The 57,671-nt window shown below is 62.1% G+C and carries 42 protein-coding genes, 3 pseudogenes and 2 riboswitches (2 of these 47 cut by a window edge); of the genes and pseudogenes, 17 read left to right on the forward strand and 28 right to left on the reverse strand.

Translation table 11 applies throughout. From position 1 onward, the window contains the following. On the reverse strand, positions 1–984 hold the 5' portion of the coding sequence (locus tag BQ4888_RS13930; protein WP_092057879.1) for a two-component system sensor histidine kinase NtrB. The gene continues 114 nt to the left of window position 1, outside the view; the window shows 984 of its 1,098 coding nt (coding positions 1–984); the start codon lies at positions 982–984; its stop codon lies off the left edge, out of view. A 262-nt stretch (positions 985–1,246) separates the two neighbouring features. Here BQ4888_RS13930 and BQ4888_RS13935 point away from each other — a divergent pair, with 262 nt between their 5' ends. Both BQ4888_RS13935 and BQ4888_RS13940 read left to right on the forward strand, forming a co-directional pair. Beyond that, positions 1,247–2,188: an AEC family transporter gene (locus tag BQ4888_RS13935; protein WP_092057880.1), complete on the forward strand. Its 942-nt coding sequence runs from the start codon at positions 1,247–1,249 to the stop codon at positions 2,186–2,188. 300 nt (positions 2,189–2,488) lie between these two features. Beyond that, positions 2,489–4,747 (forward strand): GspE/PulE family protein, encoded by a 2,259-nt coding sequence (locus tag BQ4888_RS13940; protein ID WP_170232883.1) that lies wholly within the window; start codon positions 2,489–2,491, stop codon positions 4,745–4,747. 101 nt (positions 4,748–4,848) lie between these two features. Here the strand turns inward: BQ4888_RS13940 and BQ4888_RS13945 are convergent. The 6 genes and pseudogenes from BQ4888_RS13945 to BQ4888_RS13975 all read right to left on the reverse strand — a co-directional run. Next, a pseudogene (locus tag BQ4888_RS13945) lies at positions 4,849–5,052 on the reverse strand (biotin/lipoyl-containing protein); the annotation flags it as partial. A 394-nt stretch (positions 5,053–5,446) separates the two neighbouring features. After that, the gene (locus BQ4888_RS13950; protein WP_092057883.1) at positions 5,447–6,253 is read right to left on the reverse strand and encodes a hypothetical protein; all 807 of its coding nucleotides are present in this window, start codon (positions 6,251–6,253) and stop codon (positions 5,447–5,449) included. Positions 6,254–6,404: 151 nt separating this feature from the next. After that, positions 6,405–7,536 (reverse strand): annotated as a pseudogene (locus BQ4888_RS13955) (IS4 family transposase). Between the two features lie 374 nt (positions 7,537–7,910). After that, positions 7,911–8,114 (reverse strand): annotated as a pseudogene (locus BQ4888_RS13960) (biotin/lipoyl-containing protein); the annotation flags it as partial. 393 nt (positions 8,115–8,507) lie between these two features. Continuing rightward, positions 8,508–9,314, reverse strand: coding sequence for a hypothetical protein (locus tag BQ4888_RS13970; protein ID WP_092057886.1), 807 nt, complete (start codon positions 9,312–9,314; stop codon positions 8,508–8,510). Between the two features lie 396 nt (positions 9,315–9,710). Then, on the reverse strand, positions 9,711–13,157 hold the full coding sequence (locus tag BQ4888_RS13975; RefSeq protein ID WP_092057887.1) for a pyruvate carboxylase: 3,447 nt from the start codon (positions 13,155–13,157) through the stop codon (positions 9,711–9,713). A gap of 327 nt (positions 13,158–13,484) precedes the next feature. Here BQ4888_RS13975 and BQ4888_RS13980 point away from each other — a divergent pair, with 327 nt between their 5' ends. Continuing rightward, positions 13,485–14,876 carry a sigma-54-dependent transcriptional regulator gene (locus BQ4888_RS13980; RefSeq protein ID WP_092057888.1) on the forward strand — a complete coding sequence of 464 codons (1,392 nt, stop codon included), beginning with the start codon at positions 13,485–13,487 and terminating at the stop codon, positions 14,874–14,876. Between the two features lie 361 nt (positions 14,877–15,237). Here BQ4888_RS13980 and BQ4888_RS13985 read toward each other — a convergent pair whose 3' ends face one another. Genes BQ4888_RS13985 through BQ4888_RS13995 form a run of 3 tightly spaced genes read right to left on the reverse strand, consistent with a single transcriptional unit; the run spans position 15,238 to position 17,517 of the window. After that, on the reverse strand, positions 15,238–16,032 hold the full coding sequence (locus tag BQ4888_RS13985; protein WP_092057889.1) for an ABC transporter permease: 795 nt from the start codon (positions 16,030–16,032) through the stop codon (positions 15,238–15,240). After that, positions 16,025–16,789, reverse strand: a complete 765-nt coding sequence (locus tag BQ4888_RS13990) for an ABC transporter ATP-binding protein (protein WP_092057890.1) — start codon at positions 16,787–16,789, stop codon at positions 16,025–16,027. Before BQ4888_RS13990 ends, BQ4888_RS13985 begins: the two co-directional genes overlap by 8 nt. After that, entirely contained in the window at positions 16,786–17,517 is a 732-nt protein-coding gene (locus BQ4888_RS13995) for a uracil-DNA glycosylase (RefSeq protein WP_092057891.1), read from the reverse strand. Before BQ4888_RS13995 ends, BQ4888_RS13990 begins: the two co-directional genes overlap by 4 nt. A 94-nt stretch (positions 17,518–17,611) precedes the next feature. Between BQ4888_RS13995 and BQ4888_RS14000 the strand changes: the two genes are divergently transcribed. Further along, positions 17,612–18,523, forward strand: a complete 912-nt coding sequence (locus BQ4888_RS14000) for a zinc dependent phospholipase C family protein (protein ID WP_240746353.1) — start codon at positions 17,612–17,614, stop codon at positions 18,521–18,523. 22 nt (positions 18,524–18,545) lie between these two features. Here the strand turns inward: BQ4888_RS14000 and coaBC are convergent, their stop codons facing one another. From coaBC to BQ4888_RS14025, 5 genes are read right to left on the reverse strand one after another with little or no spacing between them, the layout of a single operon-like run. Next, on the reverse strand, positions 18,546–19,748 hold the full coding sequence (gene coaBC, locus BQ4888_RS14005) for a bifunctional phosphopantothenoylcysteine decarboxylase/phosphopantothenate--cysteine ligase CoaBC (RefSeq protein ID WP_092057893.1): 1,203 nt from the start codon (positions 19,746–19,748) through the stop codon (positions 18,546–18,548). 14 nt (positions 19,749–19,762) lie between these two features. Further along, positions 19,763–20,392, reverse strand: a complete 630-nt coding sequence (locus BQ4888_RS14010) for an MBL fold metallo-hydrolase (RefSeq protein WP_092057894.1) — start codon at positions 20,390–20,392, stop codon at positions 19,763–19,765. A 1-nt stretch (position 20,393) separates the two neighbouring features. After that, complete coding sequence (locus BQ4888_RS14015) at positions 20,394–21,557, reverse strand: 3'-5' exoribonuclease YhaM family protein (RefSeq protein ID WP_092057895.1); 1,164 nt, start codon at positions 21,555–21,557, stop codon at positions 20,394–20,396. Continuing rightward, complete coding sequence (locus tag BQ4888_RS14020) at positions 21,554–23,143, reverse strand: NAD(P)/FAD-dependent oxidoreductase (RefSeq protein WP_092057896.1); 1,590 nt, start codon at positions 23,141–23,143, stop codon at positions 21,554–21,556. Before BQ4888_RS14020 ends, BQ4888_RS14015 begins: the two co-directional genes overlap by 4 nt. 7 nt (positions 23,144–23,150) lie before the next feature. Next, positions 23,151–24,314 (reverse strand): response regulator, encoded by a 1,164-nt coding sequence (locus tag BQ4888_RS14025; protein ID WP_092057897.1) that lies wholly within the window; start codon positions 24,312–24,314, stop codon positions 23,151–23,153. Between the two features lie 287 nt (positions 24,315–24,601). Here BQ4888_RS14025 and pgaA point away from each other — a divergent pair, with 287 nt between their 5' ends. From pgaA to BQ4888_RS14065, 8 genes are all read left to right on the forward strand, one after another. Beyond that, a complete protein-coding gene (gene pgaA, locus BQ4888_RS14030; protein ID WP_170232885.1) occupies positions 24,602–27,328 on the forward strand; it encodes a poly-beta-1,6 N-acetyl-D-glucosamine export porin PgaA in 2,727 nt (908 codons plus the stop codon). A 2-nt stretch (positions 27,329–27,330) separates the two neighbouring features. Then, positions 27,331–29,259 (forward strand): poly-beta-1,6-N-acetyl-D-glucosamine N-deacetylase PgaB, encoded by a 1,929-nt coding sequence (gene pgaB, locus BQ4888_RS14035; RefSeq protein WP_170232886.1) that lies wholly within the window; start codon positions 27,331–27,333, stop codon positions 29,257–29,259. Next, positions 29,256–30,548, forward strand: a complete 1,293-nt coding sequence (gene pgaC, locus BQ4888_RS14040) for a poly-beta-1,6-N-acetyl-D-glucosamine synthase (protein ID WP_092057900.1) — start codon at positions 29,256–29,258, stop codon at positions 30,546–30,548. Before pgaB ends, pgaC begins: the two co-directional genes overlap by 4 nt. Further along, the gene (gene pgaD / locus BQ4888_RS14045; RefSeq protein WP_092057901.1) at positions 30,545–30,988 is read left to right on the forward strand and encodes a poly-beta-1,6-N-acetyl-D-glucosamine biosynthesis protein PgaD; all 444 of its coding nucleotides are present in this window, start codon (positions 30,545–30,547) and stop codon (positions 30,986–30,988) included. Before pgaC ends, pgaD begins: the two co-directional genes overlap by 4 nt. Before the next feature lie 160 nt (positions 30,989–31,148). Continuing rightward, positions 31,149–31,283, forward strand: a riboswitch (cobalamin riboswitch). A 252-nt stretch (positions 31,284–31,535) separates the two neighbouring features. Continuing rightward, positions 31,536–31,712, forward strand: a riboswitch (cobalamin riboswitch). Positions 31,713–31,726: 14 nt separating this feature from the next. After that, positions 31,727–33,553 (forward strand): TonB-dependent receptor plug domain-containing protein, encoded by a 1,827-nt coding sequence (locus BQ4888_RS14050; protein WP_092057902.1) that lies wholly within the window; start codon positions 31,727–31,729, stop codon positions 33,551–33,553. 2 nt (positions 33,554–33,555) lie between these two features. Beyond that, positions 33,556–34,404, forward strand: coding sequence for a helical backbone metal receptor (locus BQ4888_RS14055; protein WP_092057903.1), 849 nt, complete (start codon positions 33,556–33,558; stop codon positions 34,402–34,404). Continuing rightward, entirely contained in the window at positions 34,401–35,357 is a 957-nt protein-coding gene (locus tag BQ4888_RS14060) for a FecCD family ABC transporter permease (RefSeq protein WP_092057904.1), read from the forward strand. The genes BQ4888_RS14055 and BQ4888_RS14060 overlap by 4 nt, the downstream gene beginning before the upstream one ends. Before the next feature lies 1 nt (position 35,358). Next, complete coding sequence (locus BQ4888_RS14065; RefSeq protein ID WP_092057905.1) at positions 35,359–36,114, forward strand: ABC transporter ATP-binding protein; 756 nt, start codon at positions 35,359–35,361, stop codon at positions 36,112–36,114. Positions 36,115–36,120: 6 nt separating this feature from the next. On the opposite strand, the gene BQ4888_RS14070 is transcribed toward BQ4888_RS14065, so the two are convergent. From BQ4888_RS14070 to BQ4888_RS14090, 5 genes are all read right to left on the reverse strand, one after another. Beyond that, the gene (locus BQ4888_RS14070) at positions 36,121–36,987 is read right to left on the reverse strand and encodes a toll/interleukin-1 receptor domain-containing protein (protein ID WP_092057906.1); all 867 of its coding nucleotides are present in this window, start codon (positions 36,985–36,987) and stop codon (positions 36,121–36,123) included. Positions 36,988–37,126: 139 nt separating this feature from the next. Next, positions 37,127–37,426 (reverse strand): outer membrane protein assembly factor BamE domain-containing protein, encoded by a 300-nt coding sequence (gene bamE, locus BQ4888_RS14075; protein ID WP_205748018.1) that lies wholly within the window; start codon positions 37,424–37,426, stop codon positions 37,127–37,129. Between the two features lie 88 nt (positions 37,427–37,514). After that, entirely contained in the window at positions 37,515–38,078 is a 564-nt protein-coding gene (locus BQ4888_RS14080) for an acyloxyacyl hydrolase (RefSeq protein WP_092057908.1), read from the reverse strand. A gap of 27 nt (positions 38,079–38,105) precedes the next feature. Then, entirely contained in the window at positions 38,106–40,595 is a 2,490-nt protein-coding gene (hrpB, locus tag BQ4888_RS14085) for an ATP-dependent helicase HrpB (protein ID WP_092057909.1), read from the reverse strand. Further along, on the reverse strand, positions 40,595–41,764 hold the full coding sequence (locus BQ4888_RS14090; protein ID WP_092057910.1) for an aminotransferase: 1,170 nt from the start codon (positions 41,762–41,764) through the stop codon (positions 40,595–40,597). The genes hrpB and BQ4888_RS14090 overlap by 1 nt, the downstream gene beginning before the upstream one ends. A gap of 393 nt (positions 41,765–42,157) precedes the next feature. Between BQ4888_RS14090 and BQ4888_RS14095 the strand changes: the two genes are divergently transcribed. Further along, complete coding sequence (locus BQ4888_RS14095; RefSeq protein ID WP_092057911.1) at positions 42,158–44,317, forward strand: methyl-accepting chemotaxis protein; 2,160 nt, start codon at positions 42,158–42,160, stop codon at positions 44,315–44,317. Positions 44,318–44,510: 193 nt separating this feature from the next. Here BQ4888_RS14095 and BQ4888_RS14100 read toward each other — a convergent pair whose 3' ends face one another. Further along, positions 44,511–45,647 (reverse strand): M20/M25/M40 family metallo-hydrolase, encoded by a 1,137-nt coding sequence (locus BQ4888_RS14100; RefSeq protein WP_092057912.1) that lies wholly within the window; start codon positions 45,645–45,647, stop codon positions 44,511–44,513. A gap of 254 nt (positions 45,648–45,901) precedes the next feature. Between BQ4888_RS14100 and BQ4888_RS14105 the strand changes: the two genes are divergently transcribed. The 3 genes from BQ4888_RS14105 to BQ4888_RS14115 all read left to right on the forward strand — a co-directional run bounded on the left by BQ4888_RS14105 (position 45,902) and on the right by BQ4888_RS14115 (position 48,829). Further along, positions 45,902–46,993 carry a GspE/PulE/PilB domain-containing protein gene (locus BQ4888_RS14105; RefSeq protein ID WP_170232888.1) on the forward strand — a complete coding sequence of 364 codons (1,092 nt, stop codon included), beginning with the start codon at positions 45,902–45,904 and terminating at the stop codon, positions 46,991–46,993. 83 nt (positions 46,994–47,076) lie between these two features. Then, the gene (locus tag BQ4888_RS14110) at positions 47,077–48,198 is read left to right on the forward strand and encodes a tetratricopeptide repeat protein (RefSeq protein ID WP_092057914.1); all 1,122 of its coding nucleotides are present in this window, start codon (positions 47,077–47,079) and stop codon (positions 48,196–48,198) included. A gap of 52 nt (positions 48,199–48,250) precedes the next feature. Beyond that, positions 48,251–48,829, forward strand: coding sequence for an acyl carrier protein phosphodiesterase (locus BQ4888_RS14115; RefSeq protein WP_170232890.1), 579 nt, complete (start codon positions 48,251–48,253; stop codon positions 48,827–48,829). A gap of 37 nt (positions 48,830–48,866) precedes the next feature. Here the strand turns inward: BQ4888_RS14115 and BQ4888_RS14120 are convergent, their stop codons facing one another. From BQ4888_RS14120 to BQ4888_RS14145, 6 genes are all read right to left on the reverse strand, one after another. Further along, positions 48,867–49,967 carry an NAD(P)/FAD-dependent oxidoreductase gene (locus tag BQ4888_RS14120; protein WP_092057916.1) on the reverse strand — a complete coding sequence of 367 codons (1,101 nt, stop codon included), beginning with the start codon at positions 49,965–49,967 and terminating at the stop codon, positions 48,867–48,869. A 134-nt stretch (positions 49,968–50,101) separates the two neighbouring features. After that, complete coding sequence (locus BQ4888_RS14125) at positions 50,102–50,566, reverse strand: hypothetical protein (protein ID WP_092057917.1); 465 nt, start codon at positions 50,564–50,566, stop codon at positions 50,102–50,104. A 272-nt stretch (positions 50,567–50,838) separates the two neighbouring features. Beyond that, positions 50,839–52,197, reverse strand: coding sequence for a sigma 54-interacting transcriptional regulator (locus BQ4888_RS14130; RefSeq protein WP_092057918.1), 1,359 nt, complete (start codon positions 52,195–52,197; stop codon positions 50,839–50,841). Positions 52,198–52,203: 6 nt separating this feature from the next. Continuing rightward, positions 52,204–52,773 carry a hypothetical protein gene (locus tag BQ4888_RS14135; protein WP_140396668.1) on the reverse strand — a complete coding sequence of 190 codons (570 nt, stop codon included), beginning with the start codon at positions 52,771–52,773 and terminating at the stop codon, positions 52,204–52,206. After that, complete coding sequence (locus tag BQ4888_RS14140; RefSeq protein ID WP_092057920.1) at positions 52,770–54,212, reverse strand: sensor histidine kinase; 1,443 nt, start codon at positions 54,210–54,212, stop codon at positions 52,770–52,772. The genes BQ4888_RS14135 and BQ4888_RS14140 overlap by 4 nt, the downstream gene beginning before the upstream one ends. A gap of 11 nt (positions 54,213–54,223) precedes the next feature. Continuing rightward, complete coding sequence (locus BQ4888_RS14145) at positions 54,224–55,555, reverse strand: radical SAM family protein (RefSeq protein WP_092057921.1); 1,332 nt, start codon at positions 55,553–55,555, stop codon at positions 54,224–54,226. 131 nt (positions 55,556–55,686) lie between these two features. Here BQ4888_RS14145 and BQ4888_RS14150 point away from each other — a divergent pair, with 131 nt between their 5' ends. Continuing rightward, on the forward strand, positions 55,687–57,387 hold the full coding sequence (locus BQ4888_RS14150) for a B12-binding domain-containing radical SAM protein (protein WP_092057922.1): 1,701 nt from the start codon (positions 55,687–55,689) through the stop codon (positions 57,385–57,387). Positions 57,388–57,464: 77 nt separating this feature from the next. On the opposite strand, the gene BQ4888_RS14155 is transcribed toward BQ4888_RS14150, so the two are convergent. After that, on the reverse strand, positions 57,465–57,671 hold the 3' portion of the coding sequence (locus BQ4888_RS14155; protein ID WP_092057923.1) for a C-GCAxxG-C-C family (seleno)protein. Its footprint extends 603 nt past the window's final position; only the last 207 of its 810 coding nucleotides appear in the window; its start codon lies beyond the right edge, outside the window — the gene reads right to left on this strand; its stop codon occupies positions 57,465–57,467.

Below are 57,671 nucleotides of genomic sequence, written 5' to 3' on the forward strand. Positions count from 1 at the left end.
GCCGAGGCCGGTCCCTTCGGAACGGGTGGTGAAAAAGGGATTAAAGACCTTATCCAGACTCTCGGGGGGAATCCCCTGACCGGTATCGGCAAAACGCAGGCGGATTTCCTCCGGCGCGGACTCCAGCGAAATCGTCAACGTCCCGCCTCCGGGCATCGATTGCAGGGCGTTGAGAATCAGATTGAGAAAGGCCTGCTTGAACTGTTCGCGGTCGCCGGCCAGTTCGACCCGACCTTCCCCGACGAGCTCGATCCGCACCCGGTTTTTATCCGTCTGTCGCCGGGTTAAAAGGAGCACCTCGCGCAGCGCCGCGAGCAGATCGAAGGGCTCGCGCCGGGGCGCGGCGGGGCGAGCGAAATCGAGAAAATCCCGGACCACCCGGTTGAGCCGGTCGACTTCCTTGATGAGGATGCCGGCGAATTCGTGACGGCGGTCCGCCGGGTCGATGGCGTCCTGGAGGATCTCCGCCGTGCCGCGAATGGAGGCCAGGGGGTTGCGGATCTCGTGGGCCATCCCCGCCGAAAGTTCGCCGAGGGCGGAAAGGCGGTCGGCGCGACGGAGTTGATCCTCGATTTCCAGAATCATGTCCGCCTGACGGCGCAGCTTGTCATAACTTTCTTCCAGGCGATGCAGGGCCTTTTCCGCCCGTACCCGCTCCCGGTTCCCCCGCTGGCTGAGAAAGCCGGTGAGAAAACCGATGAGATTATAAAGCAAAATTTCCAGATACTGGCCGAAGGGCACCTGCGGGTGGTGTCCCCATTGAAAGACCACATGGGGCGCGTAGAGAATGGAAATGGCGATGGCCGTGATCACCCCACCGCGCAACGAGTACCAGAGCCCGCCGAGGATGATCGGCACATAATAGGCGCGGCGGTAGATGTCGTGATATTCCGGCAGGTCGATAGGGGTCAGATAGTGGAAGGCGGTAGTGCCCCCCGCCAGCAGAACCAGAATGCCCAGGCGTAGAAAATGAATACGGTCCATGGTCGTTTTTACCCCAGGCCCCAAGGGAGTTCAAGCCCTTTCGCCGGATTAAAAAAGGCCCTCCCGTCAAAAACGGGAGGGCATATCGCAGGAGGCAAAAGCGAGGCAGCTCACTTTCGCTGCCCCTGATTTTAACAGAGTTCCGACGAATTGACACCCCAGGCTGACACTTCGACGCAAATCAGGTAAAAAATATCCGTGGACAGGTCAAAAGGGGGCGGGTTATGCTCTGGTCTTCGAATTTTACGGATAATGGTCGGCCATGCCTCTTTTTATCGACATCCTGAATATCGTTCTGCCGGTCTTTCTGGTCATCGCCCTCGGCTACGGCCTCAAGCGGTTGAACCTGATCGATCAGGCCTTTTTGCTGCAGACCAACCGTCTCGTTTACTACGTCTGTCTGCCTCTTTTACTTTTTTACAAGATCGGCGCCGCCGATTTTCTTGCCAACTTCAACGGTGCCCTGGTGCTCGGTTCGGCCGCCGCCATCGCCATCGGCTTTTTCGTTTCCTATGCCTACGCCGCCCTCCGGCGCTATCCCCCGGAAGCGCGCGGGGCCTTCAGTCAGGGCGCCTTTCGCGGCAATCTCGCCTACATGGGGCTGGCCATTGTCTTCAACGCCTACGGCGAAACCGGACTCACCCGCGCCGGTATTCTCATGGGCTTTCTCGTCCCGGTCCTCAACTTCTTCGCTATCCTCGCCCTGCTCTGGCCGCACCGGCACGAGGAGAAACGGGGCAGCGTTTTCTGGATCCGCCAGATCCTCTTCAACCCCCTCATTCTCGCCTCCTTCGCCGGTATTCTCTGGAGCTTTCTCGCCCTGCCCATGCCGGTCGTTTTCGAGCGTGCCCTGGATATCAGCACCCGCATGACCCTGCCCTTGGCGCTCATTGCTATCGGCGGCGGCTTCAGCCTGGAACGGCTCAAAGGGGATCTGGTGCGGGCCGCTTTCGCCACCGGCATCAAGCTCGTCTGGCTTCCCCTGCTCGCCACCCTCATCCTCATCGCTCTCGGCGTCGGCGGCCAGGATCTGGCCATCGGCATCCTCATGGCCGGCACCCCCGCCGCCACCGCCACTTACATCATGGCCCATCAACTCAAAGGAGACGCCGAACTCGCCGGCTCCATCGTCATGATGTCGACCCTCCTCTCCGCCCTCACCTACACCCTCGCCCTCTTTATCCTCCGCACCCAGGGGCTCTGATCCTTCAAAAGCGGCCGGATCGACGTCTATGGCGTCAAAAGGGACCTCCCTTTCGGCAAGTTCAACAGCCATTTCATCTTCGACCTCTCGCCCCTGGGGTGGAGAAAGCTAACGACATCGGCCTCTACCTTCATGAAAGGCGAGAGATTTTGTGCTCGGAATCAGGTGCTTACGAAAAATCGCTTGTACCACGCCGGGGCGGACTTTTGGCTTCCTTTTTGCTCTCCCGCCTTATCGGGTATACTTAATTCAGGCTTGAGCCGGATTTTTGTCATCAACCCCGACATGGACGGAGAAACGGTGTCAAAAAAACTGATCATCAAATTCCTCAACGGCAGCGAATGCCAGGGACATCTCTTTCAGCCCTTCGACCCGGAAGGGGCCGGCGTGGAAATTTTTCGCCCTGGTGAAGACCGCCCGATCTCTTATCCCTTTGAAGCGATCTGCTTCGTCAAACTCTTTGACGACCCCGACCAAGATGTGCGCGTCAACAGCGTGATCGAGGATCTGCGTACCGCCACCGGCGAAGCCTTCCGCCTGCTGGTCAACCGGGAAGAGCGTTTCAGCAAGGGGGTCTTCGCCTACCCGGAAGCGCCCGGGGCGGACTTCAGCCGCATCTTCTTCACCCGGCGGGGTCTCAATATCAAACGCCTGGATCGCCCCCTCGGCGAGGTGCTGCTCCAGCAGGGAGCGGTGGATGAAAACACCCTGCACTCCGCCCTTGAATTTCAGGAACAGTTGCGTAGACGTCGCCTCGGAGAATTGCTCCGCGAGCAGAACAATCTCACCCAGGAGACGGTCGAAACCGCCCTGACCAACGCCGAAAAGGCCGGACGCTGCCCCCCTCGCTATCGCGTTGGCGACATTCTCATCGACGCTGGCCTGGTGACGCGCAAGCAGGTGGAGGAAGTTCGTGCCCGTCAAGACTCGGAAAAACACAAGCGTCTTGGCACGATCATGGTCGAACGGGGCTGGATCAGTGAGGATCAACTCCTGAACGCCCTGGCGCGGAAGTTCGGGCTGCGAGTCATCGATCTCGACGACATCCAGATTGCCCCCGAGGTGATGCGCCTCATTTCACGCGAACTCGTCGAACGCATGCAAGTGCTCCCGATCGAAGCGACGGAGCATCGCCTGGTGGTGGCGACCTCCACCCCGACCGATCCCACTATCGGCGAGAACCTCCATTTCGCCACCAACCGGCGCATCGAGCTGGTGGTTGCCAGTCCGCGCAAGATCGAGGAGCGCATCAACCAGCTCTTCTACGAATCGGATGAAAAGATCGAGGAGCTGATTCAGGATCTGGACGGGCTGGATGTGGAGGTGGTGGAGGAAAAGGAGCAGGACCGCATCACCGAAACGGACTCCAAGGTCATCAACCTGGTCAATAAGATTCTCCTCGACGGTTTTCGCAAAGGGGTTTCCGATATCCATTTCGAACCGGAGATGGGTCAGCTCCCCCTGATCGTTCGTTACCGCAAGGACGGCGAGTGCTTCACCGCGCACAAGATCGCCGCCCTGTACAAGGCAGCGATCATCAGCCGTATCAAGATTATCGCCCGGCTCGATATCGCCGAACGGCGACGGCCGCAATCGGGGAAAATCCTGCTCAAGCAAGGGAAGGAACGGATCGAATACCGGGTCGAGATCACCCCGACCATCGGTGGCCAGGAAGACGCGGTGCTGCGGATTCTCAACGCCTCGCGCATTCTCTCCCTGGAACAGCTCGGGGTTTCGCAACGCAACCATGACCGCTTTCGCGCCCTGATCAAGAAACCCTACGGCATCATCCTCTGCGTCGGCCCGACCGGCTCGGGGAAAACGACCACGTTGCACTCGGCCATCGCCGAGATCAACACCGGCAACCGCAAGATCTGGACGGCCGAGGATCCGGTGGAAATTACCCAGCGCGGCCTGCGCCAGGTGCAGGTCAACACCAAGATCGGCTTCACCTTCGAGGAGGCGCTGCGCTCCTTCCTGCGCGCCGATCCCGACGTCATCATGATCGGCGAGATGCGCGACGTGATCACCGCCAAGGCCGCCATCGCCGCCTCGCTGACCGGGCATCTGGTCTTTTCCACCCTGCACACCAACAACGCCCCGGAAACGATCGTCCGGCTCATCGAAATGGGAGAAGATCCCATCAACTTTGCCGACGCCATGCTCGGCATCATCGCCCAGCGCCTGGTGCGCCGCCTGTGCACTCAGTGTAAGGTGCCCTATCACCCCAACCCTGAGGAATACGAGCAGCTGGTGGAATCCTACGGGCGGGAATATTTCGAACGCCACGGCATGCCCGCCTACGACGACAAGTTGCTGCTGCAGCGGGCCAAGGGCTGCCCGGCCTGCGACGGTTTCGGCTACAGCGGACGTATCGCCATCCAGGAGCTGCTGGTCAACTCCCCCGCCGTCCGCCTCGCCATCCGTCAGCGCTCGGGGGCGGACATCATCGAGCAGGTGGCCCGTGACGAAGGGATGGTGACCCTGCGCCAGGACGGCATCGAAAAGGTCTTCCACGGCATCACCGACTTCAACCAGGTCAATATGGTCTGCCTCTGACCCTGATCATCGGCATCCGCCCAGATGAAGAACGGGCCGGCTCCCTTTTGGGAACCGGCCCGTTGACGTTTGCATTTCACGCCCCGAAAGAGGCTTTTTTATCAGCCGAGGAGCACGAGCAGATCGCCCTGCTGCACCTGATCCCCCTCCTTGAAGAGGACTTCCTTGACCACACCGTCTTCCTTGGCCTTGACGTTGGTCTCCATCTTCATCGCCTCGGTGGAGAGGAGGGTCTCGCCGGCCTTGACCTCGTCGCCGACATTCACCAGCAGCTTGAAGATCTTGCCCGGCATCGGTGCTCCGACCTGCCTGAATAAGGTGGCCCCGGTCATTAGGACAGGTCGGCGGCGGGAATAAGGTGAGAATCCTTCATGATTATCCCGCCAGTTGGAGAACCGGTCCAGCGTAGCCGGGCCGGGTTTTTTGCCAGAACTCGGTCAGAAACTCGGTCGGCCGGTCCCTGCTGTCAGCATTTATGGTATCGAGATAGGAGAGGATATTCCGCTTGAGGAGGGACTGACTGACGTAATAGAGGAACTACCTGAAGAGAATTTGCAAAGGCTTGAGTTGGAGAGCAGAAAACGGAAGCGATTTTCCGAGGGAATCCTGGCGACAGCACCACGCCCCCCCCCCTTTACATGCGCCTCTCCAAGGCAAGATGGTTCGAGGCCCCCGGGTTTTCCGGGGGCCTCGATAATCTCAAGGTGCGGTAATAAACACCAGGCGATCGGAATCATTGGCCGTTTTTCCATCGCTGCGCACCCCCTCGACGCTCAACTCCAGAACATTGCGACCCGACTCCAGGGGGAGAGTAACAAACTGTCTCGACCCGGGGGAGGGCTCGAACAACGGACGAATATCCTTCTTATTGAGCGTTGCCGTAAATGTGGCCGGATCGATGGTCCCCCCATAATAGATCTGCAAATCAAAGGAAGTAATCCCTTTTTCCATGGTCGTTGTAGCATCTTGCGGCTGATGATACCCAAGGAAGGCATTGACGTCGGCTGGTCGTTGGCCATGCCCGAAATATAATTTTGGTATGAAGTCAACGTACGGTTCCAGCGCTTCGGAAGCGGAGTATTTGTTGGTAACCTTCCATTCCCCCTCTTCCATGACCAGGGTGTAGGGGAGAAGAAACTGATCACCGATATCGTCGATGATCCGTACCACCAGCACCCTGGCATCGAGATAATCCAGGCTCTCGGCAATAACCCCCTGAACGAAGCCACGGCGGAATATGGCCAATTCAGCCATGGGGTCGAGTTGGTTCCTCTCGAAATCGGCCTTTTTTTCAGCAGCGGCCGCTTCCGTCAGAGTCTGGTAGTGCCACTCAAGGTCACCGGCCATGTAGGCCGAGAAAAAAGCATTCAGGGCATTTTCTGGCGTACCATAAGAAGCTTGCCCCTTCTCGGAAATGACTATCGGCCTATTGGGTTCTGCCAAAGAGATGGTTGGACCTATGACCAACTGTAACATCATAAATACTGCCATCAAGCGGTTGCTCATCGCTGAAACCTCCGGTTCAATTCAACAGGGTAGAATCATAAAAGTTGGGCAAAGCAAATTCGACCGGCATCAGGTTGTCGGCCTTGAGATAGGTACGACTGCTCGGAGTTATCTTTAATTCTTTGCCGAAAACCACTGCTGTCTCACAGTTTCACAGCAGGCATAACTGACCGTTCTGCAAGCCGTTTTCTGGCGTTGGTGGGTTAAACAGTTCCGCCAAATCCCGTCGCTCGAACAAGTTCAGTTGCAATATCCGCAACATACGTTGTAACGAGGCGCCGATTTTCGACTGGAACTTCAGAAACGACAGCACCAGGTAGGCGCACAGGGCGATCCAGAGCTGGGTCTTCACCGCGTTCATGGAGGTGCCGAGGAAGCTCTTCACTTTCAGGTTCTGTTTGATCCACTTGAAGAAGAGCTCGATCTGCCAGCGCTCCTTGTAGAGATCGGCCACCGTTTGCGCCGGCAGGTCCAAGGCGTTGGTCACGAACTGATAGACGATGTCCGTTTCCGCGTCCCGATAGGTCACCAGCCGGAAGGTTTCGGAAAGATTCCCCAGCCGGATTTCGCGGTCTTCCGTCACTCCCGGACTTTTGCGGCCCCGGCGCTTTTTGCCGGGCGTGACGATGGCGTTGCTCTTGAGACGGGAGACGAAGAACACCCCGTCCTCGCACAACTCCCGATACCAGGCGTAGTCGGTGTAGCCGCGATCGAAGACCACGTAGGAGCCCTTGGGGAGCGCGAGGGTCCGGGCCAGATTGATTTCGTGCTCCCGGCCCGCGGTCAAATCGACAAAGGCGGGCAGATAGCCGTCGGCGTCGGGTCCGACATGAAGCTTGGCCGCGCCCTTGGTTTTCTGGTACTTGGCCCAGGGGAACAGGGACAGGGTCAGGTCGAGCAGGGAGGCATCCAGTAGATAGATCTTCCCGTTCAGCTTGAATTTCCTGTTCCGTCGCGCCATCGACTGACAGCGCCCCAACAGCCGCTGAAACAGCTCCTCATAGAGCGTATGGGGCTGATTCTCGTTGCAGCGCGCCAGGGTTGCCCGGCTGAACGCCTTGATGCCCAGGTGGTAGATCTTTTGACCTTGAACGGCGAGGTTGTCCACCACGTCCCGCAGGCTGCATCGGCCGGACAGCTGCGCCGTCAGCATGGCGACGAACTGAGTCCAGCGGGTAAACGAACGAAACTTCTGCCCGGCGTGATGCTTATTGGCCAGGGACTGAAATTCATGTCTCGGGAAAATTCGTACTATGCGAAAGAACGGTGCTACAATGCGGCATGGCTCGGAACTCCTTAGTTTTATAATGGTTTTGGCGAACACATTATAACGCAGAGGAGCCTCCGGGCCTTCTATTTTCTGTTCAAACTGTGAGACAGCAGTGGCCGAAAACTTTGATTTTCCCTTCGGCGGTAGCGGTTAAACTCTCGAATTTTGACAATGGCAATAATGTTTCGCTCGCATCCCACTTGGGAAGCCTGCGGTTCTCTGCGGCAATCTATCGCGCTCTAATCCGGCGGCCGACCGAACAGGCAGGCCCGGAACTGGTCGAGTCGGGGATCAAATGCCCGTTGAGCCAATTTCCACAGGCACAATGACAAGAGCCGGCCCCAGAACGGGAGCCGGCTCATGCATTTCATCGAATAATTTCAGTTATCAACACAGAATCACGAGCAGATCGCCCTGCTGCACCTGATCCCCCTCCTTGAAGAGGACTTCCTTGACCACACCGTCTTCCTTGGCCTTGACGTTGGTCTCCATCTTCATCGCCTCGGTGGAAAGGAGGGTCTCGCCAGCTTTGACCTCGTCGCCGACATTCACCAGCAGCTTGAAGATCTTACCCGGCATCGGCGCTCCGACCTGCTTGAATAAGGTGGCCCCGGTCATTAGGACAGGTCGGCGGCGGGAATAAGGTGAGAATCCTTCATGATTATCCCGCCAGTTGGAGAACCGGTCCAGCGTAGCCGGGCCGGGTTTTTTGCCAGAACTCGGTCAGAAACTCGGTCGGCCGGTCCCTGCTGTCAGCATTTATGGTATCGAGATAGGAGAGGATATTCCGCTTGAGGAGGGACTGACTGACGTAATAGAGGAACTACCTGAAGAGAATTTGCAAAGGCTTGAGTTGGAGAGCAGAAAACGGAAGCGATTTTCCGAGGGAATCCTGGCGACAGCACCACGCCCCCCCCCTTTACATGCGCATCTCCAAGGCAAGATGGTTCGAGGCCCCCGGGTTTTCCGGGAGCCTCGATAATCTCAAGGTGCGGTAATAAACACCAGGCGATCGGAATCATTGGCCGTTTTTCCATCGCTGCGCACCCCCTCGACGCTCAATTCCAGAACATTGCGACCCGACTCCAGGGGGAGAGTAACAAACTGTCTCGACCCGGGGGAGGGCTCGAACAACGGACGAATATCCTTCTTATTGAGCGTTGCCGTAAATGTGGCCGGATCGATGGTCCCCCCATAATAGATCTGCAAATCAAAGGAAGTAATCCCATTTACCAGGGTCGTTGTGGCCTCTTGCGGCTGATGATACCCAAGGAAGGCATTGACATCGGCTGGTCGTTGGCCATGCCCGAAATATAATTTAGGAATAAAACGGCTGTACGGTTCCAGCGCTTCAGCATCGGAGAATTTGTTGGTAACCTTCCAAACGCCCCCTTCTCTGACCAGGGTATAGGGGATCAAGAATTGGTCGCCGAGATCGTCGGTGATTCGAACCACCAGCACCCTGGCATCAAGATAATCAAAGGTCTCGGTAATGGTCCCCTGGACAAAACCACGGCGAAACATGGCCAATTCAACCATCGGGTCGAGTTTATTTTCCTCGTTGTCGGCTTTTTCTACAGCCGCACTCTCTGCTGTCAGGGTCTGGAAGTACCACTCCAGATCCTCGGCCATGCAGGCCGAGAATAATGAGTTCAAGGCGTTTTCCGGGGTATCATAAGAGGCCTGTCCCTTCTCGGAAATGACTATCGGCCTATTGGGTTCTGCCAAAGAGATGGTTGGACCTATGACCAACTGTAACATCATAAATACTGCCATCAGGCGGTTGCTCATCGCTGAAACCTCCGGTTCAATTCAACAGGGTAGAATCATAAAAGTTGGGCAAAGCAAATTTGACCGGCATCAGGTTGTCGGCCTTGAGATAGGTGCGACTGCTCGGAGTTATCTTTAATTCTTTGCCGAAAACTTTGATTTTCCCTTCGGCGGTAGCGGTTAAACTCTCGAATTTTGACAACGGCAATAATGCTTCGCTCGCATTCCCCTTGGGAAGCCTGCGGTTCTCTGCGGCAATCTATCGCGCTCTAATCCGGCGGCCGACCGAACAGGCAGGCCCGGAACTGGTCGAGTCGGGGATCAAATGCCCGTTGAGCCAATTTCCACAGGCACAATGACAAGAGCCGGCCCCAGAACGGGAGCCGGCTCATGCATTTCATCGAATAATTTCAGTTATCAACACAGAATCACGAGCAGATCGCCCTGCTGCACCTGATCCCCCTCCTTGAAGAGGACTTCCTTGACCACACCGTCTTCCTTGGCCTTGACGTTGGTCTCCATCTTCATCGCCTCGGTGGAAAGGAGGGTCTCGCCGGCTTTGACCTCGTCGCCGACATTCACCAGCAGCTTGAAGATCTTGCCCGGCATCGGCGCGCCGACCTGCTTGGCGTCGTCGGGATCGGCCTTGCGGTGCTCGGCGACATCGGATTCGACAGCGAGATCCTTGACCATCACCTGACGGGGCTCGCCGTTGAGTTCGAAGTAGATGTGGCGGGTGCCGTCGGGATGCAGATTGCCAACGGCGTTGAGCTTGATGATCAAGGTCTTGCCCGACTCGATCTCGAAGGTCGTTTCATCCCCGACTTCCAGCCCGTAGAAGAAGACCGGCGTCGGTACCTTGGAGAGATCGCTGTATTCCTGACGCTCGCGATCAAACGTTTCGAAGACGCCGGGATAGAGAACCGCCGAGAGCACTTCCCGCTCGCTGATCGGATGGCCGAGCTTTTTCTCCACTTCAGCCTTTTTGGCGGCGAAATCGACCGGCTCCAGCAGTTCGCCGGGGCGGCAGGTCAGGGGCTTTTCGTCCTTGAGAATGATCCTCTGCAACTCCGGCGGAAAACCGCCCACCGGCTGGCCGATCATCCCCTTGAAGAAGTCGATGACCCCCTGCGGGAAGGTATAGTCCATCCCCCGCGCGAAAACATCCTCCGGCTCCAGGTTGTTCTGGATCATGAACATGGCCATGTCACCGACAATTTTCGACGAGGGCGTGACCTTGATCACATCGCCGAACATGTCGTTGACCTTGCGGTACATCTCCTTGCACTCTTCCCAGCGGTGCCCGAGTCCCAGGCCTTCGACCTGCGGCTTGTAGTTGGAGTACTGGCCGCCGGGGATTTCGTGATGATAGACCTGGGCGGTGCCGCTGCGCAGCTCCGACTCGAAGGGGGCGTAGTAGGTCCGTACCGTCTCCCAGTAGTTGGCCAGTTGCTGAATCCCCTGCTGGTCGAGACGGGGATCCCAGATCGTCCCTTCCAGGGCGGAGAGCAGGGCGTTCATGTTCGGCTGGGCGGTCAGACCCGAAACCGAGGAGAGCGCCACATCGACGATGTCGACCCCAGCCTGGGCGGCCATCATCAGCATCGCCCCGCCATTGCTGGAGGTATCGTGGGTGTGCAGATGGATGGGAATACCGACTTCGTTCTTCAGGGCGCGAATCAGTTTCTCGGCGGCGAAAGGCTTGAGCAGGCCGGCCATATCCTTGATCGCCAGGATGTGAGCGCCCATCGACTCCAGCTCCTTGGCCAGATCGACGTAGTACTTGAGGGGATACTTGTCCCGCTTGGGATCAAGGATATCCCCGGTGTAGCACATGGCCGCCTCGCAGATGGCGTTATTCTTGCGCACCGCGTCCATGGCCACCTTCATCCCCTTGGTCCAGTTCAGGGAGTCGAAGACACGGAAGACGTCGATGCCGCTCTCCGCCGCCTTGGCGACGAACTCCTCGACGACGTTATCAGGGTAGTTGGTATAGCCGACGGCGTTGGAGCCGCGCAGCAGCATCTGGAAGAGGATGTTGGGAATCTTGGTGCGCAGGCGGTCAAGGCGCTCCCAGGGATCTTCCTTGAGAAAGCGCATGGAAACGTCGAAGGTGGCGCCCCCCCACATCTCCAGAGAGAAGAGCCCGCCGCCGAGATAGCTGGTGGCTTCGGCGATGCGCTCCAGATCGTAGGTGCGGAAGCGGGTCGCCATCAGCGACTGATGGGCGTCACGCATGGTCGTATCGGTAATGAGCAGCTTGCGCTCCTTGAGCGCCCACTGGGCCAGCCCCTCCGGCCCTTTTTCCAGCAGGATGTCGCGACTCCCCCGGGGGCGCACGGCGTTGTAGGGGATATCGGGAATATCGGCCTCGCGCAGATCGGTGGAACGGAGCGGCTGCTTGATGCCGGGATAGCCGTTGACCACCGTATGTCCCATGAACTTGAGCAGTTTGTTGGCGCGGTCCTTCTTCTCACGAATTTTGAAAAGTTCCGGATTTTCGTCGAGATAGGAGGTATCGCACAGGCCGTCGAGGAAAATTTTGTGGGTGATGACATTTTCCAGAAAGCCGATATTGGTCTTCACCCCGCGGATACGGAACTCCTGCAGGGCGCGATGCATGGAGCGGGCTGCCGTGTGGAAGTTCAGTCCCCAGGTGGTGATCTTCACCAGCAGCGAATCGTAGTGAGGGGCAATGCGCGAACCCGAGTAGGCATTGCCGGCGTCGAGGCGCACGCCGAAACCGGCGGGGCTGCGATAGACCTTGAGGGTGCCGAAATCGGGGGCGAAATTGTTGGCCGGATCCTCGGTGGTGACCCGGCACTGGATGGCGTGGCCGCGCAGTTCGATATCGGCCTGGCTGCCGACACCGATCTCCGGATCGGAGAGCTTATGCCCCTCAGCCACGAGGATCTGGGTCTGCACCAGATTGCGCCCGGTGACCGCCTCGGTGACCGTATGTTCCACCTGGATGCGCGGATTGGTCTCGATGAAATAAAAATTCTGCTCCTTATCCATCAAGAATTCGACCGTGCCGGCATTGATGTAACCGACGCTGCCGGCGATCTTCATAGCCATGGCACAGACTTCCTCACGCTTCTCGGGAGAGAGACTCGGCGAGGGGGCCAGCTCGATGACCTTCTGATGGCGACGCTGGATGGAGCAGTCACGCTCGAAGTAGTGGACGATGTTGCCGTGCTTGTCGCCCATGATCTGCACTTCGATGTGCTTGGGCTTTTCCAGATATTTTTCCAGAAAAACCGAAGCGTTGCCGAAAGCCGCCTTGGCCTCGGAAGCCGCCGACTTGAGACCTTCGAGCAGCTCCTTCTGGTTGTAGGCAACGCGCATACCGCGCCCGCCGCCGCCGGCGGCGGCCTTGACGATCACCGGGTAACCGCAGGATTTGGCGAAGATCAGGGCTTCTTCTTCACTGGTCACCGGCTTCTCGGTACCGGGAACCACCGGCACCCCGGCGGACACGGCCACCTTGCGGGCCGCCACCTTGTCGCCGAGTTGCCGCTGAATCTCGGCGGTGGGGCCGATGAAAGAAATGCCGGCCCGCTCGCAGGCCTCGGCGAATTCAGGATTTTCCGAAAGAAAGCCGTAGCCGGGATGGATGGCGTCCACTTCCTTCTTGCGGGCCAGGTCGATAATCTCATCGATGCCCAAATAGGCATCGATAGGACCCTTGCCCCGACCGATCAGGTAGGCTTCATCGGCCTTGTAACGGTGCAGAGTGAGCTTGTCCTCTTCTGAATAAATGGCCACCGTCTTGATACCCAGCTCGGTACAAGCGCGAAAAATGCGAATCGCGATTTCGCCCCGGTTGGCGGCCATGACCTTCTTGAACTTGCGTACTTCCATCAAACCTCCTCGACTGTCGGCGCCAGTGCGCGGAAAAAACGTTTATCGAAAATAAAACAATTACAGCAAGGCTTAAAGTTTAGTTATATTTAAAATTTTGCGTGATTTTAAATATTTAGACAGATTTCGATGAGACGAAACATCTAATCAATTCAAGGGAGTCTTGTCAATATGAAATATTGTTTTAATTTATCTCGAATAGGCTTCGGAATCTCTTCCGGCTGCGGGAACCCCACCTCGATCCTCCGAAAGACCTTGCCGGTGCGGGGGAGAACATGCTAAAAATTCTCCGTCAAGTAAATGACGCCCCCTTGCCGGAGACTTGCCATGAAAGAGCAGCGCCCCCGCATTCTCGTCATCGATGACGAGGAACCGAACCGCGAAGCCCTCTCCCTGCTGCTGAAAAGCGCGAACTATCAGGTCGCGGCGGCCGGCACCGGGGAAGACGCCCTCGTTCTGCTGCGTCAAGCCCCCTTCGAGGTCGTCGTCACTGATCTCTTTCTCCCCGACCTCAGCGGCATCGACATCCTCAAGTGGGTCAAAAGCAATGCACCCCAGACCAGCGTCATCGTCATCACCGGCCAGGCCTCGGCAGAGACCGCCGTCCAGGCCATGAAGGAGGGGGCGCTCGACTACATCACCAAACCCTTCAATTTCGAGGAATTGAAGATCCAGATCGCCAAAGCCCTGGAGAAGAGCGCCCTGGTCGCGGAAAATATCTACCTGCGCCAGCAACTGCGGGGCAAGTACAAATTCGACAACATCATCGGCAACAGCGCCGCCATGCAGCAGATTTTCGCCCGCATGGAGCGCATCGTCCAGACCGATTCGACCATCCTCATCCTCGGTGAATCGGGGACCGGCAAGGAACTGGTGGCCAAGGCCATCCACTACAACGGCCCGCGCAAGGACAAGCCCTTTGTCGCCATCAACTGCGGGGCGATTCCCGCCGAACTGCTCGAAAGCGAACTCTTCGGCCATGCCCGCGGCGCCTTCACTGGCGCCGTCGCCGACAAGCCCGGCAAGTTCGAACAGGCCCACAACGGCACCCTCTTTCTTGATGAAATCGGCACCATGCCCCCCCACTTGCAGATGAAGCTGCTGCGCGTGCTTCAGGATCAGGTCGTCGAGCGGGTCGGATCCGACAAAAGGCTCAAACTCAACATCCGTTTGATTTCCGCCACCAACGCCGATCTGGAAGAAGAGGTCAAAAACGGCCAGTTCCGGGAAGATCTTTACTACCGCCTCAACGTCATCCCCATCCACCTCCCCCCGATGCGGGAGCGGCGGGAAGACATTCCCCTTTTGGCCCACCACTTTCTGCGCAAATACTGCCGGGAAATGAACCGGACGCTGATGACCATCGCCGATATAGCCATGCTTCGCCTGCAGGATTACGACTGGCCGGGGAACGTGCGCGAACTGGAGAATATCATCGAACGCACCGTTGCCCTGACCGCTGGTGATCATATCGAAGTCCGCGACCTGCCGGCGAACATCGCCCGCCTCGACACGCCGGCGAATCCCTTCGATCCCGGCTGCCCGCGCATTCCGGCGGAAGGACTCGACCTCGGGGTAACTTTGGAAAGCATCGAAAGGACGTTGATCCGGCAGGCGCTGGAGATGGGCAAGGGCGTCAAGGCCCGGGCGGCGGCCCTGCTCGGCCTCAACCGCACCACCCTGGTAGAAAAGATCAAGCGCCTCAAACTCGAAAGCTGATCGGCGGACAGCCGTCGATCCGATCGACAAAAAAGGCGCCCCGCAAGGCGCCTTTTCAAACAATCATCGCAAACAGTTCGTCCCCGTTCCGGGCCATGCGGCCCATTCCACCACGCGTCAGGCAGGACGATAAGTCGTGCAACTGCCGCGCTGATCGAGCCGAATCACCGGCTCCCCCGGAGCCGCGCTACGCCGGCACCGGCCACCTTGGTTGTGCTTGCATTTCGCACTGCAAACCACTCGTACCATGTCGTACCTCCTCCAGAGATTAGCTGTTGCTCATACGGCGAAATTTAAGCACAGCCTCCGGCAAAAGGAAAGCGGTTTTCTTAGAGATTGTTTACTTTGTGGAGTTTCCCTATCAATTCGGGGGGTTGTCAAGGCGAAGCTGATGGGCCTTGGTAAAAAAACCGCGCCGACCGAAGATCAGGATCAGAAAGGAGGTCACCGCCACGCTGGCGGTGATGACACACATGATGGCGATCTGGTAGCGCACCGCCAGCAGTGGTTCGGTGCCGGAGAGGATCTGGCCGGTCATCATGCCGGGGAGAAAGACGATGCCCATGGCGGCCATGGCATTGATGGAAGGGATCAGGGCCGCGCGAAAGGCGCCACGCACAGCCTCGGCCGACGCCTGTCGGGCGCTCGCCCCAAGGCAGAGGGAGGTTTCGATCTCCAGCCGCCGCTCTTTCATCTCCGCGGTCAGGCGTTCGGCAGCCAGGCTCGCGCCGGTCATGGAGTTGCCGATGATCATGCCGGCGAGCGGGATGAGATAGCGGGGGTCGTACCAAGGGGTGAGGCCGATAACCAGGGTGCAGAAGAAAAAGGTAGCGCCGAAGCAGCCGAAAAAGAGAGAGACCCCCACTACCCGATGAAAGCGCGGCATGCGGTCCTTGACCCGCGCGCCGACGGCATGCACGGCGAAGCCGCCCATGACCAGCAGGATGAGGAGCACCAGCGCCGGACTGGCGAGGGTGAAGACGGTTTTCAGCAGGTAGCCGACCAGAAACAGCTGCGCGATCATGCGCAGGGAGGACCAGAGCAGGTCCCGCTCCTGGCCGATGCCGTTCCAGCGGGCCAGGGCGGCGACAAAGAGGATCAGGCCGTAGACCAAGGCCAGATCGACCAGGGAAAGATCGACGACGCCGTCACTCATGGGTATCCTCCGGCGAAGCGAGAAAACGCCGCAGGGCGTCGGCGCGGGGATTTTCGAAGAAATCGGCGGCCGTGCCCTCTTCGAGAATCCGGCCGTTTTCGAGAAAGGCCGCCCGATCGGCCACGCGTTGCGCCAGGCGCAGATCGTGGGTGAGCATAACCAGGGTCAGGCGCTCTTCCCGGCGGATGTCGCGCAGGGATTGTCCGAGTTGGTCAGCGGTGGGGCGATCGAGGGCGCTGGTCGGCTCGTCGAGGAGCAGCACCCCCGGCCCGGTCAGCAGGACGCGGGCCAAGGCCAGGCGCTGCTGTTGGCCGATGGAGAGGGAACGGGCCTGACGGGGGAGCAGATCCCCAGGCAGTCGGCAGAGGTCGAGCACCCGCCGTACATCTTCGGAATCGGCCGCAGGTTGCGGCAGGCCGCGAAAAACGAAGGGGCGTCGCAGATTGTCGAGGACCGTGCCGTCGTACATGAAAGATACTTGCGGCACGGCGGCAACGCGCCGCCGCAAGGCCAGGGGGTCGAGACTACCGATGTCGACTCCGGAAAGCAGAATGCGGCCGGCATCGGGATCTTCCAACCGGTTCAGTAGCCGCAGCAGGGTGCTCTTGCCGCCGCCGGAGGGGCCGACCACCACCATCAGGCAGCCCGCCGGCACCGTCAGATCGATGCCGCGCAGAATCTCCACCGGCCGCCCCTCGGGATCGCGCCGCGCCTTGCGCAGTCCCTCCAGCACCAAGCTCTCCCCCGAGCCGGTCATCCACTGCCTCGCAGGCGCTTGAGAACCTGCTTCAGATCTTCCCAGGCTTCCTGTTTGGCCGCCGGGTTGCGCAGCAGATAAGCGGGATGGTAGGTCGGCAGCAACGGAATGCCCTGATAGTCCCGCCACTGGCCGCGCAGACGGCTGATCGGGGTATTGTCGCCGAGCAGGGACTGGCTGGAGACACGGCCCAAAGCCAGGATCATCTCCGGTGCGATCGCCGCCAGCTGGCGTTCGAGAAAAGGACGACAAGCGGCGACTTCCCCGGGTTCCGGATCACGGTTGCCGGGGGGACGACATTTGATGACATTACAGATGTAGACCTCGGAGCGCTCCAGGCCGATGGCGAAGAGCATCCGGTCGAGCAGGCGTCCGGCCTCGCCGACGAAAGGTTCCCCCCGCTCATCCTCTTCCCGCCCCGGCCCTTCGCCGACCAGCACCAGCCGGGCGCGCGGAGCACCGACGCCGAAGACGATGTGGTGCCGCCTCTTGGCCAAAGGGCAACGCTGGCAGTCGCCGAGGTCGGCATGGATCTCGTCGAGGGTTTCGCTCCGGCAAGGAGCCATCCCTCCCCGGTCGAGCCCGCGCACGTTCGGCGGACAGATCGACGGATCGGCGACGAGGGGGGGCATCGGCAGTGCCCCGAGACCGAGCCGATCGAGATCCTGCAACACCCCCCGCGCCTGGGCGAGGGCTTCGCGCAATTCCTGACGGAGATTTTCCGGCATGCTGATTCCAGTGGAAAGGGGTGACTCCGGCCGGTACTCCTTTACTTGACCGCCGGTAAGGATTATCCTGCTACCATATTTTTCCGAGATGCCTATGTTATTGCGTTGCGCTTTCCTTTTTATCCTTCTGCTGCTGACACCCGGCGAGGCCCTGGCCTGGGGGATCGGCGTGCATCTGCAGCTTGGCTCCCATATCCTCGCCAATCTCCAGCAGCTGCCGCCGCTTTTGCAGACCCTGCTCGGCGCCTATCCTCAGGATTACCTCTACGGTTGCATCGCCGCCGACATCACCCTGGGCAAGAAATTCACCCACTATCTGCAACACTGTCACAGCTGGCGCATGGGGCGGAAGATTCTCGACGCGGCCCAAAGCGCCCCGCAAAAAGCCTGCGCCTACGGCTACCTGAGCCACCTCGCCGCGGACACCGTCGCCCACTCCTACCTGGTGCCGTTCAAGATGGCGCGCACCTTCAACACCGTCTTTCTCAAGCACGCCTACTGGGAGGTGCGCGCCGAGGCACAGGTGCCGCCGGAGATCTGGGCGGTGGCCCGGAGCATCGCCCGCAAGCGTTTTCCCGACAACGACCTGCTGCTACGCGGGGAGCTCTCGGACACCATCTTTTCCTTTACCACCAACAAGCGGCTCTTCAATTCCCTGCTGCTGCTCAGCCGTCTGCGCCAATGGCAGAAGATGCTGCGCTCCATCGATCACAACTCCAAGTGGACCTTCAGCCCGGCCGACCAGGAGGAATATCTCTCCCTGGCTCGGGAGGCGGGGATGAGCATCCTGACACGGATGGAAGAAAGCCCCTACTGGAAGGCCGATCCCACCGGCGAGCGGGCGATCAACGCCGCCAAGATGATCCGCAAGAACCTCAATCTCCTCTGGCTCGACGGCAAGCTCCCGGACAAGGACGGCGAAGCGATCCTCGCCGACCTCAAACCCCGCTTCCGCGAAGGCATCACCCGCCCCGACGACCTGCTGAAACTGCTCTCGGCATATTGATCGGGCGAGGCGTGCCTCGCCCCTACAGCGAAGGTTTCAGCAATCGGGCAATGCGGTCGAGGAGCTGGTCGGCGACCTCGTCCTTGCCGAGCAAGGGGAGCTCCTCGCCGGAGCCGTCCCGGTAGAGCAGGCGCACGGCGTTGGTGTCGACGTCGAAACCGGCATCGCTGCGGCTGACGTCGTTGGCGACGATCAGGTCGAGATTCTTCTCCGTTAATTTTTTACGGGCGTTTTCCAGAAGATCGGCGGTCTCGGCGGCGAAGCCGACCAGCAGCCGATTCCCCTTGCGGCTTCCGAGCTCGGCGAGGATGTCCGGATTTTTCTCCAGCGGCAGAATCAGCGATCCCTCCAATCCCTTCTTGATCTTCTGCTCGGCGCGCATGGCCGGACGATAATCGGCGACCGCCGCCGCCTTGATCACCACCGTCGCCTCCTCCAGTCGCTGCAACACGGCCTCGCGCATCTGCCGAGCACTCGTCACCGGCACCAGCTCGATCCCGACCGGCGCCGCCAGGGCCGTCGGGCCGCTGACCAGGATCACCCGCGCCCCGCGCCGACGGGCGGCTCGGGCGATGGCGTAGCCCATCTTCCCCGAGGAGTAGTTGCTCAGGTAACGCACCGGATCAAGCTCCTCGCGGGTCGGTCCGGCGGTGACCAGCACCGTCTCTCCGGCCAGATCCTGGGGGCTGAGCAGGGCCAGGGTCTCCTCGAAAATCCGTGCCGGCTCCGGCATCTTCCCCTTCCCTTCCCAGCCGCAGGCGAGAAAGCCCGTGGCCGGCTCGAGGAAGCGGTAGCCGAACCCCTCCAGCTTCTTCTGATTCATCTGATAGACCGGATTCTCGTACATATTGACGTTCATCGCCGGAACGAAAAGGACCGGCGCCTTGGTCGCCATCAGGGCCGTGCTGAGCAGGTCGTCGGCCAGGCCGTTCGCGACCTTGCCGATGAGATTGGCCGTGGCCGGCGCCACCACCACCAGATCGGCGCGGTCGGCCAGGGAGATGTGGCCGATTTCCCGTTCCTGATAGAGATTGAAGAGCTCGGTGTGCACCGGGTTGCCGGAAAGGGTCTGAAAGGTGAGCGGCGTCACGAATTCGCGGGCGCTCGCGGTCATCACCACGAAGACCTCGGCCCCGGCCTTGACGAAGAGCCGCAGCAGTTCCACCGCCTTGTAGGCGGCGATGCCGCCGGTGACGCCGAGAAGGATGGTTTTACCCTTGAGCATGGCGGTTTCTCCCTTTAGATGAATGCGCCGACAAAGGGGTTGTTGCGTTTTTCCCGGCCGATGCTGGTGTCGGGACCGTGGCCGGGATGCACCACCGTCGCCTCGGGCAGCACCAGCAACTGTTCGCGGATGGCGGCCAGCAGCTGTTCGTGATTCCCCCCGGCAAGGTCGGTGCGGCCGATGGAACCGGCAAAGAGGGTATCGCCGGCGAAGAGATGGCCGTCGACCAGCAGGCAGATGCCGCCAGGGCTGTGCCCGGGAGTATGGATGATTTGGATACGCAGCTCGCCGACACTCAACTCCTCCCCGCCGACCAGGGTGCGAGTCGGCGCCGGAGACGGGACGACGCTCAGGCCGAAAAGCTCGGCATGACGCTCGGACTGGGCGAGCAGCGGCACATCCTTTTCGTGGATCAGCAGCTCGGCACCGGTTTTTTCGACCAGAAACGCATTGGCGCCGATATGGTCGAAATGGCCGTGGGTGTTCACCACCAGCCTGGCCTGCAACCCGGCACGATCGAGCGCCGCGAGAATCCGCCCGCCCTCGTCGCCGGGATCGACCACCAGCGCCTCGCGGGTCGTCTCGCAACCGACGATGTAACAATTGACTTGCAGCGGCCCGACCGGCAACGCTTCGATGATCATCTTATCCCTCCTTGCCCGAATCTTCGCCGAAAAGGTCGAGGCTTTTGCCCTTGAGCTGATCCCCCAGGGTGAAGCCGAAACCGCGCTTCGGCTGTTCCTTGCCCCGATTTGCTTCCGGCGCCTTCGGCCGCTCGCTCGCTACCGGCCGGGATGGCGGCGGGGCGGCGACCGTTTTCTGCTGTGCGGCTGCCGGAGCCGGGGCGGACGACGCGCGGGAGCTGCCGTCGCGGAAGAAATAGCGATCGTAGAGGCGATGGTAGCTGGTCCAGGAACCCTCCCGATCCGGTTCCTTGGCGATATGCGAACTCACTCCGTTGATCTTCGAGTCGAGGTCGTCGATGAAATTGAGGACGACCGCTTCCAACGTCTTCGGCCGCTTCGGCGAGCCGTATTCGTACTGGCCGTGGTGCGACAGCAGCAGGTGCTTGAGAATCATCGCCAGCTTCGGCGGAAATCCGGGGAGGCCCTGAATCTTCTCGCCGATCATCTCCACCCCCATGACCAGGTGGCCGATCAGCTTGCCTTCGTCGCTGTAATCGAAAGAACGCTCGTAGCGCAGCTCGTCGACCTTGCCGATGTCGTGCAACAGGGCGCCGACGATGAGCAGATCGCGATCGATTCCGGGATAACGACGGCTGACGTCGCAGGCCAGAGTCGCCACCGCCAGGGAATGTTCAAGCAGCCCGCCGAGGTAGACGTGATGCATCGCCTTGGCCGCCGGCGCCGCCGTGTAACCGGCCATGAATTCATCGTCGGCAAGAAAGGCTTCCATCAGCGCCTTGAGATGAGGATTATCCAGGGCGGCGACCCGCTCCGCCAGCTCGGCGCGCATTTCCGCAACCGGCCGCTCGGAAACGGGGAGGAAATCGGCGAGATCGACCTCGTCTTCGGGAACCGGCGTCAGCTCCTGAATCACCAGCTGCATCTTGCCGAGATAGACGCTGGCCTTGGCCTTGATGGCGATGAAATCGTTCTTCTCGAAGCTGGCAGCGAGCTCGTCGACCCGGTCCCAGACCCGGCCTTCGACCTCCCCGCTGCGGTCGGCCAGACGCAGGGTCATGTAGGGCTTGCCGTTCTTGGCCATGGCCAGGGTCTTGTCGCCGACCAGAAAAACCCCGTCGACCCAATCCCGCTCCTTGATCTGCGTGACAAAAATATTCTTCAAAGATGGCTCCCATTCACTGTGGTGAGAATGTTTTCCGCAACCCGCAAACCGTCGAGGGCCGCGCTCATGATGCCGCCGGCGTAACCGGCCCCCTCCCCCGCCGGATAGAGCCCGGGATGGGAGAGGGATTGCCCCGCCTCATCGCGGAGGATGCGCAAGGGGGCGGATGTCCGGCTTTCCACCCCGATCAATGTCGCCTCGGCGGTGACGAAACCCCGCATCTTGCGGTCGAAATGGGGCAAGGCCCGGCGCAAGCCGACGGTCACGAATTCCGGCAGCACCTCGGCCAGGGCCGCTTCCCGCACCAGCGGTCGGCAGCTGGAGCGCACCTGGCCGCCCGCGCGGCCGAGAAAGGCCATGAGATTCTGCGCCGGCGCCCGATAATCGCCACCGCCGGCGGCGAAGGCCGCCTGCTCCCAATGGCGCTGAAAACGGACCCCGGCCAGGGGATCGTTTCCGGCGAAATCGTCGGGGCGTACCGCCACCACCAGGGCGCTGTTGGAGAAGGGACCGTCCCGCCGCGCCAGACTCATGCCGTTGACCACCACCCCACCCGTTTCCGAGGCGGCGTTGATCACCTCGCCGCCGGGGCACATGCAGAAGGAGTAGACCCCCCGGCCGCTTTCCGGATCGTTCCAGGTCAGAGCGTAGTCGGCGGTCGGGAGCTGGGGATGGCCGGACATGCCGTACTGGATGCGGTTGATGAGCGCGGCCGGATGCTCCACCCGCACCCCCAGGGCGAAGGGCTTGGCCTCCAGGCGCACGCCCAAACGCTGAAGCATTTCATACGTATCGCGGGCGCTGTGCCCGGGAGCGAGGACCAGGCTGTCGCAGGGGAGCAGCGCGCCGTCCGCCAGGACACCGCCGACCACCCGCCCGGCGCGAGACTCTAAGCCGTCCAGGCAAGCGTTGAAGCGGATCTCCACCCCCAACGCCTGCAAGCGGCGACGGAACTCGATCAGCACCCGACGCAGGCGATCGCTCCCCACATGGGGCTTGGCCTCAACGAGAATCCGCTCCGGCGCGCCGCAGTCGACCAGGGTGCGCAGCACCTGAAAGGTTCGGGGATCGTTCAGACGAGTGGTGAGCTTGCCGTCGGAGAAGGTTCCCGCCCCCCCTTCGCCGAACTGCACGTTGCTCGCCGGATCAAGAACACCCTCGGCCCAGAAGCGCTCCACGTCCCGCACCCGCTCTTCCACCGGGCGCCCCCGTTCGAGCAGCGTCACCGTCGCCCCGCGCTCGGCCAGATGCAAAGCGGCGAAGAGCCCGGCTGGCCCCATCCCCACCACTAGCGCCCGATGGGGACGGGCAACCCGGACGATCTCCGGCGATACCGGCGCCGGGGCCGTTTCCAGTCGGGCCAGACCAGCATGACGGCGGAGCAGCGCGGCTTCGTCGGCAACGGAGAACTCCACCGTGTAGACCCGCAGCACCCGGGGCTTCTTGCGGGCATCGATCCCCCGCCGGACGATGCGTAGAGCGCGGATGCCGTCGGGAGCAAGACCGAGGATGTCGGCCGCCTTGCGCGGCAGCAAGTCCTCGTTTTCATCCAGATTCAGGGGGATTTCCCGCAGGCGCAGCGCCATTCTATGGTTACTCCAGCGGCAGCTGCACGTGAAAGGTCGTCCCCTGCCCCGGCACGCTCTCCACCCAGATACGTCCGCCGTAGGTCTTGACGATGCGCAACACGACCGAGAGACCGCAACCGGTCCCCTTGGACTTGGTAGTGTAGAAGGGGTCGAAGATATGATGAAGGTGTTCCTCGGGGATCCCCGCGCCGGTGTCGCTGATGGTCACGTAAATAGCCTGGTTGTCATGGCGCAGCTCGAAATCGAGGGTGCCCCCCTGTTGCATCTCGTAGAGGGCGTTGGCGAGAATGTTGTTGAAGACCTGTTCCAGCTCCTTGCCGTCGGCCAGAATCGGCGGCGGCATCGTCGCGAAGGTTTTATTGAGGGTGACGCCATAGGCCCGGATCTGCTCGGCGAACCCTTCCAGCACCTGGTCGATGATCTCCGGCAGGGACTGCATGTGCAGTTCAAAGCGGGGGCGCTTGCTCGAAGCGAGCAGGTTGATGAGGATGTCGTCGATGCGATCGACCTCCTTGAGCGCCTTGTCCACATAGGAAACCGGCTCGCTGCCGGGTTCCAGGCCGTTTTTCAGGAGTTGCATAAAGAGGCTGATGGTATTCAAGGGGTTGCGGATTTCGTGAGCCATGCCGGCGGAAAGATGGCCGAGGGCGACGAGCTTCTCCCCCTGGACAATCTCGGCGTGGGCCTGCTCCAGTTCCCGGCTCTTCTCCGCCACCCGCCGCTCCAACTCCCGGTTCCACTCCTCGATTTCCCGCAGCAGTCGTTCCCGCTCCTGGCGTAACTCCTTGTTGTTCAGCTCGATTTTACGGATGCGCAGGACGGTTTCCAGCCGGTCGATCAGATCCTGATTATTGAAGGGTTTGAGGATATAGTCGGAGGCGCCGGCCTTCATCAACTCGACGGCGATCTCCTCGCTCCCCTTGCCGGTAAACATGATGACATAGGTTTCAGGATAGCCTTCGCGAATCTTCTTCAGGGCAGTCAGGCCGTCCATGTAGGGCATCATGTAGTCGAGCAGCACCACCGCCGGACGCTGCTCTTCGATCAACGCCATTCCCGCCTCACCGTTTTCGGCGGTCAGGACCTCGAACCCCCGGGCGCGCAGAATCATGGAGGTCAGTTCCCGAATGATCTTTTCGTCGTCCACCACCAGGATTCGTCGATCCATGTTTTCCACCTCCGTGCCCCTCCATTGACTGACTGGCTCGTTTCTTGACAGGGCAGGATAGCCGTCAGCCTTTTTTTTGACAAGGAGAAATCCCCTCCAGGATGAATACCCCGAATAACGGCCGAGGATGCTTCCAGTAACCAGTTAAAAAAGCCCCTCCGAAAACGGCTTTGATCTTGCATATGGCCACTGGAGATGCTAACTATTCGCGGCTTAAATTTCGGGCTTTAGGCTCCTGCTTTGTCGACAGGTTCACAGTGCTTTACGATTTTTCGAAAAAAATTACCTTGTTCCTTCTGATTGGCTTCTGTCTTGGCGTCGCCCCCCAGACCCGGGCCGAATTGAATCTGGGGATAACGGGGGGGCAGATGGCGGCGCTAGGCGGTGAAAACGCGGCGCGTACCTGGGTCCAAGAGTTGGAAAAAAACCTCGGTGAAGCCGTTTCTCTAAGGATCTTCCCCGACGACGACAGCCTGTTTCTATGGATGGAGCGCTACCGCGTCGTGGAGCTGGGACTGACTTCGGCGCAGACGGCCCAGGAGCAGCCAAACGGGCGTTTTTACACCATCAGCCGAGGCGTAAGCAGCGACGCGGTGCTGCTCATGCGACCGGATCTGTCGGCCACCCGCCAGGAGAGTCTGCGCCACCATGCCTGGTCGGCCCTGCCCGACCTGGAACACCATCATGCCGTCGAACTCGCTCGCCAGGGCCGAATGGATGAAGCCCTGCGCCGACTGGCGGCGTTGCGTGCCGCCCGTCCCGAAAACCGCTGGCTGGTCTACGACACCCTGGTGGTGCTCGGATGGGCCGAAAAAGATGGCGAAGCGGCGGATCTTGCCGGGCGGATCTCCCTGGACGAAGCGCCGGCCTATGTCCTGGAGTCGGTCGGCAAATCCCTGCGTAACCTCCGCCGATACGCCGACGCCGGCGAGCTTTATGCTCAGGCCCTGGTCCGCTTCCCGAAACGCACGTCGCTCGCGGTCGGGCAGGCATACGCTCTCGCCGACGGGGGACGGGCGTCCGAGGCCGCAACCCTCGTCAACAACTTGCGCGACACCCATCCAACGAATCCAGAGGTGCTGGAAGCGGGCCTCTATGTCGCCCGCCGACAAGGGGATCTTCCGGCGCAACTTGACTGGAGCCAACGACTGCTCGACCCGGTTCCGGCTCACGAGGCGGCCCGGCAAGCCCGACTGCAAGCCCTCGACGGCCTCGGCGCCAGCCACCTGGCCGTGGACCTGGCCGAAACCGCCACGCCCCAAGCGGACCGCGCGACCTCGTCGACCCTGCGCGCCAACCGCGCCGCGCAGCAGGTACGTTGGGGCATTGTCGAACCGCCCAGCGAAGCCGAACGCTTCGCCGCCACCGACCGGGCGCTGGCCCTGCTCGAAGAGAACCTGGCCGCGCTGAATCCGGGAAATCCGGCCGACGCCGCGCTGATCCGTCAGGGCCGCCTCGATCGGCTGGTGGCCCTGCGCGACCGGGTGCGCATGGCGGAGGCCGTGAGCGAATATGAAAGCCTGGTCGCCGACGGCATCGAAATCCCCCCCTTCGCCCGGCAAGCCGCCGCCGACGCCTATCTCTATCTGCGGCAACCGGAACAGGCGCGGGATCTATACCTGCAAGTGCTCGAGGCGCAACACGGCAACTTCACCGCCCAACACGCCCTTTTCTACGCCTACATCGAACTGGAAGATTTCGAGCAAGCCCTCACTCTGGTCGACCGGTTGGCGGAGCGGGAGCCGATCTGGATCCGCCCGGGCGGCAGTCGCACTCCCAGCCCCAACCGGCGCGGTCTCGATGCCGCGATCACGGCGACCCAGGCCCGCCTTTTCGGCGACGACCTCGAAGAGGCGCAAAAACGCATCGAGGAACTGCGTGATATGGCGCCGCGCAATCCCGATCTGGTCCGTCAGGCCGGGGATGTGGAATCGGCCCGGGGCTGGCCGCGCCGGGCGCGGGAATCGTACCTGCGGGCAGAGCGCATCGAACAAGAAAATGTCGGCACCCGGATGAGCCTGGCCGACAGCCATATGGCGCTGCGGGAATTCGACCAGGCCGAGCCTATCATCGCCGACCTCTATCGGCGCTTTCCGGAAAATCGCCAGGCCCAGCGCCTGATGCGCCGCTGGGAAATCCACCAGATGCGCGAGCTGCGCGCCGGCGCCGCCTATGCCGACAACAGCGGCGCCGAACCGGCGAGCAAGGAGTTGCGGCTGGACGCCACCCTCTTCTCCGCCCCTTTTCTCACCCACTACCGCGCTTTCGCCGGCTGGTCCTGGAGCCGCGCCGACTTTCCCGAAGGCGAGGGTATCTACCGCCGTTACGGTGCCGGTCTCGAATATCGCGACCGCGATCTCGAAGGCATTCTCGAAATCAGCGCCAATCAGGCCGATGGCGACGACCTGGGGCTGGCCCTGGCCGGACGCCGACATCTGGGCGATCACTGGTCCATCCCCTTCGCCGCCGAGCTCTTCAGCCGCGACACGCCCCTGCGCGCCCTGCGCAACGGCATCGACGCCGACGCATTGCGCCTGGGGGTCGATTATCTGCGGGACGAGTCGGGGCAATGGGGGTTCTCCGGGCAATGGCTGGACTTCAGCGACGGCAACCGCCGCCTCCAGTTCAGCGGCTATCGCCGCGAGCGCCTGCTCAGCCGTCCCCACTACAAGCTCGATGCCCGCCTCGACCTCGGGCTCGGTTCCAACAGCGAAAGCGACGGCCCTTATTTCAGCCCCGAGCGGGACTTTTCCGCCGAAATGACCCTCGACAACCGCTGGCTGCTCTATCGCCGCTACGACTTTTCCTTCGGCCATCGCCTCGCCCTTTCCGGTGGCGGCTACTGGCAGCGGGATTTCGGCGGGCATCCCGTCGCGTCACTCCTTTACGAACACAACTGGCAAGCCCACGACCGTCTGGGCCTCGATTACGGCGCCGTCTGGCGGCGGCGGGTCTACGACGGCGTGGGAGAAACCGGCCTGGAATATTTCCTGCGCCTGGGATGGAGGTTCTAGCCATGGCTCGAATCTGGATGATCTTCCGGCTGGCGATCTTTTTCTTCGCCGCCCCGGTCGGGGCCGAGGCCTATACCGTGCTCTGTTATCACGACGTGCAAGAGGTTGCCAACGACCCCGACGGCATGACCGTTTCCACCGCCAACCTGACCGCCCAGTTCGCCTGGCTGCGGGAAAACGGTTACAAAGTCGTCGGCATCGACGACCTGCTGGCGGCCCGGGAGGGCAAGCGTCCGTTGCCGAAAAAAGCGGTCTTGCTCAGCTTCGACGACGGCTACGCGAGCTTTTACCGCACCGTCTTCCCCCTACTCAAGGCCTTCGACTACCCGGCCGTGCTCGCTCTGGTCGGGCGCTGGATCGAAACACCGGCCGGGCAAACGGTGCCTTACGGCGATCAACAGGTGCCGCGTGAGCATTTCATGAGTTGGGATCAGATTCGCGAGGTCGCCGATTCGAAGTTGGTGGAGATCGCCTCCCACAGCTACGATCTGCATCACGGCGAACCGGCCAATCCCCAAGGAAACACCCAGCCGGCCATGACCAGCCGCCGCTACGACCCGACGAGCGGCCGTTACGAAACGGACGAGGCCTACCGGCACCGACTGGCGGAGGACTTCGCCCGCAACACTGATCTTCTCCAGGAACGTCTCGGCCGCCGCCCCCGGGTCATGGTCTGGCCCTACGGCGAATACAACGGCCTCGCCCGGGAACTGGCCGCAAAACAGGGGATGGAAACCACCCTGACCCTAGAGAGCGGCGTCAACCAGCCGGACAATCTCGCCAACGTGCGCCGCGATCTGATCCTTTACGATCCCGGTCTGGCCGATTTCGTTTGGAATCTGCGTCACCCGACCGATACCAACCCGCCGCAGCGGGTGGTCCATGCCGATCTTGATTACGTCTACGATCCCGATCCCGCCCAGCAGGAAAAAAATCTCGGCCGCCTGCTCGAGCGGGTCAAGACCTTGGGGGTGAGCACCGTCTATCTGCAATCCTTCTCCGATCCCGATGGGGATGGGGTGGCCGAGGCCCTCTATTTTCCCAACCGTCACCTGCCGGTACGCGCCGATCTCTTCAATCGCGCCGCCTGGCAGTTGCGTACCCGCGCCGGGGTTCGGGTCTACGCCTGGATGCCCCTTTTGGCCTTTGCCATCGGCGAGGAAAAAGATCTAATCCTCGCCTGGCGCGCGGAGGGGGAAGCCGCGCCCGATCCCGGCCACTATCGCCGTCTTTCCCCTTTTTCCGCGCACGCGCGGCAGCTGATCGGGGAAATCTATGAGGATCTGGCCAAGCATGCCCCCTTTGCCGGCGTGCTCTTTCACGACGACGCCTTCCTCTCCGATTTCGAGGATGCCCACCCCGAGGCCCTTAGCGCCTACGAAAAAGCCGGCCTGCCGGGGGATATCGGCCGGTTGCGCGACGATGCCGAACTGCGCGGCCGCTGGACCGGATTCAAGGCCGAGGCGCTCCATCAGCTGACCGGTAACCTCGCCGGCAAACTCCGCTACTGGCGCCCGGGGCTGAAGACCGCCCGCAACCTCTACGCCCGAACGGTACTGGAACCGGCCAGCGTCAACTGGTTCGCCCAGAGTCTGCCGCGTTTTCTCGAACACTATGATTTTACGGCGGTCATGGCCATGCCCTACATGGAGGAAGCCAAGGACCCCGAGGCCTGGCTCGCCACCCTGGCAGCGAAGATCGAAGAACACCCCGGCGCCCTGGAAAAGGTCGTCTTCGAACTGCAAAGCGTCGACTGGCGCCACGACAACGCGCCGATTCCCGCCGAAACCCTGGCCCGCTGGATGCGCCTGCTGGAGCGCTGGGGCGCGCGCCATTACGGCTACTATCCCGACGACTTTCCCGGCGAGCGCCCGGAAATCAAGACGCTGATGCCGGTCATGTCCCTGCGCACCTTTCCCTACCTGCCATGATATTTATTCTCGATTATCTCGAACATATTCGCGGGTTTCTTTTCGCCTTTCTGCTCTTCTACCCGCTCTTCATGGCCTATCTGTGGATGATCGGCGCCATCTACTACTACTGGCGCCGGGAGCGGGGACGCCCCGACCACACCCAGGAACCGCCCCTCCCCCGCTATCCCGGGGTATCCCTCGTCGTCCCCTGCCACAACGAAGGGGATAACGTCCACGAAACCATCGCCGCGCTGCTGGCCCAGACCTATCCCCATTTCGAGATCATCGCCGTCAACGACGGCAGCCGCGACAATACCGGCGCCCTCCTCGACGAGCTGGCCGAAAAGCATCCCCAGCTGCGGGTGCTGCACTTCGCCCGCAATCAGGGCAAGGCCATGGGGCTGCGCATGGCGGCCCTGGTTTCCCCCCACGAATTTCTCGTCTGCATCGACGGCGACGCCCTGCTCGATCCCCACGCCACCAGCTGGATCATGAGCCATTTCGTCAGCGGCGCCCGGGTCGGAGCGGTCACCGGCAATCCCCGCATCCGCACCCGCTCGACCCTGCTCGGCAAATTGCAGGTCGGGGAGTTTTCCGCGATCATCGGCATGATCAAACGGGCGCAGCGCATCTACGGGCGCATCTTCACCGTCTCCGGCGTGGTTTCCGGTTTCCGCAAGACCGCCCTGCACCAGGTCGGCTACTGGAGCCTGGACATGGTCACGGAGGATATCGACATCAGCTGGAAGATGCAGCTCAACCATTGGGACATCCGCTACGAGCCCAATGCCCTCTGCTGGATTCTCATGCCCGAGACCCTGCGCGGCCTATGGAAACAGCGCCTGCGCTGGGCGCAAGGGGGCTACGAGGTGCTGCTGCGCAATACCCTCGGGCTCTTCAGCTGGAAACGCCGGCGCATGTGGCCGGTCTATCTTGAATTCACCACCAGTGTCGTCTGGAGCTACAGCATGCTCGGAGTGGCGGTTCTCTGGAGCCTCGGCTTCTTTTTTCCGCTCCCCGACTATCTGGAAATCCCCTCCATGATCCCCGAATGGCCCGGGGTCATCCTCGGCCTGACCTGTCTCTTGCAGTTCGCCGTCAGCCTGCGCATCGACTCGCGCTATGAAAAGGGGCTGAGCCGTTATTACTACTGGATGATCTGGTATCCCCTGGCCTTCTGGCTGATCAGCCTGCTCACCTCCATCGTCGGCCTGCCCAAGGCGCTCTTCAAAAAACGCGGGCGGCGGGCCACCTGGGTCAGCCCCGACCGAGGCGTGACTCAAGGCGGCGCGGGAGGTTCCCGATGAAGCCGCCGATCATCAAAAATCCCAAGGGCGCCAGCCGCTTTCAGCGCTACAGCCAGCGCCTGCTGACCGGCGCCTTCTGGGTCGGCTTCGCCATGCTCTTGCGCCCCCTGCTGACCCTTTTCGCCTGGTACACCGGCGCCCATCTCTTCAACCGGGCGATGTTCGAACGGGACGGCTGGCTCAGCATCCTGAAGGTTCCCTTCATTTATCCCCTGGTGGTTGTCGCCATCGGCGGCGTGCTCATCGGTTGGGCGATCTACAACCAGCTGCGCTTTCAGAACAACGAACGCCGCACCCGCCACCCCGAGCCCCTGACCTCCGTGCAGCTTGCGCACTTTTTCCAGGTGGATGAAGAACAGGTGCGCCATTGGCAGAACCGGCGCCGTATCGTCATGATCCACGACGACCGGGGTAATCCCCGGGAAGTCGAAAGTGAGTGAGGAGATAGGGAGGTAGGGAGATAGGCGACCAACCCCACTCCCCATAGAGCCAATTTGAGCTTCCCGTCGCGAATGAATCGTGTTAATCTTCGCCGTCCGAAAAAGGGGGACGCCGGAGCGCGACGGCTCCCGGTCCATTTGAAAACCACGAACGAAGCGCGGAAGAGGGGTGTAAAGCCCCCGCTGCCCCGCAGCCGTGAGGGGAACGAACACCCGCCCATGATTTTGTCATGGGAAGAGCCACTGGGAGAACTCCCGGGAAGGCGGGTCAGTAGGTCGCCCCAAGCCGGAATACCGCTTCGTTCGCAGGCCTCGGGGGAGGCACAGGTGTTCGATTTCCGCATACTCGCGGCAACCATCCCAGCACAATCCGCTCTTCACCCGTCCCACGCCCGGTTTGCCGGCGCGGGACTCCTTCCCCGTTGATTTATCCAAGACAAAACGGCTTCACCACAGAGGCTCGGAGAACACAGAGAAATTCTCTCTTTACTCTGTGTTCTCGGTGTCTGTGGTCGACAACAGCCTTTTTTATGTTTCTTCACAACCTAATCTAACCACGGACGCAAGCGAGGAAGAGGGGTGCGATACCCCCGCTGCCCCGCAGCCGTGATGGGAACGAACGCCCACTCATGCTTTAGCATGGGAAAAGCCACTGGGAATCTCCCGGGAAGGCGGGTCAGTAGGTCGCCCTGAGCCGGAATACCGTTTGCGTCCGATAACTTCGCGGGAGGTTCCCTCATGTTCAAACGCATCGTCTGTCTGTCCCTGTCCCTACTCTTCTTGCCGACGTTCCCGGTCCGGGCCGAGGTCGCCACTCTGCCGGGGGTCGTCGTCACCGCCTCCCCCTGGGCGGAACCGGAAGAAACCGTCACCCAGGATCTGCGGGTCATCACCCGGGAAGAGATCGAGGCCAAGGGCGCGGCCTTCGTCACCGATCTGCTCCGGGGTCAACCCGGTCTGCATCTGGCGCAAAGCGGCGGTAGCGGCAAGAACACCTCGATCTTCCTCCGCGGCGGTTCCAGCGCGCAGGTGCTGGTCCTCATCGACGGGGTCAAGATCAACAGCCCGAGCACCGGCTCGGTCGATATCTCCGGCATCGCCGCAAGCGACATCGAACGCATCGAAATCATTAAAGGCCCGCAGAGCACCCTGTACGGCTCGGAAGCCATGGCCGGGGTGATCAACATCATCACCCGCCAAGGGGCGGATCAGCCCAAAGTGAGCCTGACGACGGAGGCCGGCTCTTACCGCACGGTGAAAAACACCGCGACCTTCGCCGGCGCCACCGACCTCTGGAACTATCGTCTCACCGCTGACCGTTTCGACAGCGACGGCATTTCCGTGGCCAAGAGCGGCTCGGAACGGGATGGCTACCAGAAGAGCGCGGTCTCTTCCCGCATCCGTCTCACCCCGACGGAGCAAGCCGAACTGGGGCTCAACCTGCGCTACAGCCGCGATCGCTCGGAACTCGACGACTTCCTCTACGGGGTCGGGCCGGTGGACGATCGCCACTTCCTGCAGAAGCGGGACAATTACCTGATCTCCGTCGACGGTAAAATCAACCCGACGGAGCATTACGAGCAGAGTCTGACTCTCTCCTTGGCCGGGGAACGCTACCGCTCCAAGGATGCCGACACCCTCTGGAACAATTCCGAGATCGACACCGACACCCGCATCGCCGACTGGCGGCACACCTTCGACTTTGCTCCCGCCACGGTGACCGCCGGCTTCAACTTTCGCCGGGAAGCCGCCGATATTGAAGAGAGTTTCGACGAGTCGACGGACAATCGCGCCGCCTACCTGAACGGCAAGCTGCGCTTTTTCGACGACAGCCTGATCCTCGACGGCGGCATCCGCCACGACAACCACGAAACCTTCGGCGATCACACCACCTATCGGGCCGGAGCACTCTACCGATTGACCTCCTGGGGCACCCGTTTCAAGGGGAACTACGGCACCGGCTTCCGCGCCCCCAGCCTCAACGACCTCTACTTCCCCTTCTGGGGGAACGAGAACCTCGAACCGGAAAAGAGCCGCTCCTTCGACGCCGGGATCGAGCAGGATTTTTTCGACGGCCGCCTGATCCTGGGCGCCGGATGGTTCCGGCAGCGCTATCACAACCTCATTCAGGGTAACGCGCTTACCTTCACCGCCGACAATATCGGCCGCGCCCGCAGCGAAGGCTGGGAATTGGAAGCGACCCTCACTCCCACGGACAATCTGACCCTGAACGCCGCCTTCACCACCATGGATTCGGTCGATCTGGAAACGGACCGGCGTCTGTCCCTGCGCCCGGAGAAGACCGCGAACGCTTCGGCCGAGTATCGCATCGCCGCCTTTCTGATCAGCGCCGACTACCGCTACGTCGGGGACCGCTTCGACATCTCGGCCGACCGGCGACTGCCGTCCTATTCCCTGGTCGATCTGCGCCTCTCCTATGATCTGAGCCCGACGGTCACCGTCTTTGCCCGCGGAGAAAACGTGCTGGACAAGGATCATCAGGAAGTCGCCGGTTACGAAACCCCCGACGCCGCCGTCTACGCGGGCCTCCGCGCGACCTTTTAGTGATGCCGCGCCCCCTTCTCCGCCTTCTCGGCCTCGCCCTGCTCCTTCTGGGGGCCAGCCATCCGACCTGGGCCGAGGCGCCGGAGCGGATCGTCTCCCTGGCCCCGGCCATGACCGAGATCCTCTTCGCTCTCGGTCTCGACGAGCAGGTGGTGGGGATCACCTCGGTCTGCGACCGGCCCGAGGCGGCGCGGGACAAAACCCGGGTGGGAGGGATGTCGAATCCTTCGCTGGAAGCGATTCTCGCCCTGAAACCGGAACTGGTGGTGATGACCACCGACGGCAACCCGAAACATATCGCCGATCAGCTGCAACGCTTCGGGATACCGATTCACGTCTTCACCCCCCGCCGTCTTTCGGAAATCCCCGGGGGCATCCGCGAACTCGGCGCGCGCGTCGGCGCCGAAAAAGCCGCCGACACCCTGGCGGTGGAACTTGAAACCTTGCTGAAAACCCCTCCCCGGTTCGCCGCCGGGGAGGGGCCGAAGGCGCTCTTCGTCATCTGGCCCGAACCGCTCATCGTCGCCGGTCCCGGCACCCTCATCGACGACGCCCTGACCCTGATCGGCTACGTCAACATCGCCGCCGACGCCGGTACCGCCTACCCGCGCTTTTCCGTGGAAGAAGCCCTGCGCCGGAAACCCGAAATCATCTTCCTCGGCCTCGGCCACGACCGGGACAATCCCCGGACTCAACGCCTGCTGCAACGCCTCGCCCCTGCCGGGCTCGATCATCCCGGGCGGATCGTCTCCGTCGGCGATGCCCTCTATCGCGCCGGGCCGCGCCTGCCCGCCGGCATCGTCGAAATTTCCCCCGGCCAAGGCTTCGAGCCGGAAAGAGCCGACCGATGAAGCGCACCAGGATGCTTCTCGCCTGCGCGGCGGCACTGCTTTTGGCCCTGGCTTCGGTCTTTTTCGGGCCGCGCCTGATCAACCCCCTGTCCCTCGATGCTGAGTCCCGGCAGATCCTGCTGTTGCTGCGCCTGCCTCGCTCGGCCGTCGCCTTTCTCATGGGGGGCGGGCTCGGCGCTTCCGGCCTCATTCTCCAGGGCGTCTTTCGCAACCCCCTGGCCGACCCCTACATTCTCGGCCTCTCCGGCGGCGCCTCCCTGGCGGCGGCCCTCGGCATCCTGCTGGCCGGCAGTCTTCCCCTGCCCTTGCCGGTACTGGCCTTCGCCGGCGCTCTCGGCGCCTGCGCCCTGGTCGCCGCCCTCGGCCGGGGACCGGAAGGATTGCGTCCGGATCGTCTGCTACTGGGCGGCATCGGTCTCGGCTTCTTCTTCTCCGCCGTCCTCCTGCTGCTCATGACCCTCTCCAGCGACGGCGGCCTCAAGCGCACCATTCTCTGGATGTCCGGCGACCTCTCCTCGGCGAACTGGGAACTGATCCCCGGCGGCCTGGCCTTGATCCTTGGCGGGCTCGCGCTGGCGCTGTTCCGGAGCAAAGGGCTCAACGTCCTCGGCCTCGGCGACGAAATCGCCCACGGCCTCGGCTTCAACCCGGGGCGGGAACGCTTCTTCCTCTTCGTCGCCGCTTCCCTCATGACCGCCGCCGCCGTCTCCCTCGGCGGCACCGTCGGCTTCGTCGGCCTGCTCGTCCCCCACGCCGTCCGCCATCTGGTCGGCGCCGATGCCCGGCGCGCCCTGCCCGTCTCCTTTTTCGGCGGCGGCGCCCTTCTCTGTCTCGCCGACAGTCTCGGCCGTAGCCTGGCCGCCCCCCTGGAGATCCCGGCCGGGGTCATCGTCGCCCTGATCGGCGCGCCCTGGTTCATCCTGGTGCTGCGCAAGAAAGGGTACGGATTGTAAAATGCTCGATTTTGCCGACATCGCCTTCGACTTCAGCGACACGCCTTTCATCGCCGGACTCTCCTTCACCGTCGCCCAAGGAGAAATGCTCGGCCTCATCGGCCCGAACGGCGCCGGGAAATCGACCATCCTGAAACTCGCCGCCGGCCTGCTCAAACCCCGCGCCGGGAGCATTCGCCTCGCCGGCCGACCTATCTCTTCCTACAGCGGCCGGCAACGGGCACGCCGGGTCGCCTATCTGCCCCAACAGCTCGACGCCCGCCTCCCCTTCCGCGTCGCCGAATTGGTCGAAATGGGCGGCTATCCACACCTTGGCAAAGCCCCGCGCGAGACCTTTGAAGCTTTGCGCCTGGCCGGTCTCGAAACCAAGGCCGACGCGCCCCTCGGCCAGCTGAGCGGCGGCGAACTGCGCCGGGCCTATCTGGCCATGACCCTGCGCCAGGGGGCGGACTGTCTCCTTCTCGATGAACCGCTGGCCGGTCTCGATCTGAAATATCAGGCGGAACTGCTGCAACTGTTGCGGGGAATCGCCGCGCGAACCGGAACGACCGTCGTCATGTCGCTGCACGACATGGGTGCGGCGCTCTGGCTCGACCGGCTGCTGGCCTTGAAGGAGGGGGAGTTGATCGGCGCGGGGAAGCCGCGGGAGCTGCTCACTGAAGGATTGATCCGGAAACTCTTTGATCTCGACGAGGAAGCGGCCTGGATTTTCCGCCCCGGCGCGGGCCTGCCCGAAACGAAAGCCGCGACTTTCTGAAGCCGGTCAGGGGGAACGGCGGCGAGCGACGAACTCTTCCTGCCCCTGGTCGGTCTGCATGAGGAGACGGAGGCCGTCCTTCGACCTCCGGCCATGAAAACGGATGATGGCTTTTTCCGTCTCGAACTGGGGCACATGCTCGCTTTGGAAGGCGATGCGCGAGCCGTCGACCTCCGCCGCGCCGATCACGGCGAGGCCGGTGGGGTAGCGCACCGTCCCGGTCAGTTCCCCGTCGAAGACGACGAAATGAAAGTCGATGCTATAGCAATAGCCCTGACTGGTGACGACCTCAGCCCGCCAGTCCCCGGCCAGGGAAGCGGCATCGAAACCCGCCGTGCGATACCAGTAAATTCCCCCCAGCACAATCAATAACGCCGCCACAAGCGAAGCGGCCCAGGCCCAGCCCCTCGCGCCGCCCCGCCGGCGCGGCAGCTCCCGCTCGAGAATTCCCAGCAAGGCGGCGACATCGTCGTGGAAATGGCTGTCGCGCATGACGATGGCGTTCTTCCGCGTGAAAGGAGCCAGCTCCTTCGGCAAATCCGCCGCCTCCGGCATGCTCGCCCCCGCGATCAGAATCGGAATCACCTTGATCCCATGCTGCAGGGCAGCGAGGATTTCCCGCTGAACGAAATCCTCTTCACCTACCTCGCGTCTGAGCCACAACCTGCCGATGACCACCAGCAGAACACTGGACTCCGCCACCGCTTGCTCGATGGCCTCGACAAAATCCCGCCCCGGCTCGATGTCGTCCACATCCATGAAGACCCGCTCGGCGCCGAACCGATCGCTCAGGCGATCAAGGAGCCGACCGGCGAAAGCCGCGCCGTCCTCGCGGCGATAACTGATGAAGATGGCGTTTCCGGCTTTTCCCATACCCGCACCCCCGGTGGTCTTTACGGAGATTATAGCGGAACCGGTGGCGAATCACCTTCTCCGCAAATTTTCTCCAAAGAAAAAACCGACCCCGAAGGACCGGTTTTTCATGGCGAAGATGTCGGCAATCGGCCCAGTCTCAGGGCTGCCTATCCTCCGGGTAGGTGGAATTGAAGGTGTAGGAAGCGACCTTGCCCTGGCCGTCGTAGCGCAAGACCAGATCGCGGGTCTTGGTTTCGCCGAAGAGGGAATACTTGTAATGGCCGTAGGTCCAGGTTTCCCGGCCGTCCTCGATGCCGGTGCGCCAGGGCGCCCCGAACAAACGGGTGATATCCGCCTTGCTCGTCTCCCCCATCGTGATCTCCTGCACCGCCGGCACATTGAAGTTCCGCCCGGCACTGGCGCATCCGGCCAGGGCCAGCAGCAGAATCACCACCATCAACCTTCTTGACAATCTCTTCACCATTGACCTCCCAAAGAAAAAAATCCGAGACTTTCGCCCCGACCACCGGGGCCGCTGCGCGATTCTAGAAAAATTTTCCGATTTGCACCATGAGAGAATTCATCCCCCGGTTGTCCCGATGCAGTTCGCCGTTGGAAAGATGATGCAGGCGGAGGGCGACGAGCCAGGGGGATGCGCCGTCGGCGCCGATCTCCACCCCGAACCCCGCCTGGGGATTGAAGTTGAGGCGCAGGCCCTGATCCTTCTCCTGGAAATCGGTGTAGATCAGCCCGATGCCGGCCTCGGCGTAGGGCCGCAGCGTCGCCGTGCGCAGGCCATCGAGATAATAGAAGGCAAAGATGTTGCCCGACACCACGCCCCGGCTGCGGGGGGCGGTGCTCAGACCGGCGGCGCCTTCGACCTTGAAGCGCAGCGCCTCGGGGGCGCGGTGCGGCCAGACCCGCTCGTAATCGAAGAGCGCCGCCGCCGAGAGGAGCAGAAACTCGCGGTCGTTGGTCGGCGAGTAGGACTGTCCGGCCACCGCCGCCAGACCGTAGCGGGTGGGAACCGGAGCCTCCGCCGCCGGGGCGCGCCCCGCGATGAACAGAGTCAGGATCAACACGGCCGGCATCAAGAGAAACTGTTTCATAACACCTCGCTTGCGAAAAAATCCCCCTCAGCCCCCCGGCAGCCGCCGTTTGACCAGTCGGGTGGCGACGGCGTTCCAGGGGTCGTCGGGCCAGGGGTGCTTGGGGTAGCGCCCCTTCATTTCTTTCTTCACTTCGGGATAGACCCGGTCCCAGAAGCTGCGCAGGTCGTCGGTGACGGCCAACGGCCGCCCGGCCGGGGAAAGGAGATGGATCAGCACCGGCAACTCCCCCTCGACCAGGCGCGGGGTTTCGGCCAGGCCGAAGAGTTCCTGGAGCTTGCAGGCCAGCACCGGCCGCTCGCTGCCCTGGTAATCGACCCGGATGCGCGAGCCGCTCGGCACTTCCAGCCGTTCGGGGGCGAGGCGGTCCAGCGTCCGCGCCCGCTCCCAACTGAGCAACCCGTGCAGGGCAGGGAGGAGCGCCACCCGGCGCAACCCCGCCAGAGTGGTCACGCCGGAGAGATGGGGCGCGAGCCAATCCTCCAGGGTCGCCAACAGCGCGGCGTCGGCCAGCTCGGGCCACCCCCCTTGCGGCCGCAGGCGCGCCAGTAGCATGACCCGCGCCCGCCATTGGCCAAGCTCCGGCGAACTCCAGTCGAGCAAGCCCAAACCCTGCCGCCGCAGCAGCGCCAAGAGCGCCGGAGTCACATCCTCGGGGAGCGCCTTGACCGGCCGTTCCTGTACGATCACCGCGCCAAGCCGTCGCGCCTCGCGGGCGATGACCCGTCCCGCGCTTTCCTCCCACTCCACTTCGCGCCGCCAGTCGAGCGCCTTGCCGAAGAGCTCTTCGATCCATTCCCGCGACAGACGGCTGGCAAGGCGAATTTCCCCCTCGGCGCCCGGTTTTCCTTCCAACTCCACCGCCACCAGCCACTCACCGCCCTTGACCGACGAACGGGGGGAAAGGCGCGCCCCCTGGCCGCCACTGAGCCGATAACGACCGCTGCCGGCTTCCCGCTCCCGGCCAATACGGTCGGGAAAAGCGACGGCCAGCAGGCGACCAACGCTTTCGCCGTCCGCCGGTGCGGATTGGGAATCCTCCGTGCCCAGCAGGCGGCGGAACTGGCGGGCCGCCCGCGTCACCCCCTCGGCTCCCGAACGACGGAGCAATTCCAGGCGGTCGAGCAGGTCGCTTTCCCCGGCGTGACGGGGGGGTTCCCCTCCGGATAAGAGATCGCGTTCGGAAAGGAGCGCCGCCAGATCGGCCCCGAGCGCCGGACAACCGGAGTCCCGCGCCGCCAGCAGCAACCGGGCCAGCCGGGGATGAAGCGGGAGCGCCGCCATGGCTTCGCCCAAGGGGGTAATGCGGTCGCCTGCATCGAGGGCGCCGAGCAGGCGCAAAAGCGCCCGCGCTCCGGCCAGATGTCCGGCCGGGGGCGGATCGAGCCAGGCGAGCTTGTTGGCGTCGTCCACCCCCCAACGGGCCAGATCGAGGGCCAGGGAAGCGAGGTCGGCGCCGCGGATTTCCGGCGGAGTGAAGGGAAGCAGCGCCCCGTGCAGCCCTTCCGGCCAGAGCCGATAGCAGATGCCCGGCCCCAGACGCCCGGCCCGTCCGGCCCGCTGTTCGGCGCTGGCGCGGGAGATGCGGGTCAGCACCAGAGTCGTCATCCCCCGGGCGGTATCGAAGCGGGGGCGACGCTCCCAGCCGGCGTCGACCACCACCGCCACCCCGTCGATGGTCAGGCTGGTTTCGGCGATGTTGGTGGCCAGCACCACCCGCCGCCGGGGGCCAGGGAGAATGGCCCGCTCCTGCTCGGCGAAATGGAGATCGCCGTAGAGAGGGCGGATGTCGACCGCTCCAGTCAGATCGACCAAGCGGGCGGCGCAACGGCGAATCTCCCCGGCGCCGGGGAGAAAAACGAGCAGATCGCCGCTCGTTTCCTTAAGCGCCCGGCGCACGGCGGCGGCGACAATCTCGTCCAGCCGGCCCACGGGTTCCCGGTCGAGATAGCGGATCTCCACTGGATGGGCGCGGCCGGCGCTGCTGACCAGAGGCGCGTCGCCGAGCAGGCGGGCGACCGGTTCGGCGTCGAGGGTCGCCGACATGACCAGGATTTTCAAATCCTCGCGCAAGCCCTGCTGGGCATCGCGGCAGAGAGCCAGAGCCAGATCGGAGTTGAGGTTACGCTCGTGGAATTCGTCGAAGATCACCAACCCGACCCCGGCCAGTTCCGGATCGCTTTGCAGGCGGCGGGTGAGAATCCCCTCGGTGACCACCTCGACGCGGGTGGCGCGAGAAATCTTACGTTCATAGCGAATGACGTAGCCGACGGTGGCGCCGACCGCCTCGCCCAGCTGCCGGGCCATGTAGCGGGCGGCGTTGGTCGCCGCCAAACGGCGCGGTTCCAGCATCAGGATCGACCGCCCATCCAGCCAGGGGGCGTCGAGCAGGGCCAACGGCACGCGGGTGGTCTTGCCCGCGCCGGGCGGAGCCTGCAACACGGCGCAATCATGGGCGGAAAGCGCCGCCCGCAAGGCCGGAAGCGCCTCGGCGATCGGCAGCTCGGGAAAAGACATCAGGGGCGAAATTCGAGGAAGCGACTTACCGCCTCGGGGATCTCGGCCTCGCGGATATTACCGAAGGCCAGGCGCAGATAGCCTTCCATATCCGGACCGAAGACTTCGCCGGGCAGGCAGATGAGGTTGGCCTCGTCGGCCAGTCGCCGCGCCACCTGCCGCCCGGTGGCTCTGGCCGACGGATGCCTGACCCAGGCGAAGAAGCCGCCGCTGGCCGCCAGTTTAAAGGGATTGTCGGGGCGGACGAAAGCGGCGCGGAAGGCGTCGTGACGCCGCTGCATCATCCGGCGGTTGGCGACGATCCAGTCATCCAGATGCTCGACGCCGTAACGGATCGCCTGCTGGGTGACGCGCGGCGCGCAGACCACCATGGTGTCCTGAGCCTTGAGGGCATGATGAATGAAGCGCTCCGACGCCACCAGCGCCCCGGCCCGATAGCCGGTGAGGGCGAAGGTCTTGCCGAAGGAGGCGATCTGCACCAGATGATCGCCCCAGGCCGGGTCGCAGAAGAGGTCATGCGGCGGCGCGTCGATAAAGGCGTTGTAGGTTTCGTCCAGCACCAGGGCGATGCCCTGGGCGCGGGCCAGTTCGAAAAGGCGGCGCAGGGTCGCGGGGGGCGTCACCGCCCCGGTCGGGTTGCTCGGCGTCACCAGCAAAATGGCGCGGGTTTTCGCCGTAATCAGGCGCGCGATGACGTCCACATCCGGCTGTCCGCCGGAGGCGGCGTCGAAGGGGGCGTAGACCGAGCGGATCCCGAGCATGTCGAGGCCCATGGCGTGATCGAAATAGTAGGGCGTCTGCACCACCACTTCATCCCCGGCTTGACACAGCACCATCATCGCCAGCCAGAAGGCCTGACTGGCGCCGATGGTCAGGCACAGCTCTTCCGGCTTCAGCGCCGCCCCGTAGATCCGCCCGTACCAGTCGCAGACCGCCGCGCGCGCTTCAAGCAGCCCCTCGTCGGGGGAATACTTGGAAGTCAGCGGATCGGCAAGCAGTCCTTGCAGGTGAGCGGTCAACTCCGGCGCCGGAGCATAATCGGGCACCGCCTGACAGAGATCGACCAGCGGCTTCTCCGCCGGAAACTCGCGCCCGGCGATCCAGCCCTTGACCTCGGAAATCGGCGGGAAATGCACCTTTTCGATATGGGGAGAGATGGCGAAACGCATAAAAAGAGGAACCTCCCTTTTAACGACCCTAAAACTGCCCGTCCTGATAAGTACGTAACGAACGCTATTTCTTTTCGCCCGCCAAACTAGCAGCAACCCCCACCTGGCAGCAAGCGTCAAAAACCGCGTCCCATAGTCAAAACGCCTAAGGGACAACGCCATTCCACAAAAACTGGGGTACACCATCCCTTCATGCCAGTCTAAAAATCGCATGTCTTTTAGCCTAATCAAAAATTAACACTTCTGAATTATTCAACAAATTCGTTGAGTTGGTAGACGAATCATGACTTCACCCATCCGCTTTCGGAAAGCGCGAATTTAATTCTTCGACAATTGGTGCAAAAATTGCTTTTTGTTGGAAAACCTTGAAACGATATTCACTGTGGAGGTCTCATGAAAAATGTACGGATCGGCGTAAAACTGGTGGGCGGCTTCCTCTTGGTCGGTCTGATCACCCTGGCGGTAGGGCTGATCGGCGTCAAAGGGCTAACCGGATTGACGAACAATATTCAGGATGTTTCCGAAGAGCTCAACGCCGTGCAATATCTCTACATCATCAAAGAGTCCGGTCAGGGTTCGACCATCGTCCATCGCTCCCTGCTCAATCCCGCCTTCACCCCGAAGGAGCGCGAGGCACTCTACGCCGAGAACGTGCGCACCCGAGGTGCGATCCGCGCCGCCCGCGAAGCCTACGAAACGTTGCCGAAATCCCCGGAGGAGCAGGTTCTATATGACAATCTATCTTCCGCGTGGCGCAGCCGAGGCGAAGCGGTGGACCATTTCACCGAATTGTCCCACAAACTCGACGCCACCGGCATTATCGACCCCGTGGGTCTGCGCGCCGGTCTGGAGAAGTTTCGCGGCGATCACTACCGCGCTGCGCTCCTGACTCAAAATCTGATCCACGGCGGCACCTCTTTCGAAGGGGGGGATGATGCTACCCTTTGCGCCTTTGGCCGCTGGCTCGCCACCATCCACATCCCCAACCCCCAACTGAACCAACTTCTAACGGAAATTCGCGGAACTCATCAGGGTTTCCACGGTGCCATCGCTCGCGTCAAGGAGGCTGTGGCGCAGGGCGACAGTGAGCAGGCCCAAACCATTTATCGCGAAAGCATGATGCCGGCGGTGGACAAGACCCTGGCCAGCTTCGACGCCATGCTGCAAATCGCCAACGAGGCCAGCGCCCTCTACCAGGAAATGAACGCGCAGCTCATGGGGCCGGTGCGGGAACGCAGCGAAAAGACCTACGAAATGCTTGACAATCTGATCGCCTTGACCAAGGGACATGCCGATAAAGCCACAATCACTGCCGTGAGCGCAAACCGCCAGGCCACCGACCTGAGCACCCTGGGCATGATTACCGGCGCGGTTCTGGCCGTCGGCCTCGGTCTGCTGCTCTCCCGCAGCATCACCCGCCCCTTGGGTCGGACCCTGGAAATGATCGAGGATCTTGCGGCGGGGCGCCTGGGACGGCGCCTAGGCATGAACCGCCAGGACGAAATCGGGCAGATGGCCCGGGCCATGGATGATTTCGCCGACAATCTCGAAAAGGAAGTGCTTGAGTCCTTTCAGCGTCTGGCCGACGGAGACTTCACCTTCCAAGCCCAGGGACTGATCCGCGAGCCGCTGGCCCGCGCCAACCAGAGCCTCAATGCCCTGGTGACCGATCTGCAGCAGGTCGCCGGTCAGATCGCCGGCGCCGGAGGGGAAGTGGCGGACGCCAGCCAGTCCCTCTCCCAGGGGGCGACGGAACAGGCCAGTTCCCTGGAGGAAATTTCCGCCTCCATGACGGAGATGGTGGAACAGACCCGGCAGAGCGCGGAAAACGCCCGCCAGGCCGACCAATTGGCGAACAGCGCGCAAGGGGATGCCGAGGCGGGCAACACCAAGATGCAAGCCATGACCCAAGCCATGGCGGAAATCGCCAGTGCCGGGCAGAATATCTCCAAGATCATCAAGACAATCGAGGAAATCGCCTTCCAAACCAACCTGCTCGCCCTCAACGCGGCGGTCGAGGCGGCCCGTGCCGGACAGCACGGCAAAGGCTTCGCGGTGGTCGCCGAGGAGGTGCGCAACCTCGCCGCCCGCAGCGCCAAAGCCGCTCAAGAGACGGCGGAACTCATTGAGGGGGCCGTGAATAAGACCACGCGCGGAACCCAGATCGCCCAGGAAACCGCCGAGGCGCTGGATAACATTGTCGGGGGGGTGAGAAAGGTTTCGGATCTGGTCGGAGAAATCGCCGCCGCAGTTAACGAACAGGCCGAAGGCATCGGCCAGGTCAACATCGCCCTGTCCCAAATCGACCAGGTCACCCAGCAGAACACCGCCAACGCCGAAGAGAGCGCGGCGGCCGCCGAGGAACTCTCGGCCCAGGCCCAGCAGTTAAGGGAAATGCTCGGCCGCTTCCATTTGCAGGGTCAAGGGATAGATCAGCCACTGCGCCCGGCGAAGTCTGCTTTGGAGAAACAACAGAGGGTCAAGGCCCCCTGGGGTGAAACACCGACTACACCGATGATTTCCCTGGATGATGCGGAATTCGCCCGATACTGAACGGGAGATCGACCTCGCAACGTCAAATACCTACATGCGCCGGACGCTCTACAAAGGAACGTCCGGCGCATTTCCTTCGCGGGGGAAAAGCGGCTCCCGATTCTTCGAAAATTACAACCCGGCGTGTCCCGGACAGGACCGGTGGAACGCAGGCTCAATCCATACCCGAAAAAACTCCTTCCATCTGGCCCCCTCACGCTCGCCGGATGATCTCCACCAGCAGTTCGGCGACCCGTTCCATATCCTCGACCTTGACCTGTTCGTCGACGGTGTGGACGCGGTCCATGCCGGTGCCGAGAATGACCGTTTCAATGCCGTGGCCGTTGAAGATGTTGGCATCGGAGCCGCCGCCGGCGGCCTCGACGGCGATACTTCGCCCCAGGGCGGCGCCGGCCTCGCGCACCAGTTGGACGATGTCGGCGTCCTCGGCCACCTGCATCAGCGGGTAATCGCCGATCACCTCGACCTTGACCGCGCCGTGGACAACCTTGCCGTCGATGGCGACGGAGGCGTTCAGGGCGGCGCGCTGGAAGCAGCCGACCATATGCTCGGTCTGGCGGGTGAGCTTGTCGACGTCGTGACTGCGCACCTCCCCTTCGATCACCACCCGGTTGGGAACGATGTTGGTCGCCTGTCCCCCTTCGATGGTGCCGAGATTGGCGGTGGTTTCATCGTCGATGCGCCCCAGCTTCATCTCGGCGACGGCTTTTCCGGCGATGGCGATGGCCGACAGCCCCTGCTCGGGGGCGATGCCGGCGTGGGCCTCGCGGCCGAGAATCTCGAAGCGCAGCTTGTTGGCGCAGGGGGCCTTGCGGATGATGCGATCGACGCCGCTGGTGTCGAGGGCGAGGGCGCGGCGGGAGCGAACCAGCGAATAGTCGAGCAGCTTGGCGCCAACCAGGCCGATCTCCTCGCAGATGGTCACCACCACTTCGAGGGGACCGTGGGGAATGTTTTGCTCGCGGATGACTTCGAGGGCTTCGATGATCTCGGCGATCCCCGCCTTATCGTCGGCGCCGAGGATCGTCTCGCCGGCGCTGGTGAAAACACCGTCGGCAAGGACCGGCACGACGCCATCGACGGGCTCAACGGTATCCATATGGACCGAGAGCATGAGCGGCTCGGACTCCTTGCCCCGCGCCGGGATCTCAACGATCAGGTTGCCGCTTTCGCTGCCGGCACTCGCGCCGGCGCCATCCATCGTCACCGTGCCGCCCAGGTCCTGAAAGCGCCGGGTCAGATAGCGGGAGATTTCCCCTTCCCGACGGGAAGGGCTGGCGATGGCCGCCTGACGGGCAAATTCTGCACAAAGTCGTTCTCGATTGATCATGGGGGGACCTTCCTTCGGGAATGAAAATCAAGGGGTTAAGAATAGCACGGCGCTTTGGGCAAGCCAAGCTTTACGCCACCGAGGGAAAGCTTCCGCGTGCGACTCAATCCTTGATTTCACAGGTCATTAATCGTACACTGACAAAATTGCAAGTAACTGAATCGGCGGCGAATCGGGGCGCCGTCTCAGCAATCGGCACGACTCGCCCCCCTCCCCGCGATCCTCCTTATCCGTGCCCCACGAGAAAGACTGCCATGGCCATCAGAATCGGCGAACTGCTGGTACGGGAAAAACTCATCACCCTGGCCCAGCTTGAGGAAGCCCTCAAGTGTCAGGTCATTTTTGGCGGACGCCTCGGCACCAACCTCATCGAGATGGGCCTGCTCGAAGAGGGGGATATCGCCCGCATTCTCAGTAAGAAACTGGGTGTCCCCTTTCTCGACCCCCCGGGGCTGCTGATGAACATCCCCCAGGATGTCATCGAGCTGATCTCCCCGGAAGACGCGGCCCGCTATCAGATCATTCCCCTGCGCATGGAAGGCCGCCGCCTTTCCCTGGGCATGGTCGATCCTTCGGATCTCAAGGCCATCGACGAGGTCGCCTTTCGCACCGGTTTCGTCATCCGCCCCGTCGTCGTCCCCGAAGTGCGCATCGTTCTGGCTCTGGAAAAGTACTACCAGATCGAGCGCAAGTTGCGCTATATCAATACCCCGCTGCTGCGCGAGGAGCGTTTCCCCGAGCCACCCAAGGCCCCGGAACCGGTTTCGGACGACCTCTGGTTCGAGGAAATCGAGGAGCAGGTGGCCGGCGAACCTTCTTTGCCGCTGGAACCGGAACTGCACGCCGAATTCGTCAAGGAACATACCATCGACGAACTCTCCCGGGAACTGGCCGAGGCCTCGGAGCGGGACGATATCGCCGACGCCATCGTTCAGTACCTGGGGCAAAGGCTCAAGTGCGGGGCGATGTTCCTGGTGCGGGGGGATCTGGCCATGGGCTGGAAAGCGGTACTCAACAAAGAGCCGGTTCCGGCCTTCGCCCAGCTGCAGATTCCCCTGGACGAAGCCTCGGTCCTCAAGACCGTGGCGCAGACCGCCGGCTACTATCTCGGTCCGGTCCCCCGCTCCCCCTTCAACTCGATGATGCTGCAGGAATTCGGCGGACGCGTTCCGAAAACCGTGCTGTTGGTGCCGCTGGTCATGATGGGGCGCGTCGTCGGTATCCTCTATGTCGACAGTGACGAGCAATCCCTCGGTGATGAGCTTCCCGAACTGCAGCGTCTGGCCGCCAAGGCGATCATGGCTTTCGAGATTCTCATCCTCAAACACAAGATTCTGCAAACCTGAAAAAACGCTGTCATCCCCCTCCACCCGCCCTGGCGCCGGTTATCGGCGAAAACCAGGCAACTGACCAACAAGGTAATGAAATCATGAATATGGAATCCCCCCGGGGAGCCGCCTCGGCCCCCCACGGTAAGGTCATCGAACTGTCCAAGGAGGGACATCGACTGCTCAAGGAGAAACGTTTCCGCGAAGCCTGCGCCCTGTTTGAAGAAGCGCTCACGCTGGAACCGCACAATCCTTATATCCTCACCGGATTCGGCGATGCCTTGCGCTCGTTGAAGAATTTTCCCGCCGCCGAACGCTGCTACCGGGAAGTCCTCGACAACGATCCGAACAACCTCTTCGCCCTGCGCGGGCTGGGCGACACCTATCGCGGCCAACGGCAAACGGATAAGGCCCTGGAGCTGTGGGAGCGCTACATTCGTTTCCGGCCCCGGGACATCTTCGTCATGACCCGTATCGCCGACGCCCACAAGACCATCGGCGACCACCGGCGCGCCGAGGAATGCTATCGGCAGGCTCTGGGCATCGATCGGGAGGACCGTTACGCGTTGATGGGCCTGGCCGATCTCTACCAGAAAATGGGAGAGGACGAGCAAGCCATCCGCCACTACGAAAAAGTGCTGGCGAAAAGCCCGCGGATGATCAACATTCTGACCATCGTCGGCAATCTGCACTGGCATCGGGGGGAACAGGAAAAGGCCCGGGAGTATTACGAAAGAACCCTGCAAATAGAAAGTCACAACTCCTACGCCCTATACGGCATGGGTAATTATTACCGCTGGCGGCGGGAGTTTGAGCGAGCCATCGAATACTGGGAACGGATTCTCGAGCGGGACCGGGGCACCGTCAACATGCTCACCCGCCTCGCCGACGCCTACCGCAACACCGGCAAGATCGAGAAGGCGGAAAATCTCTACCGTGAAAATTTAGAGCGCGGCTACGACAAGTTCAGCCTGCTGGGCATGGCCAAGGTGCATGTCCTGCGCGGCGACAACGACAAGGTTTTGGAACGCTACCGAGAATTAATGGCCAAGGAAGAGGAAGACGGCTGGTTTTTCACGGAAATCATCGGCAAATACGGCGACGAGCGCCGCTTGGAAGCGTTGCGTTTCTACCACGGAGCGCGGGATCTGCACCGGGAGAAACCTGAAGTCTGCCGGCGTCTGGCCGAGCAGGTGGAAAAACTGCAACTGGCTATGGAGTAAAGGCGGAGCAAGCTCCGCCCCTATCTATTGGCAACAAAAGAAAGTCGATTTTTTGAACTACCTGTTTCACCTCTATCTCGCCGAGCCGACGGAAGCGAGTCTGCTCGGCGGCCTACTGGGGGATTTCGTCAAGGGGCGTCTCGATGACCGTTGGCCGGAAGCGATCCGGCGCGGCATCGAGCGCCACCGGGGCATCGACAGCTTCGCCCAGGGCAATGCCGTCGCCCGCCGCAGTCTGCGGCGCATCGATCCCTCCTACCGCCACTGCCGCTCGATTCTCGTCGATGTCTTTTACGATCACTTCCTCGCCCGAAACTGGCATCACCACGCCGACATCCCCCTGGAGCAGTTCGCCCAGCGCTTCTACCGGATCCTCGAAAAGCACCACGAGCTTCTTCCCCCGGGATTGCAACGTATCGCTCTGCGCATGATCGCCGGGCGCTGGCTCGAATCGTACCGCGACCCGGAAACGGTGGAGATCGTTCTGCAACGCCTGGCCGGACGCCTCTCCCGTCCTACGCCGCTGGCCCAGGGGGGTATGGAACTCCACCGCCACTACCGGGAGTTCGAACAGGATTTCACCGAGTTCCTGCCCCAGGCCGTGGCCCACGCCCGCACCCTCCCCGCCTGACACTCCCCACTCCCCACTCCCCACTCCCCACTCCCCACTACTGATACCGGGCCATGAAGCGCCGGTCGATCCAGTCCTTGAGCAGAAACGCCCAGCGCCCTTTCAGCACCAGCTCTCCCCGTTGCAACAGGCCCCGACCATCCCCGAGATTGAGAATTTGCAGAAACATGCGCTGCGGCACAAACTGCTCGAAGGGCTCGTCCTCGAGTGCGGCGAGCAGATTCTCGGCAAGGATCGGCCCCTGGCGCACGGCGAAAACGCCGACCCTGGGCAGAGCATGGTGATGCAGACTGATGCAATCGCCGCCACCGAGAATTTCGGGATAGCTCAGACTGCGCAGGGTGTCGTCCACCAGCAACCCGCCGTCGTCACCGACCGCCAACCCCGATTCGGCGAAGAGGGAGGGCGGAGCGATTCCCCCGGCCAACAGGACCAGGTCGGCGGGGAGCTCGTCGCCGTCGTCGAGGAGAACATGCCGATCCGCCACCCGTTGCGCCAGCACCCCTTCGAGAATGCGGACGCCGCGCTCGGCCAGCGAGGCCAGGGTCAACTCCCGGGCCCGCTCGGGGAAATCGGCGAGCAGGCGTCTGCCGCCGACCAGGGTGATTTCCCCATGTCCCCGGGTATCCCGCAGCAAGCGCCAGAGGGCGCCGGAAAGCTCGACCCCGGAAGGTCCGCCGCCGATCACCACGAGATTTTTGCGCCCCTCGGGCAGCATCGCCAGCAGCCGTTTTCGCGCCTCCAGCAAGTGCTGGATCGGCTTCACCGGCAGCACCGGACAACTGCCGTCATCGGGCAGATCGACCATCACCCGGCTGCCGAGGTTGAAGGAAACCAGGTCGTATGGGAGGGTTGAACCGTCGGAAAGGCTCAGGATGCGCGCCTCGGCATCGAGTCCCGTCGCCATCGCCCGCACCACCGTCGCCCCTGCCTTTTCGGCCATGCGCGCGACGGCGAAAGTGCCCTGCTCGGGGGTATAGATGCCCGCCAGCAGTCCCGGCCCCATGCCGGAATAAAAGTGATTCTCATCGGGCGTCACCAGCGTCACCCGATGGCCGAGACCGATCATCCGCCCCAGTTGCTGCAACACCGGCAGATGGGCGTGTCCCCCTCCGACCAGCACCAGATGTTTGCCCATATTCCAACCCTCCCGCGTCGAGTGAATGTCCAAAAGAGCGAATGCCGCCGTCTTTCTCGAAGTCTTTTCGCACAGTTTACTCCGGAGCGGGCATCTCGGCAAAGGCGGAATTGCAGGGGGGAGCGGTTTCCTGTTCAGGGGTGACGATAATCGAAGCTGTCGGTAAAACGACCCAAGGGGCTTTCAACGCGCACGCTGATGTTATAGGTGCCGGTATTTTCCAGAAAGAGATTGGCCCCGTATCCGCCCAACAGGGAAAGGCCCAGGGCGCGGATTTCGTTTCCCCGTGGGCCCAAAACGCGGAAGAAGACCTCGACATTCTCCCCGACAAGCAGATCAGGGCCGTCGAGATAGAGGACCAGTTCGGGATCAGGGTCCATTTCTTCGTCGAACTCTTCGTCGTCCAGCGGCGGGGTGACCAACCGGTAATCGAGACTCCAGGGGTCCACCAAAAGTTGGCGAATGGAAACGCCCCCGCTTCGTTCGCTCATCAACGAAAAGCGCCCCGGACCGTTGCCCGCCTGTCCCACATAAGCGACCAAAGCCATGCACAATCCACAGCCGAGAATGAGCAGCGGGCGCAGTGGATGGTATTGCATCAAACTCTCTCCTTGAGAAAAATGTCCTCGGCGCAAAATCAGCGCCATCCCACACCTCAGCAAGGCTCGGGCCAAGCTGAAGAAGCTTTGCGATACCGGCAGGTTGTGCTGGGCAGTGAGAACCGAAACGGAAACTCAAGGACCATTCTTGGAGAAAAATGTCGCTGATGTGCGACAGGGGCGTGATTTAACCGAAACAAAAGGGGCCACCGGACAGAAACGATGGCAGAAAGGGGGCTCTCCCTGTCGCTTATTGCCGACAGAGGGAAAAGCTATTCGGGCTTGAAGAGCTGAGGGACGATGTGATGACGTTGCAGCAGCTTGTAAAAATCGGTGCGGTTGCGGTCGGCGATGCGCGCCGCCTGGGAGACGTTGCCCCGGGTCATCTGCATCAGGCGCACCAGATAGTCCTGCTCGAACTTGCGCCGAGCCTCGGCCAGGGTGGGGAATTTTTCGGGGCTCACGCGCAACGCCGCCTGCAGAAGATCGGCGGAAATCACCGGGGTGGTCGACAGGGCCACCGCCTGCTCGATGACATTGATCAGTTGCCGGATGTTGCCGGGCCAGGAAGCGTTGAGCAACATTTCCATGGCCTCGGGGGCAAAACCGGTGAGTTTCTTGCCCGAACGGGTCGCCAGCGTCTTGCGGAAATGTTCCGCCAAGAGGGGAATATCCTCACGGCGCCGGGCCAGGCTCGGTACTTCGAGGCAGACGACGTTGAGGCGATAATAGAGGTCCTGGCGGAACTGTCCAGAGGCGACCGCTGCTTCGAGATCGCGGTGCGTGGCCGAAACGATGCGAACATCCACCGGCTCGACCCGGGTCGAGCCGACGGAGCGCACCTGTTTTTCCTGGATGACACGCAGCAACTTGACTTGCAGGGCCAGGGGCATGTCGCCGATTTCATCGAGCAGCAAGGTGCCGCCGTTGGCCGATTTGAAAAGACCGACGTAATCCTGGGTCGCCCCGGTAAAGGCGCCCTTGGTATGACCGAAGAGTTCCGATTCGAGCAGCGCCTCGGGAATCGAGCCGCAGTTCACCGCGACGAAGGGGCCGGCGGCGCGGGGGCTGGCCAGATGAATGGCTCGGGCCAGAAGCTCCTTGCCGGTGCCGCTTTCACCAAGGAGCAGGACGCTCGATTCGCTCTCCGCCACCAGCTTGAGACGCCCGAGCAGATCCTCCATCAGCGGGCTGCAGGTGATGATCTCCCGGCGCCAGGCGACATCCTTACCGGTGGGGGCGACCCCCGGCTGGGCGCCGCTCAGATTCAGGGCTTTGCGCACTTCCTCCAGCAAGGCCCTGCTGTCCACCGGTTTGGTCAGGAAGGAGAAGACCCCGCGCCGGGTGGCCTCCACCGCCTCGGCGATGGAACCGTGGGCGGTGAGGATAATGACCGGCACCGACGCGTTGATCTTGCGGATTTCCTCGAAGAGGCCGAGGCCATCCATCCCGGCCATACGCAGGTCGGTCACCACCAGATCAGGTTGCAGCACCGGGAACCGGGCCATGGCCTGCTCGGCGCTTTCGACCTGGGTCACGGCATAGCCGGCGGCGGAAAGACGCATGGAGAGCAGGCGCAGCAGATCGGTATCGTCATCCACCAGCAGTATGCGTCGTGCTTCAGCGTTCATGGTTCCTCACCGGCCGGCGGGGCGGAGTTTCTCCCGTTCGCCAAGAATGGTTTCGATCTTTTTCAGCTCCTCCAGCTGACGGTGCAGGGTCTCCGCCCGGGTCTTCTCGGCGGCGAGCTCTCTGGCACAATCCTCATCCCTCTCGACCGCCCCATCCAGCACCCCTTCCAGGACCAAGGCCAGGCCGCGCCGGGGATCATTCGCCCGATCGCTGCGTTCGGCGAGCAATTTCCGGGCCTGCTCCCGGTCGGAAAAGGGCTGATCCGGCCAGAGCGAAAGGAAAATCAGCCGCCAGCGGTCATCTTCTTCGGAGCTGCGAGCAAAACGTTTTTTAACTATATCGTACTCTTTGGCACGCTGCGTGTCGCTCATGCGCCGCAGAATGTCGAGATAAGTCAGGGGTTCGAAAACCGGGCGGGGTTTCTTCACCTTCGGTGGCACTGCCGCAACCTCCACCTCCCCTTCGGTGGCCGCTCTCCAGCGAGGTTCTTCCACGGGGAGCAGGCGTACCCGACCGCAACCGCTCAAAGCAAGAAACGTTACCCCCAACAGCAACAACACTAACCAACGATTCATCTCTCCTCCGGATTCCGGTTCAAGGGCAAAGTCAGGCGGATGCGCCCTCCCACCCCTTCCGGCACACTCAGTTCCCCGCCGTGGGCGCGGGCAATCTCCCGGGCGATGGACAGACCGAGGCCGGTTCCCTTAACGTGCATGGCATTGGACGAAGGCCCTTGATAAAAGGGCTGAAAGACCCGCTCCCGATCCGCCGGGGGAATCCCCATCCCGGAATCGCGCACCTCGAAAAACCACGTATCCCCCTCGCGTCCATCGACGATGGCGATGCTGCCCCCGTCCGGCGTGAACTTGATGGCGTTGGAGAGCAGATTGTCGATGAGGATCCGCAAGCGGCCGGGATCGGCCGGGACCGTCGGCGTTTCGAGACGCGCCTCGCAGCGCAGACCTTTTTTCATGATCGAGGGCTTGTGATCGGCCAGCACCTCGTCCACCAGCAGCGCCGGCGCTACCGGCACAAGCTCCGGCGGGGCGACGCCTTCCGCTTGAAAGCGGCTGAAACCCAGCAGATTTTCGATGAGTTTTTGCAGGTCGCGGCTGCTTTTGCAAAGGATTTCCACGATCTCCCGTTGCGGGACGTTCAGGTCCCCCATCACCTTGTCGTTGAGCAGTTCGCTCCCCTCGCGGATGGACGCCAGGGGGGTCTTGAGCTCGTGACTGATCTGGGCAACGAAACGGGACTTGGAACGCTCGACGTCAGCCAGCTGTCCACGCATCCAGTCGAGCCGCTGCCCGAGAAAAGCCAGATCGCGGGTACCGCCGACCGAGACCGGCGAAGCGAAATCCCCCTCGCCCAGACGGTTGATCGCCGCCACAATCTGTTGAATCGGCCGGGAAATCAGGCGGGCGAACAATCCGATGAACAGCAGCGAGACGGGAACCAGGGCGCCTCCCCACCACAGCAGGGTCTGGCGGGCCTGGGCGGTGGCCTGCTGGATACGGTCCACTTCATCGTAAATCAGGCGATTACTTTGATCGGCGATGGCGTTGGCCCGTTCGTTCAGTTCGGCGAACCCTTGCAGCGCCGCTTCATGGGTCGACGACTTGCGCGGCTCCTCCCGCAACTGCTCAAAAATCTGAGCTTCCAGTTCCACCACCTGACCCAGCCGTTCGGGCAAGGGGGGGGCCAGGCCCAGATTCAGCAAGCGGACCAGGGTTTGCTGAATCTCCCTGTGCTGATCGATCATTTCCTGCAACAACCGCTTGTCGCCAAGCACTTCGTGCTGGCGGGCCTTGCGTTCCAGAGCGATCAGATCGTCAACCAGCAACCGGCTCCCCTCGGTGGCCTTCACCGAGCGGTCAACCACCGCGCCGCTCTCCCCGGCCAACAGAGCCAACGACCGCTGGGCCTGAACCAGCGCCAGAACCAGGGGGAGACAGACCAGGACAAAACCGATCAGCACCAGACTCAAAAAGGATTTCGGTCGATAGCAGCGCATGGCGGTCGAATTCAGTCCATAAGGGGCCAGTCGGTTTCGAAGCCGGGAGGGTGAAACGTTTCGCGGGTGCGGTTGAAATAGCCGTATTGAAGGCGGGGGACGGCGGCCTTGACCCGATCCATCATCGTCTTCATGCCGAGCCCTTCATCCGTCACCCCCATGGCGTCGAGATACATCGTGGGATCGATGCTCAGATTGCGCAGTTGGATGAGATCGACCCCGGTTTCTTCCAGCAGGCGCAAGAGCGCTTCGATCTCGTCGGCGCGATCGGTGAGCCCGGGAAAGACGAGATAGTTGAGCATGGTGAACATGCCGGCCTGTTTGGCCCGGCGGATCGATTCCATGACGTCGGCGAAACGGTAACCCCGGGGGCGGTAATAGGCGTTGTAGAACGGTTCCTGTACCGAGTTGAGGGAGACGCGGATCGAATCGACCCCCGCGGCGGCGAGCTTGTCGACGGCGTCGGGAATGGAGGCGTTGGAGTTGAAATTGATCGTCCCCCGCGTCGTCGCCCGGCGCATTTCCCGTACCGCTTCACAGATGACGCCGGTTTGCAGAATCGGATCGCCCTCGCAGCCCTGACCGAAGGAGACAATGGCGTTTTCCGCCTCTTGCAGATGGGGAACCGCCACCTCGCAGAGCTCCTGCACGGTCGGCACGAAGGTCAGCCGCTCCTGGCTGGCCGGGCAGCACTCCGGCGCCTCCTGCAAGGAGATGCAGCCGAGGCAGCGGGAATTACAGGTCGGCGAGGTCGGCAGGGGCGCTTCCCAGCGGCGGAAGAAAAGATTTTTAGCGGCGAAGCAGTGGTAATCGACGGCGCAGCGGGAAAGCTGTTCGATCAGCCGATTTTCCGGATGCTCCTTGAGCGACCGCCGGACCAGGGGATCGAGCTTGCGGTCGTCGTAGTGCTCGGGGCGCCACTGGGGGTTGCGGTCGACCTTGGCCGCCGCCACATAGAAGCGCTCCTCCTCCACGCACCAGCCGACCGCCGTGTAGGACCAGAGGGGCAACTGCACTGCCTTGCGCCGGTAGTCGGCAGCAGGGAGCAGGGTGCGGGTGTAGCCGGGGGTCATGAAAGCCGAAACCGCCTGGATACGCCCTCCGCCCCAACTGCGCGGCAACGTTTCGACAGTGCATAGTTTGCGGCTGCTCCGGTCGAAACCCATGGGGGGCGTGTCGGGAATGGTGAAGAGACGGCTCCCCTCGGGGAGCGGAATCAGCTCGTCGGCCCGGGGCGCCCGGGGAGTCAGACCGTTCATACCGGCTAGGAGCAGATCGGGATGTTCGAAGACCTCGCCCTGAGCGTCGGCGACGACGGCGAGGATCGTTTTCTTGGCGGCCATGATGATAATCCCATCCTTCGTTATGGCGTTTTTTAAGGGGGATGTAACATAGCACACTGACGAACAAAGGGAAATCGGCAAGGGGCTGATTCCCCTTTTCAACACAGGCGCCATCCGCTATCCTTGCCCCCATGCGCACCCTACTGACCACCCTGCACAGCAAATTCATCCATCCCAGTCTCGCCCTCCCCTGTCTCGCCGCCTATGGCGGCTTTGAGTGCGGCGAGTTGCTCATCCGCGAATTCACCGTTCACGAGCCGAAGGAAAACATCCTCGCCGCCCTGCTTGCCGAGGCACCCGATGTCGTCACCTTCTCGGTCTACCTGTGGAACCGCCGGGAAACCCTGGAACTGGTCGACGCCCTGGCGCTGGTGCGCCCGGAGTTGCGCATCGTCCTCGGTGGTCCCGAAGTCTCCTTCGACGGATCCGAGCTCTTCGCCCGCCATCCCGGCCTCACCGCCCTGGTCCGGGGCGAAGGGGAAATCCCCCTGCGTGCCCTGCTCCGGGCCTGGCAACGGGACGAGGAGCCGGACATCATCCCCCGGGTCTTGCGGCGCGACGGCGAGGAACTCATCGAAGGCCCCGACGGGCCGCTCCTCGATCCCCTCGATGAGCTCCCCTCCCCCTTTCAACTTGGGCTGGTCGATACCGGGCGGGGCTTCGTCTATCTGGAAACCAGCCGCGGCTGCCCCTACACCTGCAGCTTCTGCATGAGCGCGCTGGATCAACGAGTGCGCTCCTTCTCCATGGCGCGCATCCGCGCCGACCTCGACTGGCTGATGGAGCGGGAAATCCCCAAGATCAAACTGGTCGACCGCACCTTCAACTACCACGCCGAACGCGCTCGGGAAATCTTCGCTTACATCCTCACCCATAACCGAAGCAGCCACTTTCATTTCGAGATCGGCGCCCACCTGCTCGACGACGCCACCCTAGACCTGCTCGAAAAGGTCCCCGAGGGGATGTTCCAGTTCGAGATCGGCGTCCAGTCGACCTTGCCCCAAACTCTCGCTGCCATCGACCGGCAAGCCCCTCTCGACCGGCTCGCCGAAAATGTCCGCCGCCTGCGCCGTGCCGGCAATATTCACCTGCACCTCGATCTCATCGCCGGATTGCCCGGCGAAGGCTTTGGCGATTTCCTTGCCTCCATCGACCGGGTGGCGGCCTTGAAGCCCCATCATTTGCAGATCGAACCGGTCAAACTCCTCCCCGGCGCGCCGCTGCGCCTCCAGGCCGAAGACTTCGCCATCCGCTTCGACCCCCATCCCCCCTACACGGTTCTCGCCACGGCCGAGTTGAGCTTCGCGGAACTGGAGCGCCTGCGCGGCATCGGCCGGCTCATGGATCTGACCTTCAACAGCGGCCGCTGTGACCGCTTTCTTGCCGGATTGACCGAAGCTTGCGGCGGGCTGGCGGCGGGGTTGGCGCAACTGGAAGAGTATTGGCGGCGGGCCGGACTCTTTCGCCATCCCCTGTCGCAGCGGGGCGTTTTCGAGGGTTTGGCGGCTTTTGTCGCGGCGGAATTCAGCGGAAAGACAGGAGAGGAACTGCGGGAGCAAGTGGCGCGGGATTTCGCCCACAGCGAGCGGGTGGTGCCGGGCAACGCCCCGGACTTTTTCGACACCGTCCTCGACGGAGACGAAGAACGTTGGGTTCGGGAGGAGGTACGGCAGCAGCAGGAGACGATCAAGGGGCAAGGGATCAAGCTGCAACACTTCGCCGCCCGCTTCCGCCATCTACCCGACCGCCCCGGTCCGACCCTGCTCCTTTTTCTCTACTACACCGAAACCGGTCGGGGACTGCGGGTGGAGGAAATCCCCCTCCCGGACTAGCCGTCACGACAAAGGAAAAGCCGCCGCGACTTTGCTGATCGCGGCGGCTTTTCTTTTACAAAAAATCCTGTCTCTCCCTATTGGGTATGGTCGTCGTGGCAGACCGAGCAGGTCATCATCCCCTGCTGATTGTCGGCCCCCTCGGGACCGTGACAGGAGAGGCAGTATTGGGTCTCGGCAGAGATGCCAGCCGCGACCGGGGCGAATTTTCCGTCCAGGTATTCGTTGAGAATCACCACCGTCTGATAGACCGTTTCCGCCGTGACCTTGGCACAACGGGCGCG

The organism is Desulfuromonas acetexigens (assembly GCF_900111775.1).
GTDB lineage: Bacteria > Desulfobacterota > Desulfuromonadia > Desulfuromonadales > Trichloromonadaceae > Trichloromonas > Trichloromonas acetexigens.

What these genes read in the sequence shown, in the direction of transcription:
- BQ4888_RS13935 (WP_092057880.1), top strand. Translation starts at nt 1,247, where the DNA reads ATGCCTCTTTTTATCGACATCCTGAATATCGTTCTGCCGGTCTTTCTG.
- BQ4888_RS13950 (WP_092057883.1), bottom strand. Translation starts at nt 6,253, where the DNA reads ATGAGCAACCGCTTGATGGCAGTATTTATGATGTTACAGTTGGTCATA.
- BQ4888_RS13970 (WP_092057886.1), bottom strand. Translation starts at nt 9,314, where the DNA reads ATGAGCAACCGCCTGATGGCAGTATTTATGATGTTACAGTTGGTCATA.
- BQ4888_RS13975 (WP_092057887.1), bottom strand. Translation starts at nt 13,157, where the DNA reads ATGGAAGTACGCAAGTTCAAGAAGGTCATGGCCGCCAACCGGGGCGAA.
- BQ4888_RS13980 (WP_092057888.1), top strand. Translation starts at nt 13,485, where the DNA reads ATGAAAGAGCAGCGCCCCCGCATTCTCGTCATCGATGACGAGGAACCG.
- BQ4888_RS13985 (WP_092057889.1), bottom strand. Translation starts at nt 16,032, where the DNA reads ATGAGTGACGGCGTCGTCGATCTTTCCCTGGTCGATCTGGCCTTGGTC.
- BQ4888_RS13990 (WP_092057890.1), bottom strand. Translation starts at nt 16,789, where the DNA reads ATGACCGGCTCGGGGGAGAGCTTGGTGCTGGAGGGACTGCGCAAGGCG.
- BQ4888_RS13995 (WP_092057891.1), bottom strand. Translation starts at nt 17,517, where the DNA reads ATGCCGGAAAATCTCCGTCAGGAATTGCGCGAAGCCCTCGCCCAGGCG.
- BQ4888_RS14000 (WP_240746353.1), top strand. Translation starts at nt 17,612, where the DNA reads ATGTTATTGCGTTGCGCTTTCCTTTTTATCCTTCTGCTGCTGACACCC.
- coaBC (WP_092057893.1), bottom strand. Translation starts at nt 19,748, where the DNA reads ATGCTCAAGGGTAAAACCATCCTTCTCGGCGTCACCGGCGGCATCGCC.
- BQ4888_RS14010 (WP_092057894.1), bottom strand. Translation starts at nt 20,392, where the DNA reads ATGATCATCGAAGCGTTGCCGGTCGGGCCGCTGCAAGTCAATTGTTAC.
- BQ4888_RS14020 (WP_092057896.1), bottom strand. Translation starts at nt 23,143, where the DNA reads ATGGCGCTGCGCCTGCGGGAAATCCCCCTGAATCTGGATGAAAACGAG.
- BQ4888_RS14025 (WP_092057897.1), bottom strand. Translation starts at nt 24,314, where the DNA reads ATGGATCGACGAATCCTGGTGGTGGACGACGAAAAGATCATTCGGGAA.
- pgaB (WP_170232886.1), top strand. Translation starts at nt 27,331, where the DNA reads ATGGCTCGAATCTGGATGATCTTCCGGCTGGCGATCTTTTTCTTCGCC.
- pgaC (WP_092057900.1), top strand. Translation starts at nt 29,256, where the DNA reads ATGATATTTATTCTCGATTATCTCGAACATATTCGCGGGTTTCTTTTC.
- pgaD (WP_092057901.1), top strand. Translation starts at nt 30,545, where the DNA reads ATGAAGCCGCCGATCATCAAAAATCCCAAGGGCGCCAGCCGCTTTCAG.
- BQ4888_RS14050 (WP_092057902.1), top strand. Translation starts at nt 31,727, where the DNA reads ATGTTCAAACGCATCGTCTGTCTGTCCCTGTCCCTACTCTTCTTGCCG.
- BQ4888_RS14055 (WP_092057903.1), top strand. Translation starts at nt 33,556, where the DNA reads ATGCCGCGCCCCCTTCTCCGCCTTCTCGGCCTCGCCCTGCTCCTTCTG.
- BQ4888_RS14060 (WP_092057904.1), top strand. Translation starts at nt 34,401, where the DNA reads ATGAAGCGCACCAGGATGCTTCTCGCCTGCGCGGCGGCACTGCTTTTG.
- BQ4888_RS14065 (WP_092057905.1), top strand. Translation starts at nt 35,359, where the DNA reads ATGCTCGATTTTGCCGACATCGCCTTCGACTTCAGCGACACGCCTTTC.
- BQ4888_RS14070 (WP_092057906.1), bottom strand. Translation starts at nt 36,987, where the DNA reads ATGGGAAAAGCCGGAAACGCCATCTTCATCAGTTATCGCCGCGAGGAC.
- bamE (WP_205748018.1), bottom strand. Translation starts at nt 37,426, where the DNA reads ATGGTGGTGATTCTGCTGCTGGCCCTGGCCGGATGCGCCAGTGCCGGG.
- BQ4888_RS14080 (WP_092057908.1), bottom strand. Translation starts at nt 38,078, where the DNA reads ATGAAACAGTTTCTCTTGATGCCGGCCGTGTTGATCCTGACTCTGTTC.
- hrpB (WP_092057909.1), bottom strand. Translation starts at nt 40,595, where the DNA reads ATGTCTTTTCCCGAGCTGCCGATCGCCGAGGCGCTTCCGGCCTTGCGG.
- BQ4888_RS14090 (WP_092057910.1), bottom strand. Translation starts at nt 41,764, where the DNA reads ATGCGTTTCGCCATCTCTCCCCATATCGAAAAGGTGCATTTCCCGCCG.
- BQ4888_RS14095 (WP_092057911.1), top strand. Translation starts at nt 42,158, where the DNA reads ATGAAAAATGTACGGATCGGCGTAAAACTGGTGGGCGGCTTCCTCTTG.
- BQ4888_RS14100 (WP_092057912.1), bottom strand. Translation starts at nt 45,647, where the DNA reads ATGATCAATCGAGAACGACTTTGTGCAGAATTTGCCCGTCAGGCGGCC.
- BQ4888_RS14105 (WP_170232888.1), top strand. Translation starts at nt 45,902, where the DNA reads ATGGCCATCAGAATCGGCGAACTGCTGGTACGGGAAAAACTCATCACC.
- BQ4888_RS14110 (WP_092057914.1), top strand. Translation starts at nt 47,077, where the DNA reads ATGAATATGGAATCCCCCCGGGGAGCCGCCTCGGCCCCCCACGGTAAG.
- BQ4888_RS14120 (WP_092057916.1), bottom strand. Translation starts at nt 49,967, where the DNA reads ATGGGCAAACATCTGGTGCTGGTCGGAGGGGGACACGCCCATCTGCCG.
- BQ4888_RS14125 (WP_092057917.1), bottom strand. Translation starts at nt 50,566, where the DNA reads ATGCAATACCATCCACTGCGCCCGCTGCTCATTCTCGGCTGTGGATTG.
- BQ4888_RS14130 (WP_092057918.1), bottom strand. Translation starts at nt 52,197, where the DNA reads ATGAACGCTGAAGCACGACGCATACTGCTGGTGGATGACGATACCGAT.
- BQ4888_RS14135 (WP_140396668.1), bottom strand. Translation starts at nt 52,773, where the DNA reads ATGAATCGTTGGTTAGTGTTGTTGCTGTTGGGGGTAACGTTTCTTGCT.
- BQ4888_RS14140 (WP_092057920.1), bottom strand. Translation starts at nt 54,212, where the DNA reads ATGCGCTGCTATCGACCGAAATCCTTTTTGAGTCTGGTGCTGATCGGT.
- BQ4888_RS14145 (WP_092057921.1), bottom strand. Translation starts at nt 55,555, where the DNA reads ATGGCCGCCAAGAAAACGATCCTCGCCGTCGTCGCCGACGCTCAGGGC.
- BQ4888_RS14150 (WP_092057922.1), top strand. Translation starts at nt 55,687, where the DNA reads ATGCGCACCCTACTGACCACCCTGCACAGCAAATTCATCCATCCCAGT.